The organism is Mycobacterium sp. TY815 (assembly GCF_030755135.1).
Lineage (GTDB): Bacteria > Actinomycetota > Actinomycetes > Mycobacteriales > Mycobacteriaceae > Mycobacterium.
On record NZ_JAUFRX010000001.1, the window covers coordinates 57,672 to 115,342 of the forward strand.

The window sequence follows — 57,671 nt, forward strand, 5'->3', positions numbered from 1 at the left end:
GTCGGGTGTGTTCAACACGAGCACGCTGGACTTCGCGACCGCGGCCCGCATCTCCGGCCTGTCGAACACCGGCAGCAACCTGGCGGGCCTGTTCCGCAACGTGTACGACGGCACCATCGCCGGCAGCACGAACTTCAACCTGGGCCTCGGAAACGCCGGCGGGCTCAACCTCGGCTTGGCAAACGTCGGCGACTTCAACTTCGGACTCGGCAACCTCGGCGACTACAACGTCGGCAGCGGCAACGTCGGCAGCCAGAACTTCGGCAGTGGGAACATCGGCAGCTTCAACTTCGGGTTCGGCAACAGTGGCCCGGGGTTGACGGCGGCCTTGAACAACATCGGGTTCGGCAACACCGGCAGCAATAACTTCGGCTTCGGCAACTTCGGCGACGGCAACATCGGCTTCGGCAACACCGGCAGCGGCAACATCGGCATCGGGCTCAGCGGCAACAACCAATCCGGGTTCGGGAGCTTGAACTCCGGCAGCGGCAACGTCGGCCTGTTCAACTCGGGCACCGACAACGTCGGCTTCTTCAACTCGGGCACCGGAAACTATGGCATCGGCAACTCCGGCAGCTTCAACACCGGCATCGGCAACTCCGGCAGCACCAACACCGGACTTTTCAACACCGGGCTGGTCAACACCGGTATCGGCAACGCGGGCAACTACAACACCGGCAGTTACAACATCGGGAACACCAACACCGGCAACTTCAACCCGGGTCACTACAACACCGGCAGCTACAACACCGGCGACTACAACACCGGACTGGGCAACGCGGGCAACGTCAACACCGGCGCCTTCAACACCGGCAGCTACAACAACGGCATCGGCTGGCGGGCCGACTATCAGGGTCTGATCGACTTCAACGCCACCACGATCATCCCTGACAAGGCTATTCCGGTGAAGTTCGACGTACCGGTTTTCCTGTCCGTACCGATCGGCGCCGTCCTTCCCACCATCACGATCTCGAGCTTCACCATTCCGTCATTGACGGTCGATGCCAGCACGATCCTGGGCGACGCGAACCTGGGCCTGGACTCAATAACGTTCCCGAACCTGACGATCGGCCTGCCCTTTATCGGTATCAACATCGGCACACCCGTGGGGTCGACTGGGCCGTTGATCCATATCACCGGCAATGGTGGCCTGCTGCCGATCGCGTTCACTGGCGTCAACATCAAGCCGGTTCCGGGCTTCGGAAACTCCACCACCAACCCGTCGTCGGGCTTCTTCAACTCCGGAAACGGCACCTCTTCGGGCTTCATGAACATCGGCGCCAACGCATCCGGCCTTTTCAACCTTGCGTCCGGCACGTCGGGAATCTCGGGTTACAAGGGCTTCGGCGACCTGATATCGGGCGTCTCGAACCTGGGCAACACGGTCTCGGGTCTGTTCAACACCAGCTCCGCCGCCAACCCGTTCACGACACCCGCCAACCTCTCCGGGGTGGGCAACCTCGGCACCAACCTCGCCGGCTTCCTGCGCAGCACCGCGGACGGGTCGCTGTTCAACCTGGGCCTGGCCGATATCGGCCAGTCGAACGTGGGCAGCGGAAACATCGGCGACTTCAACCTGGGCAACGGCAACCTCGGCGACAACAACGTCGGCAGCGGCAACATCGGCAGCCAGAACTTCGGCAGTGGGAACATCGGCAGCTTCAACTTCGGGTTCGGCAACAGCGGCCCGGGGTTGACGGCAGCCCTGAACAACATCGGGTTCGGCAACACCGGCAGCAACAACTTCGGCTTCGGCAACTTCGGCGACGGCAATATCGGCTTCGGCAACACCGGCAGCGGCAACATCGGTATCGGGCTCAGCGGCACTAACCAGGTCGGCTTCGGGAGTTTGAACTCGGGCAGCGGCAACATCGGCCTGTTCAACTCGGGCACCGACAACGTCGGCTTCTTCAACTCCGGCAGCGGCAACTTCGGCATCGGCAACTCCGGCAGCCACAACACCGGCTTCGGCAACACGGGCGATTCAAACACCGGCTTCTTCAACACCGGCAGCGTCAACACCGGCATCGCCAACGCCGGCAGCTACAACACCGGCAACTACAACGTCGGGCACACCAACACCGGCAGCTTCAACCCGGGCAACTACAACACCGGGAGTTTCAACACCGGCAGCTTCAACACCGGCGTGGGGAACTCGGGCAACGTCAACACCGGCGGCTTCAACGCCGGCAGCTTCAACAACGGCTTCATCTGGCGGGACGACTACCAGGGCTTGGTCGGCTTCGACTACACCATCACCGTTCCGGAATTCCCCGCCCTCAACCTCGACGTCAGCATTCCGCTCAATATCCCTCTCGACATCAACCTCGGCACCCTGCGGGTTTACGGATTCAGTCTGGAACCGATCAACCTCACTTTCTCGGGCCCCTTGTGGTCGAACGTCAACGCCAACGTGAGCGCTATCCAGATCCCGTCAATCACGGGCACCCTGCCCACGATTACCGGAAACATCGGGAGTCCGGACGGTTCAACGGCGATCAACCTCTCGGTGCGCAGCACCGCAGGACCCATCCGTATCCCGCTCATCCACGTCCCGGCGACCCCGGGCTTCGGAAACACAAGCGCCACACCGTCGTCGGGCTTCTTCAACAGCGGCGCCGGTGGGGTATCGGGCTTCGCAAACCTCGGTGCCAATACATCCGGCCTGTTCAACTTCCAAGCCCTGGGAAGCTCGGGCGTCAACAATGTCGGCACGCTGGTCGCGGGCTTCTCCAACCTGGGCAACACCGTCTCGGGTTTCTTCAACACCAGCTCCGCCACCAACGTGTTCACGACGCCGGCCAACTTGTCGGGGTTGTACAACGCCGGCACGGACCTTGCGGGCTTGTTCCGCAACGGCCCGAGCGGGTCAACCTGGAACCTGGGCCTGGCCGACATCGGGCAATTCAGCCTCGGCGCCGGAAACATCGGCGATTTCAACCTGGGCAACGGAAATATCGGCGGTCTCAACGTCGGCAGCGGCAACGTCGGCAGCCAGAACTTCGGCAGTGGGAACATCGGCAGCTTCAACTTCGGGTTCGGCAACAGCGGCCCGGGGTTGACGGCGGCCCTGAATAACATCGGGTTCGGCAACACCGGCAGCAACAACTTCGGCTTCGGCAACTTCGGTGACGGCAATATCGGCTTCGGCAACACCGGCAGCGGCAACATCGGTATCGGGCTCAGCGGCAATAACCAGGTCGGCTTCGGGAGCTTGAACTCCGGCAGCGGCAACATCGGCCTGTTCAACTCGGGCACCAACAACGTCGGATTCTTCAACTCCGGCAACGGAAACTTCGGAATCGGCAACTCGGGCAGTTTCAACACCGGCATCGGCAACACCGGCAGCGCCAACACCGGTCTCTTCAACACGGGGCTGGTCAACACCGGCATCGCCAACGCGGGCAGCTACAACACCGGCAGCTACAACATCGGGGACACCAACACCGGAGGCTTCAACCCGGGCAGCTACAACACCGGTTGGTTCAACACGGGCGACTACAGCACCGGGGTGGGGAACTCGGGCGACGTCGACACCGGCTTCTTCAACTTCGGCAACTACAACAACGGCCTGTTGTGGCGGGGCGACTACCGGGGCGTCCTGACCGGCGGCTACTCCATCACGGTCGACGAAATCCCGGTCAACTTCGACATTCGCGCACCGATCAATATCCCGATCACCGCCACCATCACCAGCGTGTCGATGTCGGCCATCAACATCCCGCAGATCTACATCAGCGGCACCGGCGAGGTCTTAGGCTTCCTCGACGTCGCCGACTTCAATATCACCATCGGCACCATCAGTGTCCACGGCGGCGGCGCCAATGCCCCTGCGACAACGCCCATCACGATCGACTTCGGCAGCCAACCCCCGGTCAACACGATCTCGCTCAACGTCGGCGCCGTCGATGGTTCGACTGTCCTCGCCATCGTGGGCAACGCGGGAGTGGGTCCCGTCAGAATTCCGATCATCGACATCCCGGCATCACCGGGCTTCTTCAACTTCACCTCGGCTCCGTCATCGGGATTCTTCAACTCCGGCATCGGCAGCATCTCGGGCTTCGGCAACTTCGGCGGCGCCAGCTCGGGCTTGCTGAACTACGCGACCGGAATCCTCGGAAACTCCGGCATCCAGAACTACGGGTCGCTGCAATCCGGCATAGCCAACCTGGGTAACAGCATCTCGGGTGCGTTCAACACCGGATTGGGCCCAATGAACGTGCCGGCCTTCATCTCCGGCTTCAGCAACGTCGGTGCCGATCTGGCCGGGTTGTTCCAGAACGGCGCTACCGGGACGACCACCTTCAGCCTCGGCCTGGGCAATCTCGGTTCGCTGAACATCGGCAACGCGAACCTCGGCGACTTCAACCTCGGTAGCGGCAACGTCGGCAGCTACAACCTGGGCAACGGCAACATCGGCGGAAACAACTTCGGCGGCGGCAACGCCGGCAGCGGCAACTTCGGCAGTGGCAACATCGGCAGCGGGAACATCGGATTCGGAAACTCCGGTCCGGGGTTGACGGCGGCCCTGCAGAACTTCGGCTTCGGCAACACCGGCAGCAACAACTTCGGCTTCGGCAACTTCGGTGACGGCAACATCGGCTTCGGCAACACCGGTAGCGGCAACATCGGCTTCGGCCTCACCGGCAACAACGGGTTCGGCTTCGGCGGCCTGAACTCGGGCAGCGGCAACATCGGTCTGTTCAACTCGGGCACCAACAACGTCGGCTTCTTCAACTCGGGCAACGGAAACTTCGGAATCGGCAACTCCGGGAGCTTCAATACCGGCATCGGCAACACCGGCAGCACCAACACCGGCTTCTTCAACACCGGGCTGGTCAATACCGGCATCGGCAACGCGGGCGACTACAACACCGGCTTGTACAACGCCGGCAACACCAACACGGGCAGCTTCAACCCGGGCAGCTACAACACCGGCGGCTTCAATGCCGGCGACTACAACACCGGCTGGCTCAACACCGGCAATTCCAACACGGGCATCGCCAACTCCGGCAATGTCGACACGGGCGCATTCATCTCCGGCAGCTACAGCAACGGCTTCCTCTGGCGGGGCGACTACCAGGGCCTCTTCGGCTTCAACTTCTCCTACACGATCCCGGAAATCGCCTACCACTACGACGTGCCGCTCAACATCCAGATACCGATCACGGGTGTCGTCGATGCCATTACCGCCGGCGCGTTTACGTACTCAATTCCGATACACATCCAAGCCAGTACGGTATTGGGCATCCGAATTACGGACAGCGACAGCAACATTGGGCCCGTCACCTTCAACCTGAACACCGTGCAGCCCCAAACCCCGATCGACTACCTGTTCACGAACATCACCAATCTCGCCGGCAGCGGTGTGCTGGGCCCCTTCACCCTCGGAGGGGGCTATCAGGCAGGCCCGGGCTTCTTCAACACCGGTCCCACCCCGTCGTCGGGCTTCTTCAATTCCGGCAGTGGCGCATCCGGCTTCTTCAACACCGCCACCGGGGCCGTGTCAGGTTTCGCGAACCGCTTCGCCCAAACGTCGGGCTTGTTCAACGCCGGTGGCATCGACATCTCGGGCCTGCAGAACTTCGGCTCTCTGGAATCGGGCTGGGCAAACCTCGGCAATTTCGTGTCGGGGGCGTTCAACACCAGTTCCCTCAACCTGGCCACGCAGGCATTCGTCTCCGGCTTCGGTAACTTCGGCGCCCAACTGTCCGGCTTCCTCAACAACGGGTGAAAGCTTTGCCCCGCCGATAATCGGCCGCAATGGCGCGGGGCGGATGATCACGGTGGTGAGACCTGTTCTGCGCGAATGACTTTCGCTGCAGACGCCGCGCGGAGAACGAGTAATGCGTTTGCCGGTCCGCGGCGGTGTGTCGTCCTGGCTGGTCGCTTATTCGCGACAGCAAAAGCCCGTGCAACCCCCGGCGCACCTGAGAAGAATCAGTATTTCTATCTCACTATTAGACAAAAATTCTGATTCGTCGGCGGAAAGCCGCAGATCCCACCGCTACCGGTGGGACTTTCCCGGGCGGGCGCCGTCACGCATTCGTCGCAATGTGCTTGACACTGTTGACCTTGGGCCATTTGCCCGGTAAATCTCGGTCGAGGATTTCGCGTCGAATGGGTTGCTGGAGGTGTGGAATGTCGTTTGTCACTGCGGTTCCGGAGATAGTGGTCACTGCTGCTTCGGATTTGGTGCTGATCGGCTCGTCGGTCACAAATGCCAACGCGGTGGCGGCGGGTCCGACGACGAGGCTGCTGGCCGCGGGTGCAGATGAAGTGTCGGCGGGGATCGCGGCACTGCTGGGCGAGCAGGCGCAGGCCTACCAGGCGATCAGCGCGGAGGTCGCCGCGTTCCAACTGCGGTTCGTGCAAGCCCTCAATTCGGGGGCCGGCGCGTATGCCGCCGCCGAGGCCGCCAGTGCGATGTCGTTGCAGTCCATCGAGCAAACCATCCTGGATGTGATCAATGCGCCGTTCAACGCGTTGCTGGGGCGGCCGCTGATCGGCAACGGCAGAAACGGGGCCGCGGGCACCGGCGAGGCGGGCGGGGCCGGCGGCCTGCTGTGGGGTAACGGAGGCGACGGCGGTTCGGGGGCAGCCGGGAAAACCGGTGGCGCCGGGGGTGCGGCGGGGTTGTTCGGTCGGGGCGGCACTGGTGGCGCCGGCGGAGTCGGGGCCACCGGCACCACGACCACCGTTGCGGGTCAGCAGGGCGGTGCCGGCGGCACTGGCGGGGCGGGCGGCGTCGGTGGTCAAGGCGGGCTGTTCTTCGGCACTGGCGGCACGGGTGGTGCCGGCGGCGTCGGCGGCACCGGTGGGATCGGAGGCCCCGCAGACGCCGCAGGAAACTTCGGCGCCGGCGGTCCCGGGGGCACCGGCGGCCTCGGCGGCGCCGGAGGCGCGGGCGGACTGTTCGGAACTCCCGGTCAAGCGGGCCTGAACGGGGCTAACGGCCTTCCTGGCGGATTTCGGGTCGGCCCGTTTGTCAACAACACGGGGTTGAGCAACAGCGAGATCTACCTGACCCTGCTCGGTCAGACGACGCCCGGCCAGTGGTCGTGGGTCGACCAGAACGGCATAGCCCACCACATCGACTCCAGCGCCGCCAACGCTCCTGGTCACCTCACCTACAACGGGGTGAATTACGCCAACATGTCGTTCACCCTCGACCAGACAGGCAACCTGGCCATTCCGTCGGAATTCCAGGGCGGCCGGATCTTCGTGTCGATGAAGAACCCGCTCTACATCGGCATCGCCGCGGACAACTCGGGATGGGCGGGTCTGGACCCCGCGAACCCTGCCGATCCGAACTACAACACGGTCTACGACTGGTACGAGATGACCTACAAGTACGGCGCGGTCGCCTTCGGGGGTAACACCACGCAGGTGGACCAGTTCGGGTTGCCGTTCTCCTACACGCTGGGGCAGGAGTCAACCGGGTTCAGCGGCACCCGCGGCATCACACTGACGCGAGACCAGGTGTTCGCCCAATACACGGCCTCGGTTCCGGCGGAGTTCCAGGCGTTGGTCCTCAACGACGGCTCCGGGGACCCGCTACGGATTTTGGCCCCGCGGACCGACACACCCGGCGGACTGGCTACCTGGCTCGACCAACCGATCAACACCTTCTGGTCGAATTATCAAACCAATCAGTTCTTTTACGACGGCCCTGGCTACACGGTGACGGGAAACATCGACGGCAGCGGTCTTTTCCACTACAGCGTTACCCCGGACGGCGGAACAGCGTCGAATTACACGATGGTCAAGCCCACCACGGCGCAAGTTTTCGCCTCCAACGGCCCGTTCGTCGGCACCGACGCACAGGGGGCGTTCCTCGCCGAACTCAACGCCGCGTTCAACCGCGGGGTGGCGATTTCGCCGGATCAGTGGGCCAACGTCGCCGCCTACTATCCGACAGGGGGGCAGTGGAACAACTGGGCACAGTTCTTCCACGCCAACAGCATCAACAACCTCGCCTACGGCTTCCCCTTTGACGACGTGAACAACCAGAGTTCGGTGCTGATCCTCGGTAACCCGCAGCCGCCGACTCAGCTTTCGTTCGTCCTCAACTAGGGCGCTGTTGCCGGTGACGGTGGTGCTGTCGTCGTGTGAATACGTGTGGGCCCTTGGCGCCATCGAGGCGCCAGTGCTGCGGAGGCCGAAAACCGTTGCAGCGCTGGTCGAGTAAGGCCCGCAGTCTCGTGATCCGCCATCGCAAGGATGCTCAGCCCGAACCGGACTCCTAATCAGTTTCGAGCTCGGCGCGCGGCGGGCTTGAAGACCTCAGTTGGTGGTGGGTGGTGGTTGGGGTTGGAAGGGGGTGTACCACTTCCATTGGGCGCGTTCGCCGCTGGGCCCGCGGTAGGGCGGGACCTGGGGTGGGGTGCTGGTGGGTGGGCGGGCCAGGGACCCGGGGTGCAGGATGTCGCCGTCGCGGTCGGTGACGGTCAGGTGCTCGGCGTCACCGGAGAGGGTGATCTCCCCGCGGTGATGCAACCGGTGGTGATACGGGCAGACCAGGATCAGGTTGATCAGCTCGGTGGGGCCGCCGTTCTCCCAGTGCCGGATGTGATGGGCGTGCAGGCCGCGGGTCGCCCCGCAACCGGGCACCGCGCAGCAGGGGTGGCGGTGTTCCAGCGCGCGGCGCAGCCGCCGGTTGACCGTGCGGGTGCTGCGCCCGGCCCCGATCGGTCGGCCCTCGCGCTCGAACCACACCTCACAGGTGGCATCACAAGTCAGGTACTGTCGCTGGCCCTCACTCAACACCGGGCCCAGGTGCAGCGCGCCCGCGGGCTTGTCGACATCGACGTGCACCACCACCGTGGTGTGCGCGGCGTGCGGACGCGCGGCGGCCTCGGCATCCCAACCCGCCTCCACCAGCCGCAAGAACGCATCCAGCGTGTCCGGCATCGGCGGCGCGGACTCCGACTCACCGCGTGCGGCGCGGTCACTCTTCCATTCGGCGACCAGGGCCTCCCGATGCGCGGCCAGCGCCGCCTCAAACGTGGCCGCCTCGGTGGGCGGCAACGTGATCCGCCAGCACGTGGACTCCTCAGTGGCGGTCTTGATGATCGCCGGCTGCCGGCGCGGATCAGGTTTGGGGCGCGGCTCACACTTGATCGCGGTGCGCAGCTGATTGACCGAGGCATGCCGCGCCAACTGCTCATAATGGGCATCCGAGCCGTCCCCGGCCCGCGCGGCGATCACCCCCACCTGATCCAGCGACAACCGACCCTCCCGCAGACCCGCCACACAGCGGGGAAACTCCGCCACCCGATGCGCCACCGCCGTGACCGTCTGCGCGTTCGCCGGCGAGCACCCCAGCTTCCACGCCACCACCGCGGCCACCGACCGCGCCCCCGTCATCCCACACAACCCGTCACGATCCATCTCCGCGACGATCTCCACAATCCGCCCATCAATCGCGTTGCGCTGCCCCGCCAACTCCGCCAACTCCGCAAACAACACATCCACACGCTTCACCGCAGGCCTCTGAAAAGAGCCCGCCAAGGCCGTCACCGACATAACCCCATCCTCCCAGCGGGGTACGACATCAATCTCGTAGCGACGGGGCGGGGCGGCGCGGCGGCGTGGGGGCGGCAGGGGAGTGAACCAAAGATGGCTCGGCCGTGACGTTTCGGTGTGCGGTACGCATTTGCCGTGCGGGCCCGGCCCGCGCGGGCTATGACGTTACGGTGAGCAACCACCATGTGAACCTGACCCTGCAGGAGACCTCGCTGATCGGCGAAACCCATGCGGACGCCCTGGAGCGCATGAATGAGAAACAGTTGAAAGATCTGCAGAGCCGGCTCAGGACGGTGCGGGAGAAGAACTTCAGCCTGTTGCGGCGCCAGGGTGCGGCCCGGGTGGAGTCCGAAGGTGCGCGCGGGGCCGCTCAGCCGGCCAACGAGAGACGTGGTGAGAAGGTCGCGGTTTTCGACGAGGCGCTCGCGCGGGTGAACCAGCGCCTCGACGCCCTGCGCGAAATGAGCTGACCCGCCCGGGCAAGGCTTGCGGAACAACGGTGCCGGACTGCACCGGCACTCGCGTATAGCGCCGCCCGAGTTTGAGGCATCTGCCCCATGAACCAACGCGCGTCCCGGGCCAACAATCAGCCCATGAAACGTGACAATTGGCATCTGGAGCCATCTCATGTTCCTGGCGCACCGCGGTGCTTCGTGCCTTGTACCGCAGGTGTGACGGCAGCTCACCGCACGTGCGGCCATTCGTTGGCCGATTGGTCAGATCTGACTATTGCCGGTGGCCGAAAGATGCCTAGTTGTGGTCATGACGCGCCCCGGCCTCGACCAATAACGTCCAGGTATGAAACCCAGCATGGGCGCGGCCGGTTGGGTGGAGACGTCAAAACCGCAGAGGCGCAAAGGATGACAACGACGCGCGACAGAGTCGCCTGAACCGCCCGCTCGAGGCGATCGAGCGGGCCCGTAGCGCCGCATTTTCACAAAGCTCACCAGATCCGTGATCTGGCGATCAAACCACCCGTCGTGACGCTTCGGTCATGACTCGCAGAAAGGTGTCGACATGTCCTTTGTCATCGCGCTGCCGGATGTAATAGGAACGGCGGCAACAGATCTGGCTGGCATCGGCTCGGCAATCCAGTCGGCCAACGCGGCCGCGGCGGCTCATACGACGGGTCTGCTGGCTGCCGCCGGGGATGAGGTCTCGGTCGCCGTTGCCGAACTGTTCGGGACGTTCGGTCAGGGATATCAGAGCGCGAGCGCGCAGGCGGCGGCGTTTCAACAGCAGTTCGTGCAGGCACTGACCGGAAGCGCCAACTCGTACGCGATGGCCGAATCCGCTGCGGCGCAACCGTTACAGGGCCTGCTCGACGTGGTGAACGCTCAATTCGTGGCACAGACCGGGCGCCCGTTGATCGGCAATGGCGCCAACGGGGCCGCGGGGACGGGACAAGACGGTGGCGCGGGGGGATGGTTGATCGGCAACGGCGGGGCCGGCGGGTCGGGAACGTCGACCGCGGGCGCAGACGGTGGTAAAGGCGGTGCCGGGGGTGCCGCGGGTCTGTTCGGCAGTGGCGGAGCCGGTGGCGCAGGTGGTATCGCCACAACGGCCGGCAAGGCCGGTGGGGCCGCCGGAGCCGGCGGCAACGCGATGCTGATCGGGTCTGGTGGTTCCGGCGGTGTCGGAGGCGCCTCCACAGACGGCGGCGGCGCTGCGGGCGGGGCCGGCGGCCGCGGCGGCAATGCCGGACTGCTCTTCGGCGCTGCGGGTAACGGTGGCGCGGGCGGATTCACCTTCGGCAACGCCACCGGCGGGGCCGGTGGCGCCGGTGGAACCGGTGGGCTGTTCACCGACGGCGGCGTCGGAGGGTCCGGCGGGGCCGGCGCCTCGGGCGGTGCGGGCGGGTCCGGCGGCGACGGGGGGACGTTCGGCACCGGCGGCACGGGTGGAGCCGGCGGAACCGGCACGTCCACCACGGCCGGTACCACCGGCGGGGCAGGTGGCGCCGGCGGTGCCGGCGGGACGTTCGGCGCCGGCGGAACCGGCGGTAGCGGCGGTTCGAGCCTGGGCAGCACTGGCGGGGCCGGAGGATCGGGCGGCAACGCCGGCATGTTCAGCTTCGGCGATGGCGGCGCCGGTGGGGCCGGCGGGGAAGGCCTCAACAACGGCCAGACCGCGGGCGGCGCGGGCGGTGCCGGCGGAAACGCCGGCCTGCTCACCGGCAACGGGGGGGCCGGTGGGGCCGGCGGCCTGGGCCGCACCACCGGTGGCACCGGCGGCGCCGGCGGCAACGCCGGACAGCTCCTCGGCTCGGGCGGAACCGGCGGTAGCGGCGGGGCTGCCGTCACCACCGGCGGTACCGGCGGCGCCGGCGGCAAGTCCGCAGTGTTCGGCAACGGCGGCAACGGCGGTAACGGCGGTGCCGGTGTGACCACCGGCGGCAACGGTGGGGCCGGCGGCAACGGTGTGTTGATCGGCAACGGTGGCAACGCCGGTAGCGGCGGGACCGGTGGGGTGACCGGGGGCAAGGCCGGCCTCGGTGGCATCAGCGGCGTGTTGCTCGGCGCAGACGGCTTCAACGCGCCCCTGAGCGCCAACCCGATTCACGTCCTGCAGCAGGACGTGCTCAACATCGTCAATCAGCCCGTCCAGGCGCTGACCGGGCGACCGCTGATCGGCAACGGCGCCAACGGAACTCCCGGCACCGGTGCAGCCGGCGGGGACGGCGGCTGGTTGTTCGGCAACGGCGGCAACGGCGCGCACGGCACGACCAACACGGCCGCCGGCGGGGCCGGTGGCGCGGGTGGGGCCGGTGGCGCCGGCGGCGTGTTGTTCGGCAACGGCGGTACTGGTGGCGCAGGCGGCATCGCCAACGGGGCCGGCGGAATCGGTGGTGCCGGCGGGGCGGGCGGCTCAGCCCTGCTCAACGGGGTGGGCGGCACCGGCGGTGACGGCGGGCAGGCCATCAATGCCGGCAAGGGCGGGGCAGGTGGGCGCGGCGGCAACGCCGGCTTCCTGTCCGGCGCCGCCGGCACCGGCGGGCACGGTGCGGGAGCCGGGCCTACCGGGGTGGGCGGGGCCGGCGGTACCGGCGGCCTGTTCGCCAACGGTGGAGTCGGTGGAGCCGGCGGGCCCGGCGCCGCGGGTGGGGCCGGTGGGACGGGCCTGGTATTCGGCGACGGCGGAACCGGCGGCTCCGGCGGTCTCAGCGGCAACGGCGGGGCCGGTGGAACGGGAGGGCTGTTCGGCGCCGGCGGCACCGGGGGTGCCGGTGGTTCCGGGGGCAACAACGGCGGGGCCGGGGGAGCCGGGGGCAACGCCGGCGCACTGTCCTTCGGTACCGGCGGCGCGGGCGGCTCCGGTGGGGCCGGCACCCTGACCGGCGGGGCCGGCGGAGCCGGCGGCAACGCCAGCCTCCTGTTCGGTTCCGGCGGCGCGGGCGGCTCCGGCGGACACGGCGGTGCCGGCGGTAGCGGCACGCAACAGGGCGGCGCCGGCGGTGCCGGCGGCAGCGCCGGCCTGCTCGCCGGCTCGGGAGGCGCGGGCGGGGCCGGCGGCTCCGGCGCCAACGCCAACGGCAACGGCACGGGCGGTGCCGGCGGCACCGGCGGCAAGGCCGGGATCACCGGAAACGGCGGTGACGGCGGGGCCGGCGGATTCGGTGCCACCACCGCCGGCAAAGGCGGAAACGGCGGCAACGCTCAGCTCGTCGGCGACGGCGGCAACGGCGGCAACGCCGGCAAGGCCGGCGGTACAGCCGGCACCGGCGGCACCGGCGGACTGTTACTCGGCAACAACGGAAACAACGGCAAGGCGTAACCGCGTCCGGCGGCCGAGATCCGAAACCCCTCGGACACCGGCCCCCAGCTGTTCGACGTTGTCAGCCCCGCCAGATGAGGCCGTCGATTGCCTGGGTGCCGAAGTCCTTGCCGATCCGCAGTTCAGGGTTGTGCTCGGCTTCCCCGGGATCGGGTTTGCCCTGCGTGCTGAGGATGTAGAAGCCCTTGTTGGGTGCGGCGGAGACGACAGCTATGGACTGCTGGAACATGTCGTTTTGAGAGATGTTGTCCTTGACCAATTTGAAGACGTTCGTGTCGAGGTCGTTGACTCGCACGATGCGGTAAACATTGCCCATCACGACATACAGACTGGTGTTCCACTTCGACAGATCCGTCGGGATCCCCTTGAGGCCGTTCAAGTCGTTCCTGGCCTGGTGCTGAAAGCCCGTGAGATGGATGTGCAACTGATCCTGCTTGCGGCCGTGGAAAGAATTGATTCCCAACATGATGTCGACACCCTGGAACCTCTTGACCGCCTCGTCCCAGGCGGGCTTCCAGAGGTTGAACGCCTTCGGGCCCCAGATCTCCGGGCATTCGACTCCGGTGACGCGGGCCCTCGGTATCGCCAGGAGGTCGTGTTTGCCCTGTCCGCCGTCCTTGAGTGCCCAGGAATCATTGACGAAAATGTTGGGCGCCGGGTTGGCCGGCGGGGGATAGTGGTCTTTGACGGACTTCCAGAGTTCGAGTCTGGGTCCGCTGTCGTTCGGGGATCCGCAGTTGTCGGGCGGGTGGAAACCCGGGTCGGCAAGAGCCGTCCACGATGAGGTCCCAGCGGCCGAGAGGCCAACGCCCAAGAGGCATGCGGCGATGACGACAACTACCCCAAGCAGGCCCGCAGCAGGACTCCTACGTCTTTTGCCGATGCCGTCGATCGTTGAATCCCCCATGGTTACTGCTCCTTGATCAGAATCAGAAGACGTGCTGAACCAGCAATATAACTTTCGTCGACGTCTGCCGGCGCCCCGCTCTGTTGGCGTCAGCAGACGGTCGACGGCATGATGAGCCGAACACACGTGTCGAGGAGCCGGGAAATGAAGGTCGCCGTCAAGATCTTCATCGTGCTGGCGATGTCTTCGCTGTCGTTATGTGCGGCAGCGTATTCGCCAGTCGCCACTCATGCTCTGTCCGCTGCACCGGACCGCCTTGAGCTGTCGAACAATTGGACGCTGTCTCCCGCGACTACGACCTCGCTCAACGGCGACGCCCTGTCGGTGACCGGCTATGACGCCACCGCATGGTACAAAGTCGCCCGCATGCCGGCCACGGTGCTGGAGATACTCCGGGAAAACGGTGTCTACCGGGACCTCTACGTAGGCAAGAATCTTCGAGATCACGTCCCGCAGGATCTCTATCTACAGGATTGGTGGTACCGCACCGAGTTCACCGCTCCACCGGGCCGGACGACCTACGTATTGGCTTTTCCCGGCATCAATTACCGCGGCGAAATCTGGCTGAACGGACACCGGGTGGCCGACCGCACGCACATAGTCGGTATGTACGTGACCCACGAATTGGACGTGACGCGGTGGATCCGTCCCGGGCAGTCAAACGTTCTGGCAGTGAAGGTGACGCCCGAGCGCGCGCTTCAAGATGTGGACGGTGTGGAGCTGGCCGACAGCTGGAACGACTGGATCAACTGGGATTACCTTGGTCTGCCGTCGCCCAACAACGATCCGGACCGGCGCGGAACGTCGTTTGTGGCCGACCGTAATGCCGGTATCTGGAAGCCGGTGTACCTGAAATCGCTGGGAACCGTCGGAATCGGTACTGCGGCCGTCGGTTCGGAACTTCCGTTACCCCGCACCGACAGTGCGCGGTTGACGATCAGGGCCGGTGTGCACAACTACTCCGCCGGCCGGGCACGCGGAGTTCTGCGCGCCACGATCACCCGCCCGGACAAATCCACGATTCACGTGGAGCAGGCGGTCACCCTCGGGCCCGGCGAGGATCGCGAAATCACATTGACCCCAGACGAATTCGGGCAACTGAATGTTCAGCGTCCGGATCTCTGGTGGCCGTACACCATGGGTCGGCCGACTCTGCACGATCTACGGCTGGAGTTCCGGGTCGACAACCGGCCCAGCGACAGCAAAGATCTTCGATTCGGTATCCGTACCGTCGCGCAGCATCGCGACGAAGGCTTCTCCGGCGACGGCGGAGACTTCTATCTCGACGTCAACGGTGAGCACTTTCCGATTCGCGGCGCGGCGTACACGCCCGATCTGCTCTACCGCTACGACCCCGACCGGGAGACCGCAATCCTGCAGTACGCAAGGGATCTGGGTCTGAACATGTTACGGCTTGAGGGAAAACTCGCCAGCGAACACCTCGTCGAGAAGGCCGACGAGCTCGGCATTCCACTCATGGCAGGCTGGATGTGCTGCAACCAGTGGGAGAAATGGGAGCAGTGGGACCACGAAGACGACCGCGTGGCGATGGCGAGTCTGCGCTCACAGATCGAGGTCCTTCGATCCCACGCGTCCGCGTTCATCTGGGCCAATGGCAGCGACGGCTTGCCGCCGCCGGACATCCGCTCCCGATACCGGGCGATTCTCGCTGAATTACATTGGCAGAACGCCACCGTCGATACCGCGTCGCTGCAGGCGCGCGACGGCGACGGCGTAGCGCAATGGGACGGAATCGACATGACGGGACCGTATACCTGGCGGCCGCCCAGCTACTGGTTCAGCCTTCGATACGGTGCCACCTGGGGCGCATCCGCCGAACAGGGCAGCAACGAACAGATTCCGCCGTTCGCCAGCCTGAGAAGATTCATCCCGGCGGACCAGTTGTGGCCGATCAATGACACCTGGTACTTCCACGCCGGCGGCCAGCCGAAGAACGGTGCTCTGCTCAGCGCCCAGCGATCGATCGGCCTGCGCTACGGTCCGTCCGACAGTGCCGAGATGTTCTCCGCCAAAGCGCAATTGGCGCAGTACGAGTCCGCCCGTGCGCAGTTCGAGGCCTTCGCCGCCACGGGATGGGACCGTCACAAGATGACCATCTACTGGATGCTGAACAGTCACTGGCCGTCCTTCTTCGGCCAGCTCTTCGATTACTACCTGCGCCCGGGCGGCGCCTACTTCGGAGCCAAGAAGGGCTTGCGGCCGCTGTCCGTCGTCTTCGATTCCTACGCCGGCGGCAACGGCAGTCCGGCGCGGATCAGCGTCGTGAACCAGACTCGACACGACGAGCACGGCCTCCTCGTCCGGGTCCGCATCTATGACCTGCAGGGAACGCTGCAGGCCGATCGAATCTCGAAGCGCACCAACGTCTCCGCGGGCGGCGCCACGGAAGCCATGACCGTGCCCCGCGGGCTCGCCACCTCACCGGTCTTCTTCGTCCGCGCACAACTGGCGCGTGAGACCGGCGAGGTTCTCGCGGAGAACGTCTACTGGCAGTCCCAACAGCCCGATGACGTCGGAGACCCGGACAATGACCGCGCGTTCGACTCGATGCAAGCCAGTTGGGCGGACCTGACCGCGCTGAACGACATGCCGCGCGTGCCGCTGGACGTCACAGCCCGGCCGGCCGGTGGGGGCGTCGTCGTGCGGCTGCACAATCCCACGCCGAATGTCGCGTTCTTCGAACGTGCCGAGATCCTGTCGTCGCGCGACGGCGACGAGATGCTGCCGGTCGAATACGACGACAACTACGTGACCGTGTTCCCGGGCGAGACCGTGGAGATCCGGGGAACTGCCGCAGACCAGGGGTCACCGGCGCGCTGGGTCCGAGTCACCGGGCACAACACGCCGGCTGTCACCGTCCCGGTGGCGTGACGCCGCGCGTCAAACTCGGTTGCGCGCCGGTGAGAACCGCTCGAGCTGTGTCGGCGGCCCCTCCGCTGACGGCGGCGGCACCAGGGCGGCGATACCGTCGATCACGCTGGTGACCGTCCGGCTGTGACGGTCGAGATTGAGGGTGCCGTGCTGGAAGTTCTGCGCGATCCACTCGGGCTCCTGAATTTCGGCACTGGTCGGCAGTCCGAGCGCACTGTGTTCGTAGCCCAGAGCACCCCACGCGGCGTAGAGGGAGCCCGTGACGGGCTGTGCTCCGGTGGCCGGGGACCAGTACATCGCTCCCTTATCGAAGATCACGTAGCGCGCGTTTCCGGTGCCCTGCGATTCCGGTGACTTGGGAGCGCCCAGTGCGCTGTTCATGCCGCCCATCGCCTGCCACCGGTCATAGATGGCGGTGCCCTGCAGCGATTGAGCCAGGTCCGCGGCGCTGGGGCGTTTGGTGAATTGCGCCGCGACGTCGCGGATCTGACCCATCAGGACGTACCCGATCTTGCCTGGGCAATCGGTATCGCTGACGTCGCGGTGGGCAAAGATCGACGGGAGATTCACGGCCGTGCCGCGCGGGACACGCGTGTACGGGCCCCCGTCCGATGTCAGAGAGGTGCTGCCCCTGGGGTCGACGCCGTCCATGGCCAGTCGCCAGCCGAGCAAGCGACCGACGGTGCGCACCTGAACGGGCGTGGGCGCCATCGCGTCGAACTCTCCGATCATGCACACCGCCCAGGTGTTGCGATTGAAGCCGCCGGTATGGGTGCCCTGCACCGGTCTGGTCATCCCGCCGAACCGGCCCTCGAAGACTTGACCGTACTTGTCGACCAGGGCGTTGTAGGCGATGTCCGGCCACCCCAGGTTCCGGGTGTGGTAGGCGTAGATCGACCGCACGATCGCCGCCGAATCCTGCGGCGCATAGTCGTTCACCGTGGCGGTATGGTGCACGACGCCGGCCTGGATGCCGCTGTCATACACCGGTGCTCGGCTGCGGAGCGACTCGTCGGCGCCCCACTGCGCACGGCTGACAATATTGGGTGCCTGTCCGGGAGCTTCGACCGCCGCGACCAGGATCGGGTCTGCCGCAGCGCTCGGAGGCCGGGCCAGCCCCGATGCGACGGTTCCCAAACCCAGCGCAACCGGCACTGCCGCAACATATTTCAGGGCACTGCGACGTGAAACAGCGGGTGTCACCGCGCACCCGCACCAATCTGGCACGGCAACACGGTAACTCGCGTCGACGGTATTGGCGGCGCGACCCGCCGCGGTGGAAGTCCTTTGAGCGCAGCGGATTCCCGTCAGTGCCGAAATTGTCCCGAACCGGAGATCGCCCCTGAGGCCCCGCCCCGCCGCCATTTTTCGCTTCCAGGCCTGTCGTTGCACCCGGTGGCCTGCCGGCCGAATCCGGAAGTCCGCGGCAATCGAGCGGCCCAAATCCTCCGTCTTTTGTGCTATAGCCAATTTATGGCGGTTGTCACCATTGGAGAGGACATCAGAACATGACCGTTCCGCGCCGCATTGTTTCTGTCGCCGCGATTGCCGGGTCGTTGGCTGTCGCGTCCGCCGCTACCGCGTCGGCTGATCCGACTATGAGCGGCCACTACGTCTCGACCGTGACCTCGGCATCCGGTGAGACCACCACGAGCGACTGGTACTTCACGCCGTGCGGTGCGGGATGCGCATCGGTGGCCAATGCACCTGGGGGGCCAGGTTTCGGCGAAGCGCGGATATTCGACGGCCAATGGACATTGGCCTGGCACTCCGACGCATTCTGTCCGTCGGGTACTCGGGTGCCCGGCGCTTACGCCAGCTACGCCACGTGGGACCCCGGCACTCTTGCGGGCAAGAACGAATCCGGCATAACGAGGCCGGTGTGCGGGTCCGATAAAGGATTGCCGCGCGTGACCCAGAATTTGCAACTCACCCAGGTCGGCTAGCGCCTCGGCACGAGGCTGGGCGAAAGCCGCACACGTCGACCGCGCAGCCGAGGATCGTCCGCGCGACCGCGGACACCAGAAATTCGCAAGAATGCCGGGTTAGCTTTTGCCAAGACGTCCGCTGACAGGCGGACCTGGCGAACGGAGAACACGAAATGCGACGAATCATCGCAGGTGCAATGCTCTCTGGCACCCTTGCGCTGGCGACTCTCGGGTTGGGCGCAGGCAGCGCACAAGCCGACCCGGGAACAGGCGTTTGCAATCAGCTGGCCATGTGCAGCCGCATCTGGTGCCCCGGCAGTCCGCTGCCAATGCCGGATGTGGTGTGGGACATGAATACCTGTCACCACTACTACGGCGGCAGCCTCGGACATCCGGGAACGGAGGGCGGCATCCAAGTTGGTGCGCACATTCTCGAGGGAGACCCTTCCCCGGCGAACACCTGCGGCGGATCGCCCATCTGCCTGCCCGGCCTGTGAGAGCGCGTTCAATCCTGGACACTGTCAATAGCGTGGCCGGCGAATAGCGGCGGCGAGGCACCCGGAGGGGACCGGATCCCATTGGCGACGGCCCGGTCTCACTCCACGAGTGCTCACCGGGGCGGCCATGCGAAGGTGTCCACACCCGCGTCAATCTGCTTGGGGGCGCGGTTGTTAACGTCCGTCACCACCAAGTGCTTGCCGGCGTCGACATAGGCGAGGAGGTCCCCCGGCCCCCACACGGGGCCGGGACTGTCGGCCGGCACGTTGCCGACCATCGTGCGGGCCGCCGACGCGTGGGCATCGAGAATCTGAATGCTCTTCGATGATCCGTCCGCACTCGCTACCGTGAAGGCAACGGCGCCGGAACCAAGCGGCGCCACGTCGCCGTACAAGGACTTTCCCTTGACCAGCGATGTCGGGACAACGGACGGATTGGCCGGTGCACCGCCGGGGGTGGCGACGGAATAGATGCCGCCGTCGCGGAGCAGGAACGGGATCCCGTCGAACAGTTCGCCGGAGGCGTTGCCGTTGCTGAACCAAAGAGACTGGCCGGCGACGTCATACGCCACGGAGAAGACGTTGGCACCTTTCACCACGGATGTCGAGGTCGCCCCGACGGTGAGGACGCTGACGTCGACGGGCGACACGTCGCTGCGTCCGCCTGTCCAGGCGATGTGCTGGCCGTCGGGCGCCCACGCGTAGTTGTCGTCGGCGAACATCCGCTGCCGGTGCGGCACGGTCCGGCCGTCCGTGGCGTCAGCGACCAGCAGCAGGCCGCCCCCTTCGCCGGCCTCGAGGAAGGCGATCTGGTTGCCGGTGGGGGACCAGCGCGGGTGCACGACCCGCGGGGGCCCATCCCCGGCCTCCGGGGTTCCGAACCCCGGCGGGAGCGCCCCCGGGTCGACGAGGCGCCGCGGTGCGCCGAGCGGGTCATGGGCGGGCGAGAGATCGAGAACCCACAGCTCGCCGCCATAGTCGGCGTTGTCGGCCTTGTGGATGAAGGCCACGTGCGCGAGGTCGGGGGAGGGCGCCGGCTCGGTATCGGCCGGTCCGTCGGTGAGTTTGCGGCCCGGTGCGCCGGCGGGGTCGCTGATGTACAGCGAGCCGGCCTTGGAATAGAACAGCGTGGAGTGGGTTCCCGGAGACAGGCTCGGCGCCAACGGCTTTGAGGATGTCGCAGGCGGAGCGGCAGGATGGGTGCAACCGGCGACCAAACCGACCGCCGCCCCGAGCGTGACGATCCAGCGCGCGACGACGTGATTGCGGCACCGGTGCGAATGGTTCATGGCTGGGAGCGTCCTTGATAGTCCCCGTCGACGTATTCATCGCAGTGGTCTTTGAAGCAACAGTTCGAATAGTAGATTTCGGCGTCGCCGTGCCACGCCGTGTACTTGCCGCCGGCCGCGGCGCAGTCGCTTTCGATCTGCGGTCCCCTGACCCAGTTGAACAGGCCGGCCGGATACAGCTGACCTTCGTACCTGAGGTATGCCACGCCCAGGAAGTGCTCGGCGTTGCGCGTCCACGCCAACGCTCCGTCCCTGGCTTGCCAGTCGGGGCCTTCGCCGTGGGCGCAGGCGGCGAAACCCAACTGCCGGCCGTCCGATCCCAGCAGGACGGTGGGTTCCGGCGATTGCTTGCCGGGGCATGGCGCGGGCGTCCATGCCGGATCCTTCAGGCTCTTGGTGAAGGCGTCATACATCCCGGCGTAATCGCGGAACAGCGAATAGGTCGCAGACGTCGGACCGCCGGGCAAAGAATTGGTGCGGCACTGCACGGCGGCCAGCGCGCCTTTCGGATTGGTCGCTGTGCAGGAGTCGCTGCCGTAGCCGGCCGGCAGCATTCTCACCAGGTCGGCCGCGGGGTCCGCACCGGCACGGGGAGCTACACCGAGGGCGGCCACCACGGTGAGTGCGGCAACGGAGACAGCGCGGCGCATGGAACTCATGCTCGACCCGCGACCGGTATTGCGACAGGGACTTTCTACCCTGACGCCTGCGCCTAAATGCCCTACGCGCGGGAAACACGCGGACTTACGTTCTGAGTCTCTGACCCAATGCCGTGAGGAGCCAACGATGTTTCCCAGAGTCGTCGCCCGGTTGGCGCTTGCAACAGTTCTTCTCTGCCCGGTCGCCGGCGCCGTAGCGGGACCCGCGGCAGCCGAACCGCAGACCACGCCGTGCGTGAATACCGGTGACGATGTCGACCCGACGGACGTGATTCCGGCGCCAGGCTCACCGACTACCAGCTGCGACAGCCAGAAGCAGGCCTGTATGTCGGCGAGCGTGCAGATCGGAATCTACGGGGAGCGGTATGTGCCGCCCGACGCTGTCGCGCAGTGTATGCAGGCCTACCGGTCCTGCATCGCCAATCAATCCGGGGGTGGATAGCGACCCGCACTACCCGGGCCGGTTGGCCCGGTGCCGTGAGCTGGTCTGAAGATGGACCCACAGCACGAGCACCCCGGCCAGGACGATCCCCGTCAGGTTCACCCCGAGTTGTATCGCCGACTGCTCGGCGACCTGCCAGTCGCCGACGGTGGCGGCGACCACCGCGAACCCGGCGGCCGGCACTGTCGTCACTGAGATGAAAACACCAACCAGCGCAGCGGATTTCGCAGATACCAGCGAAAGCATGCCGGCCGCGCCGGCGAACAGCGCGACGACGAACGACAGCGGTCCGACCTGGAAGATGAAGTCGACCTGATTGAGCTGCCGAATGGTACCCAGCTTGATCCAGCCCACCGCTTCACCGCCCAGCACAGCGACCGCCGTGACGAACATCGCCACCGGGAAACCGACCAGCAGCACCAGCGTCGCCCGCCGCGCGAGGTAGCCGCGGCGTCGCACGATCGCGACCGCGAGCGCGGCGAGCGGACCGAACTCGGGGCCCACCACCATCGCGCCGACGACCGTGACCGGGGAGTCCGTCACAACGCCGACGGCTGCGATGAGGCAGGCCAGTGTCAGGAACGTCAGGAAGGTGGCGTTCAGGGTCGACTCCTCCCGCGATCTCTCGGCCAATTCGTCCCACACGACGGCATCGGCCGGGTCGCCGTCGGCCTCGTTCTCGGCGCGATAGGCCGCGGTGGAGACCACGGTGTCGACCACGTCGAGGGTGATCGCTCCCCGCCGTTTGAGCCCGAGCGCCTTGAGTTGGTCGACGACGTCGTTGGCGCTCTCGCGCGCGATATCCGCGGTGATCTCGTCGCCCGGAGGATCGAGTGCTGCTTCGCGGTGCACGACGATGTGAGTCACCCCCACCTCGCGGCGAAGGACTTCGAGCACCGCATCACGGGACTCGGTCGGCGCGATCACCCGCAGATGGAGCATTCACCGCACCTTAGCGGCAAGCGCGCCGCCTACCGGGGCAACACGGCCTCGATGGCGCTGATGACCTCGGGGGCGTCGGGTTCGGTCCGGGGCCGGAACCGATTGACCACCTGGCCGTCGGGTGCCAGCAGGAACTTCTCGAAGTTCCACTGAATGTCGCCCGCCTGGCCGTCGGCGTCGGCGGCCTTCGTCAATTCGGCATAGAGAGGGTGGCGGAGCTCGCCGTTGACGTCGGTCTTCTCCAGCAACGGGAACGTCACGCCGTAGGTCGTCGAGCAGAACGTCTGAATCTCTGCTGCCGTGCCCGGTTCCTGGCCCATGAACTGATTGCAGGGGACACCGACGACCGTCAGGCCCCGGTCCTTGTAGTCCTTGGCCAGCTTCTCCAACGCCGCGTACTGCGGCGTCAGACCGCACTTGGAGGCGACGTTCACGACCAGCGTTGCGCCGCTGGACAATTCAGCCAGCGTCGCGGCCTTCCCGTCGAGCGTGGTCAGGGCGATGTCTTTGAGGGTCACGGCGTCGACGCTAGCACTACGGATGCTGTCCGATTTGTTCATGACGACCACGACGGCCGCGACCTACCGTTGCCACCATGGACAACCAACCTGTTTCCGCCGCAGTCGAGATCGTGGCGAATGACCTGCGGCGCTCGCTGGACTTCTATCGCCTGCTCGGGCTGACCATCCCCGCGGACGTCGCCGGGCACGTCGAGGTCGACCTGCCCGGCGGCAGCCGCCTGCTATTCGACACCGAGGAGACAATCGCGGGTTTGCATCCCGGGTGGACGGCGCCGACGTCGCCGGGACGGGTGACGCTGGCGTTCGGGCTTGCCGCACCCGCCGACGTCGACGCCGTGTTTCGCCGGCTTACCGATGCCGGACACCCCACTGTCGTGAAACCCTTTGACGCACCCTGGGGACAGCGCTACGCCACGATCGCCGACCCGGACGGCACCTACGTCGACCTGTACGCTTCGCTGCCGAGCTGACTGACGGTCACTCCCGCCAGATCGTGAACCTCCCGCGACAGATGTGACTGATCGGAATATCCGGCGCCGGCGGCGGTATCGGCGGCCGACGCGCCGGAATCCAACAGTCGCAACGCTTTCCGGAATCGCAGGATTCGCCGCAGCGTCGCCGGCCCGTAGCCGTACACCGCGGCGGAGTGCCGCTGCAGATTCCTTGCCGAGTAACCGATTTCCCCAGCCACCGAGTGCACCGTGGCGCCGCTGCCCAGTCGTTGGGTGACGTGATGCAACACGGCGACTCGCCAGGGCGCGGTCTCAGCGGAGGTCTCGTGTTGCAGGAGGCGCGCGGTGAGCGGAATCAACGGAACTCCACGGAGCCTGGGGTGCAACAGTTCCAGGTCAACCCGGGTGTTCCGCAGTGCATCGGCGGGAACCCCGAGAAGCCGCGGCAACACACCCGGGCGGAACCGGATCCCTTCGGCGACAGAACAGCGTTGTTCGTTGAGGAACGCGGTGGTGTCCGGTCCGGCGAGTCAGCGCCATGGGCGCGGCAGCAGCATGGGCACCCGCACGCGGTACCGCCGGTATTGCTCGCCCAGCACCGCCACCAGATCGCGCTCCTCCAACTGCAGCGCGACCAGGATGTAAACGGTGTTGGCCGCAGCGAACAGCAGATGCCCGGCCGTCATGGTCGGCGTGGCCCAGAATGCGATCAGGAACCCCAGCATCAACGGATGACGCACCAGCCGGTAGAGCATCACGACCCGGAAGCCTTTCTGCACGAGAGGCTTTGACAGCAGGTTGTGCAGCACCTGGCGAATGCCGAAGAGCTCCAAGTGATCGATCATGAAGGTGGACGCGAGGGCGATCAGCCAGCCGAGACCACCGAGCGCCGTGATCGCGATCCGGGCCGGTGCGGAGTTCACGTGCCAGACGGTGATGTCGATCGAACGCCACTGCCAGAACAACAGCGCGAAAGCTGCGCTGGACACCAGCACATAGGTGCTGCGTTCGATGGGCTCAGGCACGAATCGGGTCCACCATCGCTTGAAGGCGGGTCGGGCCATCACGCTGTGTTGCAGCGCGAACACCAGCAGCAGTCCAAGGTCGATCACCACTGCCCGGGCAAACGGCGCGTCGATGGCGTCATCGACGGTGCGGGGCACCGCGACGCCGACCACGAAACCCACCAGATACAGGAAGGCGCCGAGAAACAGCAGGTAACTGAGGGCGCCGTACGCCACGAACGCGACGCGCTGCAACCTCGATCCGTTCTGCCGCCCTGCCCCGGCACGGGGGAGCGCAGGGCATCCCGTGTGTCGATCTTCAACGTTGACAGAGTATTTCGGTGTATTGCTCATGTCTCGGTCACCTCGCAGGCACGATGTTCTGGTTGATACGAAAAGTGTTGTCGGGGTCGAATTCCGCTTTGATCTCGGTGAGCCGGCGGTAATTCGGCCCGTAGGTGGCGCGGACCCGGTCCTGACCTTCGTCCATCATGAAGTTGATGTAGGCGCCGCCCGCCGAGTACGGGTGCGTGGCCTGCCAGTAGTCGGTCGTAAACCGCCGCAGCGCAGGACCGTTGGCCGGATCGGGATCGACACCGACGATGACCTGGGAGAAGTTCGCGTCGCGGTAAGCCCAGGCGGTGTCGGTCTGCCCGACCCGGTGCACCGCCCCGTCGATCGGGTACAGGTGCATCGAGGAATGCATGGTCGGCATCTCTGCTGCGAACCGGGCATGGGCCGACACCGCGCCGTCGTCGATCGTCCGGAAGAAGTCACCACGCCAATACCACTGCAGCCCTTTGGGATACAACCCGTCGAAGGTCGACTGCAGCGCCGGGTACGGTGCCGCGCCGATGCCGTCGAAGGCCGGCCGCATCTGCCGGACGGGCGCGAAGACCTCGTCGGCCCGCTCCGGATCGCCGGTGTAGCACCACACGACAGAGCAGACTTTCTGCAGGTGGAAGTCCGTCGGGAAGGGATCCGCGGGCGGCACGGTCATCGTCGCGAAGAAGCCGTAGAGGTCGTCGTCCTGGGCCGGTATAAAATCGCGGAACCAGGACAGGATGTCGGTGGTGGCGGCGGCCGGCCACGCTGTCGGCCCGCAGATCACCGATTGCACCGCATGCAACCGGAATGTGAACGCGGTGACCACGCCGAAGTTCCCGCCGCCGCCGCGCAGCGCCCAGAACAGGTCGGGATGATCCGAGGCCGAGGCGACGACCACCCGGCCGTCGGCGAGCACCACCTCGGCTTCGAGCAGGTTGTCGATGGTCAGGCCGTATTTGCGCGACAGATAGCCGTGGCCGCCGCCGAGGGTGAGCCCTCCGACACCGGTCGTGGCGATGATGCCCGACGGGGTGGCCAACCCGAATGCGTGGGTGGCGGCGTCCACCTGACCCCACGTGGCGCCGCCTTGCACCCGAACGGTGCGCGCGTCGGGGTTGACGTCGATGCGGTCCATCGGTGACAGGTCGATGACCATGCCGCCGTCGACGGCGCCGAAACCGGGGCCGCTGTGGCCGCCCCCGCGGACCGCGACGGGCAGGCCGGACTTCCGTGCGTAGCCCAGTGACGCGGTGACGTCCTCGGTGGTTCGGCACCGCGCGATCATCGCCGGCCGCTTGTCGATCATGGCGTTGTACAGTGCGCGCGCGTCGTCGTACTCCGCGTCGTGCGGCAGAATCACTCTCCCGCCCAACAAATTCGGCCGGCTGACCGCACTCGCAGTGGACATGTCGCCACCTCCCCGTCTCCGGAATCGATGTGCTGACGCTACGACTGGCCGGTGCCGCCCGTCATGACCACAACAGAGCATTCGGCTTGCCGCCCACCAATGGTCAGATCTGACTATCGACTGGGCGCCCGCGCTGCCGTTACCTTGGGCAGATGGCGCAGTGGGTGCCACCACCACTTCCGGCCGAAGTCGTCGTACGTCGCCGCGGATCTTTCGTGGGCCGCACCGGTGAGCTCGCCGCCCTCGAGCAGGCCTGGGAGCGGGTCGAGAACGGGGACCGGCAGGCAATTTTCGTCGGCGGAGAACCGGGGGCAGGCAAGTCGCGGCTGGTCGCCGAGGTCGCCGGATCGCTGGCCCAGCACGGCGTCGCCGTCCTGGTAGGCAGCTGCACCGCCGACGCCGGTGTCCCGTACGAACCCTTCGCGCAGGCCCTGGACCGTCTGCTGTCGGCAAGTCCCGCCGGATCATTGGCAGAACCGTTGGCGGAGGCCGGCCAGCAACTGAGCCGGTTGTCCGCTCAGGTGCAACCGCACCTTGCGGAGGCGGCGATCGCCGACGACGCCGGAACCGGCCGGCGGCTACTGCTGGATGCGCTGACCGGTTTCTTCCGCCGGCTGGCCGAGGATCGCCCGATCGCGCTGATCCTCGAAGATCTGCACTGGGCCCAGCTCCCGACACTGGCGATGCTCGAACACGTGCTGGCCGGTTGCGCCGACGTACGCATGCTGGTGGTGGCGACATTTCGCACGACGGCGCCGGACCGCTCTGACGAACTGGTCACCCGGATGGCGGAGATGCACCGGTTCGACGGCGTACGCCGCTTGGATCTGGAGGGGCTCGATACCGAAGCGATCGCTGAATTCGTGCGCGGCACTGAGCAATTGACCCGCTCGGCGCTGCGCACCGCCGCCGCCTTGTTGCGAGACAAAACCGGTGGCAACCCGTTCTTCCTGACCGAGCTCTGCAAAGACCTGGAGAGGTGAGGCGGCGTCGCCGCGTTGAGCTCGCACCGGTCGGTTCCCAGCTCGATCGGTGATGCCATCGCCGGCCGGCTCGCCGGGCTGGGCACCGGCGTGCGGGAGATCGTCGAACAGGCCGCGGTGCTGGGTGAGACTTTCGACCTGCCCGCCCTCATCGCCAGCAGCGATGCCGATCTGGCGGTGACGCTGGCTGCTGTCGATTCCGCCGAGGGTGTGGGCCTGATCAGGGCGGTGCAGGGATCCGACGTCGAATTCTCCTTCGTGCATGCGCTGACCCGGGAGGCCGTGGTCGCCCGGATGGCGGCATCGCGGCTGCGGATACTGCACGCCCGGGCCGCGAAGGCACTGGAGGGCCGCGCGGATCCGTCGGTTATCCCTCGCCTGGCCAACCACTACCTGCTGGCCCACGTGCTCGGCTACCACGAGCAAGCCCTGCGGTACGCGCAGGAGGCAGCGCGAATCGCCGAGCACAGTCTGGCCTACGAAGACGCCGCGTCCTGGTACGAGCGGGCCGCCTCGCTACCCGAACTCAGCCGCGCGGAGCGGGCCGGGATGCAACTCAGGTCCGCCGCGAATCACGTCCGCGCCGGTGACTTCGCGCGCGCCCGCGGCATGTACGAGGACATCAGCTCTTCGGAGGACCCGATGGTGCGGCTGGAGGCGGCCATTGGCTACGAAGACGCCAATTGGCGTCCTGGGCTGGCCGACTCGAAGGCGGCCGACCTGCTGGCCTCAGCGCTGGAATCGTGCGGTCTGGACGCCGGCGATCCGCGCTATGTGCGGGCACTGGGCAGTTTCGGACGTGCGCTCGCGTTCGCCGGTGAGACCGCGCGTGCCCGGGACGTCAGCAGCCTTGCCATCGACTACGCGCGCACCGGGGACGATCCGGCGGTGCTGCTGCACGCCTTGGAGACCAGTCTCTGGCACGGCCTGACGCCGGAGATGTGTGAGCACCAGTTGGACCGATCGACCGAACTGTCGCGGATGGCGTTGTCGCGGCGGGATTACGAGGCGCTGGGCTCGGCCGCGCACTTCCGGGCCCTCGCCAGTTATCAGGCCGGGCGGCCCGAAGACCTGGCCGCGGCGGCGGCCGATATGCAACGCGCGGGGCAGACGTGCGGGCAACCGTTTTTCAGCTTTGTCGGCGCGTGTGCCCATGGCGGATTGGCCTACCTGCGCGGCGACTTCGAAGGCGCCGAGCGGTGGGCCGAGATGGCCGTACGCACCGGAGGACTGCTCGGCAGCGACACGACGGAGGGCTCCTACGGAGTCCAGATGTTCATGATCCGGCGGGAGACCGGCGCCCTCAAGAGATTCAGCGGATTCGTCGACGGGAGTGAGACTTTCGCCGGTCGCTGGCTGCCCGGGCTGCTGGCCCTGTATACCGAGCTCGACTGCGAGCGCGGCATGACCCGGGCACTCAACCAATTGCTCAGCCGCAATCTCGGGGAACGAACCGAGGCGGCGCGGTGGCCCATGGAATTGATGTTCATGGTGGAGGCGGCATTGGCGCTGGAGAACCGGGAAGCGGTTCATACGCTGCGTCCGTTCGTCGCCCGCTACCAGGGCAAGAATGTCATGGCCGGACAATTCGTCGCCATCTTCGGGAGCGCGGACCGATACCTCGGCCGGATCGCGGCCCTCTCCGGCGAAATCGACGCCGCCGAAGCGTATTTCAGCTCAGCACTGGAGATGGACCGGCGCATGGGGTCTGTTGTGCACGTAGCCGAGACGCTCGCCAGACGCGCGGAGTTCGCGCTCGCGCACGGCAGCACCGGGCCGGCCGCGCAGTGGGCCGCGCAGGCGCGCGCCATCGCCGAGCCGATCGGCCAGACTCGCGTCATCGACCTGCTGGACGTCTTGGTGGCCGCCGACGGTCCGGACGGCCTGACCGAGCGGGAGGTCGAGGTATTGCGGCTGCTGGCCGAGGGATTGAGCAACCGGGCGATAGGTGAACGCCTTTACATCAGCTCGAATACGGCCGCCAACCACGTGCGCAGCATTCTGCTCAAGACCGGTGCCGCCAACCGTACCCAGGCGGCCATGTATGCCGCCGATCACGAATTGCTGGGATAGCGATCAGATCTCAGCCAGTCCGCCGGTCGGTAAGACCCGGCCGGAGACTTCGACGATGACATCCGCGGGAAGGCCGGCGCGCACCGCCGCGGATCTGATCGCCTCGGGTGTCGGCGCCTCGTAGAGGCAGTACGTCTTGCGCTTGTCGGCTGACAGAAACGAGTACAGCCAGCGAACGCCCTCTTCGTCGTTGATCCGGGTGATGCCGTCGGCCGCTTCCAGGCTCGGTTCCAGCTCTTCGGCGTAGTTTCGTTCGACCATGAATATCGGCATTTGCGGTCTCCTTCGCATTGCGGTCGAAACGCCGCCACGGCCGCTGAATATCTACAACCGTGCTTTTAAAAGATAGCCGTTCGCGGCGGGCTAGATTACCCGCATGCGCATAGTTCGCCTGTTCGGTCTGGTCCTGTCGATCCTCGCCGCCGTTTTACTGCTGGCTACCCCGGCGGGGGCACAACCGCCGTCGAAACTCACCGATCACATCACCGACACCACGGGCGCACTGACGAATTCCGACCGGGCGGCGGTCAGCTCGGCGGTCGACCGGCTATACCGCGACAAGCACATTCAGCTGTGGGTGGTGTACGTCGACAACTTCTCCAGGTTCAAGCCGGAAAACTGGGCCGACCGAACCCGCGAGGCCACCAGCATGGGTGGCCATGACGTGTTGCTGGCCGTGGCCACGAACACCAAGCTGTACGCGTTCAGCGCCCCGGGGTTCCCCACGGACGAGGTGACCAACCTGCAGAACACCCAAATCGCCCCGGCGGTCGCCGCCAAGAACTGGAGCGGCGCCGCCGTCGCGGCGGCCGACGGGTTGAATAAGACGACGGCCACGTCGTCGAAGCGGACGTGGCTGTTGATCGCGATCGGCGTGGCCGCGGTGGTGCTGGTGGTGGTCCTGTTTCTGCTCTATCGCCGGCACCGGCGCCGCCGTGCGGCGCGGCAGATCGAAGCCGGCAGCGGCCAGGTGAACGTCGAGGGTCCCGTCAATTCAGCGGCGGGTGCGTTGTCCACCGCAGATGCCCGGATGCGCCAGATCTCCGATTACACGACGAAGTACCGCCAGATCGTCGGAGCCGACGCCAGGGCCCGCCTCGAGGAAGCGAAACGGCACCTGTCCGCGGCGCACGCGACGGCAGCCACCAACGAGCGCGACGCCGTTGCTCATGCCAACCAGGCCTCGGCGCTGGCCGCCCAGGCGCAAACGCTGGCCAACGCTGACGTGCAGGCGGCGCAACGCGCCCGTGGGTCACGGGGAGCGTCCTCCCGCTGATCGTCGGCCGCCGGGCTAATGCGTTGGGGTGGTGAGGGTTCCGTAGTCGATGCCGCCGTGGACGTAGCTGGGCAGTACCGGCCAGAAGCGTTTCCAGTCGGCCAGCTCGGTCGACGGAAGTATCTGCAGCCACCGGGGGTCGTCGCGGCAGGGGTCCGCCAGAATCTTCTCTTTCACCATCGAGTCGTACTGGTCCAGCGAGTCTTCCAGCGTGTTCGCATTCGGGCAGACCTCCCGCCCGTAGATCTCGTGATACTTGCGCACGCCGGGAATCCCTGACAGCTCCGGTTGCCAATTGTCCAGCGAGATACCGTTTTCCGAGGAGACCCAGACGCCGTCCGCGGTGTTTACTACCAGAGAGTGGTTGCCGTCGGTGGACTCTGTGGCGACATCCGGCTCACGAGCAGACGTCGTTTCGTCAGGTGCTCGACGAGGTGCGTGCGCAGCGGGCTGAGGACCTGCTCGCCGATGGGGTCACCGTCGAACAAGCCGCGCGGCGTGTCGGCTACAGCAATACGCCCGCTTTCACCGCTGCGTTCCGCCGCTGGAAAGGAATGTCGCCGCGGGAGTATCTGCGCGACACGGCAATCAAGCGCCCGAACCCTGATTGACGGCAGTCACCCCGCCGGGCGGCGCTCTCCGTTCGCGTAACGTAGCCTCAACCGAGACCGCCGACCCTCAAGACCCAGTGCAGTATCGGGCGCTCCGAGGGTCGCGCATGCTCCCTGACACCGCGGAGTTGAAACCATATGCCTGATACCTGTTTCGGGACACGCAAGAACCGACAGGCCGTCCGCGCCCTGCACCCGAGGTCCTGATTCATGCCCGCAGCCACCGCCATTCATTTCTTCCTGGAACTGGCCGTCATTCTCGGAACGTGCCGGTTGGTGGGGTTCTTGGCCCGGCGCATCGGTCAACCCCAGGTCGTGGGCGAAATGATCGCCGGCGTGCTGCTGGGACCGTCATTGCTGGGTCGCATCGCTCCTGGAATACAACACCACATATTTCCGGCTGGGCAGGCGAATACGGTGCTGTACACCATGGCGCAGATCGGCCTGGTGCTTTACATGTTTCTCATCGGGCTCAATTTCGACGTCAACCTCATCAAACACCGGGCGGGCACCGCGGTTGCGGTCTCCGCGGCGGGCATTTTCACGCCGCTCGCTCTGGGAGCGTTGCTCGCCATGCCGCTCTTGTCGGCCGGAATCTATTTCGACAAAAGCGTCACCCTGGTCATGGCGATGATGTTTCTCGGCGCGTCGATTGCGACCACCGCCTTCCCGATGCTTGCCCGAATCATTTTCGAACAACGTCTTTCCGGAACGCCGCTGGGCACACTCGCCTTGGCATGCGGTGCAGCCGACGATGCGCTGTCCTGGTGCATCCTGGCAATAGTGCTCGCCATTCACCGGGGCAATCCGGTATTGGCCGCGGTCGCGATAATCGGCGGCATCCTGTACAGCGTGTTATTGCTGACATTCGGACGACGAATGTTCAGTGTGCTCGGCACCATGTCCGAACGGCAGAATACGATCAGCCCGCCGGTGCTCACCACCGTCCTTATCTTGCTCATGGCGTGTGCGTGGTTCACCGACACGATCGGCATCTATGCCATATTCGGCGCATTCATCCTCGGCGTGGCCATGCCGTCCGGTTTTTTCGCCGACCGGCTCACCGCGATGCTCGAGCCACTGGTCACCACTTTTCTGCTGCCGCTGTTCTTCGTCTATTCGGGTCTGAATACTCAGATCGGCCTGCTGAACAGCCCGACACTGTGGGCGGTGACGCTGGGCATTCTGCTGGTGTCCATCGCCGGGAAAGGCGTCGCATGCTCCGTCGCGGCGCGGCTGAAGAAGGTTCCGTGGCGAGAATCGGTCGCACTCGGATCGTTGATGAACGCCCGCGGACTGATCGAGCTGATTCTGCTCAATATCGGCCTGCAGGCGGGCATCATCACGCCCGCGCTTTTCACCATTCTGGTACTTGTGGCCATCGTCACCACCCTCATGGCCACCCCGATATTCGAGTGGGTATACGGGAGGTACCGCGTCGACGACCTGCCCGCCCCGGCCGCGGCGTCGACCAGCCCCTCGGACGACACCGCAGAGCTCACCGGCTGATGTCGCGCACGTTGCTGCGGTTGCTGTACTACCCGTCCAGTTCCGTGCGCTACCTCGGCTTCTCGGTTTGCCGGAGCTTGATTTCGTGTAACCTCCTTAACTATTAAGCAAATTCGCCATACGCACTGCGAAGGGGGATCTGTGGACGTGCGAGCGCAGCTGTCTCAACTGAGCTCGGAGGCACGGGAGGCCCTCGCTCAGAAGATCAAGTCCCAGCTGTCACAGGCCGACGATGCGACCTCCGACCACGACGTGGCCATCATCGGCGGCGGCACGGCTGCCATGACGCTCGCGCTGGAGCTCCGCAGCGCCCGCCCGCAGACCCGGGTGATCATCATCGAGCCCAACGTTCGCCCCGTCCCGGAGATCACCCACACCGTGGGCGAGTCCACGGTCGAGATTTCCGCGCACTACCTGCGGCAACGCATCGGCCTTGCCGATCACTTACACACCGCGCAGCTCCGGAAAATGGGTCTGCGCATGTTTTTCTCGCATGACACCAACACCGATATCGCTCGGCGGATGGAGCTGGGCAGCTCGTCTTTCGTGCCGCAGGTCACCTATCAAATTGACCGCGGCCGGCTGGAAAACGAATTGAATCGGCGCTGCCAGTCCGCCGGTGTGGATATCGAGAATGGGCGCGTGCGATCCGTCGAATTCGGCCAGGGAAGTCAGCCGCACACCATTTCTTTCCAGACCGGTGAGGCGATCACTCAGAAGACTGCTCGTTGGGTTGTCGACGCGTCGGGGCGAAATCGGGCATTGCCCCGGCAACTGGAGCTGCGGCGGCCCAACGAGCACAACTGTAATGCCGTGTGGCTTCGCGTAGCCGCCGACATCGATATCGGCCAGTGGAGCGATGACCCCAGTTGGCAAGCGCGCCTAGTTGAAGGCGACCGGTCACTGTCCACCAATCATTTGATGGGCGAGGGATATTGGGTATGGCTCATCAGACTTGCCTCCGGAGCCACCAGCGTCGGCATTGTCGCCGACCCCGCATTTCATGCATTCGACGACTTCAATACGCTCGCGAAAGCAAAAGCCTGGCTGCGCCGGCACGAACCGCAGTGCGCGGATGTCCTGGCCGAGTTGGATCACCTGATCAAAGACTTCCGGGTGATGAAGAATTACAGCCACGGCGCTACCAAGGTATATGACGGTCGCGAGCGGTGGTGTGTCACCGGCGATGCCGGAGTATTCCTCGACCCGCTGTATTCCTCGGGTCTGGACCTCATCGCCATCGGTAATGGTCTGATCACCGACATGATTTCCCGCGAACTGGATGGCGAAGATGTCGCCGCACGAGCCGGGATAAGCGACTCCCTCTTCCGGTCGCTGACCGACATGTGGCTCAACATCTACTGCGATCAATATCCGCTCATGGGATCTCCGGCCGTCATGTCGGCCAAAGTGATCTGGGATATCGCTTTCTACTGGGGCTTCATCGGTCTGCTTTACAGCAATGGCCGGTTCGTCAGTGTGGCCGACGATCCCGGGGTGGTCCCGCATTTGGAAGGCATGATCGCCCTCAGCAACCGCATGCAGAGCTTCTTCCGGGAATGGGCGGCGGTCGAGGATTGGCACCCTTCTTCGGCGTTTGTCGATTTGTATGCGCCGCACAATTTCATGGTCTCGCTGCACACCGCGATGATGGGACGAGCCGCCGATTTCACCGCTCAATTCGACGCGAACACCCGACTGCTCCGCCAGGTGGCCGGGCAGCTGGTGGAGACGGTCGTCGCGGAGAAGTCGGAGAGGTTCTCCGACGACGACGTCATGCAACAAGTGCAGGCCTGGCAGCGGGATTCACTGCTGCGGGAGCTCCGATCGGTCTACCGCCACGAGCAGCCGACCAACCCGATCGGCCGGGATTGGATCGTCGGCGCCGCGCCCGCACTCGAATTCAGTTGAACCGACTGAGGATCCGCGCAGCATGGGGTGTGGCTTACGGCGTGGAAGGCACGGTTGTCAGTGCACTCGATCGCCGGCTGCTCCGGTAATCGGCAGACGTCCGCAAGCGAACCACAGATCACAGAACCAACCTCCCGCGGCGGCCTGCTCGCGACGGATTGTTGGCGGGAAAGGATGAACATGCGCGCCGAGCAAGGCACTCGAAAACCTCTGGCGATCGTCGGAATCGGGTGCCGCTTTCCGGGCGGTGCCAATACCCCGCAAGACTACTGGAACTTACTGTGCAGCGGCACCGACGCCACCCGCATCGTTCCCGAAACACGCTGGAATGCCGCGAAATACTACGATCCCAATCCGGCGAAGGTCGGGAAGATGGTCACCCGCCGAGGTGGGTTCCTCAGCGAGATCGACCAATTCGACCCCCAGTTCTTCGGCATCTCGCCACGCGAGGCGAACCTGCTCGATCCGCAGCAGCGGCTGATGTTGCAGACCACGTGGGAGGCCCTCGAGGACGGCGGGATTCCGGCGGAAGAGCTGGCCGGCACCGACGTTGCCGTATTCATCGGCGGCTTCACGCTGGACTACCAACTCCTGCAGAATCAGGGGCGCACCAGCCGTTACCGGTTCAAGACCCATTCCGCCACCGGAATGATGATGACGATGCTCGCCAACCGGATCTCGTTCACCTACGACTTCCGCGGTCCGAGCATGACGGTGGACACGGCGTGTTCGAGCTCACTCGTGGCGGTACACCTTGCCGCGCAGAGCATTTGGAACGGTGAAAGCAATCTGGCGCTGGCCGGCGGCGTCAATATCATGATCGGACCGAACACGGCGATCGCCGAGTCAAAGAGCGGGTTCCTCAGTCCCGACGGACGCTGTAAGGCTTTCGACGCGTCCGCGGACGGCTACGCGCGCGGCGAAGGCGGTGCCGTCGTCGTCATCAAACCCCTCGAGCAGGCACTGCGCGACGGGGACGAGATCTATGCCCAGATCCTCGGTACGGCGGTCTCGCAGGACGGCCACACCGACAGCATCACCGTCCCCAGCGAAGAGGCGCAGCAGGCGGCGATCGTCACCGCCCTGCAACGGGCCGGCGTTCATCCGAACGAGATCGGTTACGTCGAGGCGCACGGCACGGGCACACCGGTCGGCGACCCGGTCGAAATGCGGGCGCTGGCCGGCGCGCTCGCCGCTGAGCGGCCGGCGACCGACCCGCTGCTGATCGGCTCGGTCAAAACGAACATCGGCCACCTCGAGGCGGGTGCCGGTGTGGCCGGGCTGATCAAAGCGGCGCTGGTGCTCAAGCACGGGTTCATTCCGGCCAACCTGCACCTGAAGAATCCCAGCGGGCCGACCCCGCTGGCCGAACTCAAGATCGACATCCCACGGACCGGTCGCGAGTTCCCCGCGAGCCAACGGCGCCTGGCCGGGGTCAACTCGTTCGGCTTCGGCGGTACCAACGCCCATGCCGTGTTGGCTGAGCCCCCGGCGCCGGCCACAGTGCCCGCCGAACCCGCGCGCCTGCCGCTGGCGGTCCTACCCATCTCGGCGCGCAACGAAGAGGCCCTGCTGGCGACCGCACGCAATCTGGCGCAGCACCTCAGCGTCCATCCCGACGTGACGCTGCCCGATCTCGGCTACACCCTCGGCCGGCGCCGGTCGCATCTGAACTATCGCCGCGCCCTTGTCGCGAGCAGCGTCGGCGACGCCCGAGAGCAGCTGCAGGCGCTCGCCGACGGAGGGCAGATCGCGGCCAACCGCATCCAGCCGAGCACACCGAAGCTGGCCTTCGTCTGCACCGGCATGGGCCCGCAGTGGTGGAAGATGTGCCGGGGCTTGCTGGACGTCTTCCCCGCCTTCACCGACAGCATCCGGCGAAGCGATCGCGAGCTGTCCCGGCACGCCGGCTGGTCTTTGCTGGACGAACTGCGAGCCGACGAAGCCGGCTCCCGGATGGCGGAGACGGAGTTCGCCCAGCCCGCGAACTTCGCCATCCAGGTCGCGCTTGCCGAACAACTCAGAGAATTCGGGATCACCCCCGACGCGATAGTCGGGCACAGCGCGGGCGAAGTGGCGGCCCACCACCTCGCGGGTCTGCTCACCTTCGAGCAGGCCGTGGAGGTGATCTACCACCGGAGTCGTCTGCAGCAACGCACCAGCGGATTGGGCCGCATGCTCGCAGTCGGACTGGGCGCCGACGTGCTGATGCAGACGATCGACGACAAGGCCCGCGACGAGATCGGCCGGCGGGTCTCCATCGCCGCGATCAACAGCCCCTCGGCGGTGACCATCGCCGGCGACAGCGAGGTGCTGGAGGACATCGCCGCACAGTTGGAGGAAGCCACGGTCTTCAACCGGTTCCTGAACGTGCGGGTGCCGTACCACACCCACTACATGGACGCGGTCAAAGACGACCTCTACCACTCCCTCGACGGGCTGTCATCCGGCGCGGGAACCGTGCCGCTGTACTCCACGGTCACCGGGGAGCGCCTGGACGGCTACGCGGCCGGTGCCGCCTACTGGTGGCAGAACACCAGAGCCACCGTTCTTTTCGAACCCGCGGCGCGGCGCATGCTCGAAGACGGCTACACCCACTTCGTCGAACTGGGTCCGCATCCTGTGCTGGCCTCCTCGATCATCGAGATCGCCGGAACCCAGTCTGCCGAGAACCGGACCGACGTGGTCGTCATGGCGTCCCAGCGACGCGACGACGACGACGCGCACACGCTGATGAATTGTATTGGCGCACTGCACAGTCACGGCCACTCCATCGCATGGGACAACCTCTACCCGCGAGGGGGAGCGCGCCTGCTGAAACTGCCCACCTATCCGTGGCAGTCCAAACGCTTCTGGAACGAAACCCAGGAAGCGGTGGAGGACCTGCATTACAACCCGGTGCATCCCCTGCTGGGACAACCGGTCAGCGCCGTGCACCCCACCTGGGAAGCCGAGTTGAGCACCACCGCAGTCCCGTTCCTGGCCGACCACCAGGTGCAGGGCAGCACCATTGTGCCCGGCGCGGTGTTCATCGAAATGGCGTTGGCGGCGGCCGAGGAGGCCTACGGATCGACCGACCACTGCGTCGAGAACCTGGTGCTCAAGCGCGCTGTGATCCTCGACGAAACCTGTGATCCGATTCTGCGGACCACCCTCAACCAGGACACCGGCGCACTCGAGTTCGCCGCGTTCACCGCAACAGCCGACGGGGACGTGAAGTGGACGGTGACGGCGACCGCGGAGCTGAACACGCTGCCGAAGTCCGCTGCGCGCAGCGATATTCCGCAGGATGCGGAACTCATCACCACGCTCAGTGGCGAGGACTTCTATGCCCGCACCCAGGCGATCGGGTTCTCGTACGGCGATGCGTTCCAGTCCGTCAGCAAGGTCAGGTGCGGTGATGGCTGGGCCGAGGCCCAGATCACCGTCCGGCCCCCGATCGCCGAGGAAATCGGCCGGTTCCGATTCCATCCGGCACTCATCGACGGTGCCTTCCAGACCTTGTTCGGCGCCAACTCCGTCGGGCAGGAGGCGGCTGACAGCCCGTTCCTGCCGACCCGGATCCGGCAGAGCGTCATCTACGGTCCGCCGCAAAAGAATATGACCGCTCACGTCCACGTCGTGTCGGCCACCAGGGAACAGATCGAAAGCGACATCACCGTCACCGACGATTTCGGTGAGACGCTGGCGGTCTTCAAGGGCTTCACCGTCGAGTCGCTTACTGCTTCATCGCGTATGACGGCGGAACGCATCGACAAGGGGCTCTACGAAATCCAATGGGTGACAAGCGAAGACATCCTGGCAGAGGGCGAGCATGCGCCTGATGCGCTGTCCTGGCTCGTTCTCGTCGACAACGGTGGCGTCGGGGACGCGCTTGTCGAACAGCTTCGCGCTCGTGGCCAGCGTGTTCAGGCGGTGGTGCGCCGCGATGTCGGCGCACTCGCCGCGATCGACGGGGGATACGCGGTCGATCATCGACGGCCCGAGCAGCTCCGCGAGCTCTTCACGACGCACCTGCAAAGCGACGGTGACCTCGCCGGCGTCATCAACTGCTGGCCGTTGGACCTTGACGACGCGGTGGAGACGAATAACGAGATAGGCGTTTTCGCAGTCCTGCACCTGGTCAAGGCGATCGCTGAACTCGACACGGCGCGACCGCGCCTGTATCTGGTCACCGCGAACGCGCAACCGGCACCCGGCACCCAGAGCCTGGCCATCGAACAGGCCGCCATCTGGGGCCTCGGCCGCGTCATCGGCCATCAGGAATTCGCCGGTCAATGGGGCGGCCTCATAGACATCGACGATGCTGACGATCTGGTCCCGACGGCCGGCCGGATCTGCGATCACCTCCTGACGACCGACCGCGAGGACCAGGTGGCGTTGCGCGGCGACACTACCTTCGTTCCGCGGCTTCGGTTGTGCGCCAACCTGACCAAACCCTTCCCCACCAAGCTGAGGCAGGACGCGACCTACGTCGTCACAGGTGGCGCCGGGGCGCTCGGGCGCACCGTGGCCGCCTATCTCGCCGAGCGCGGGGCGCGCCATATCGCACTGCTGAGCCGCAGCGAGTTCCCCCCGAGAGACCATTGGCCCACGCTGACCGAGGACAGCCCGCACTATGCGGCCGTCGACACCATCCGGAAGGTCGAACGCCTTGGCGCGCAGGTGATCACGGCCAGTGTCGATATCACCGATGCCGACCAGGTGCAGTCGTGGCTGAGCAGCCACACCCGGGCCGGAGGCCGACCGGTCCGCGGCATCGTCCACGCCGCCGGATCTGTCGACGACCAGCTCCTGGTGAACATGAGCGAAGCCGACTTCGCCAAGGTGATGGCTCCCAAGATCGACGGCACCCGGGTGCTGCACAACGCTTTTGCCGGTCGCGACCTTGATTTCTTCGTCATGTTCGGGTCGGCCGGATCGGTCATCGCCTCGCCCGGGCAGGGCAACTATGCCGCTGCGAACGCCTTCCTCGACGCGTTCGCACACTACCGGCAGGCCCAAGGGTTGCCCGCGATCACCATCGGTTGGGGTCCCTGGTCGGTGGGTATGGTCGAAGAACTCAAGCTGGAAAAGCTTTACGCGCAGCGGGGGATTGAGCTCATCACGCCGGGCGCGGGCACCCGGATCCTCGATCGGCTGATCAACCAGAAGGTGGCCAACGTCGTCGCCATCAGTGCGGACTGGAAGCGCGCGCGCAGCGTCGGCCTCAGCGGCCAGTTGCCGTCGATGTTCTCGGATCTGGGCACCGCCGACACGGCACCGGATCCCTCCGATGCGGATGCGTCGATACTCGAGTTCCTCGGCGGAATTGCCGAAGCGGACAGGCTGGACGTCGTCGTAGACCACGTTCGTCAGATTGCCGCCACGGTCTTCGACATCGCGGCCGCCGACATCGGAGTCGATGACACCCTCAACGACATCGGGCTCGACTCGATGATGGCCATGGACTTCCGGGTTCGGATCAATACCATGTTCGCGATCGACCTGCCGGTGCTGGAACTACTACGGGGCGTGAGCATCAACTCGCTGGCTGTTCGAGTGCTTGCCGAGCTGGCGCTGCCCGGCTCCGAGACTCTCACCGATCAGTCCGCAGAGCCTGATGCGCCCGCCGACGGCGACGTGGAACGGATGCTCGAACAGCTCTCCGAGGCCGAACTGCGGGCACTGCTGGCCGAACTGGAAGGCGAACCCGCCGGGCAGGAAGCCGACGGGACGCAGCCGTGATCACCGCAGAGCGCCCGCCCGCGGTCTACGTCCGCGGATTGTCCAAGACATACGGGCAGATCCACGCCGTGCGAGAATTGGACCTCGATGTCGCGTACGGCGAAGTATTCGCAATCCTCGGACCCAACGGTGCCGGCAAGTCGACCACCATCGAAATCCTCGAAGGCCACCGCAAACGGGATTCCGGTGACGTGCGCGTGCTAGGCGAGGACCCCGGCACGGCGGGCCGGACGTGGCGGGCCAAGATCGGCATCGTGCTGCAGGAGGCCAGTGACTTCGGCATGCTCACGGTGTCCGAAACCATGCATATGTTCGCGAAATGTTATGGGAAGGCCCGCGTTCCGGGCGAGGTGCTCGATCTGGTGGGGCTCGGCACGGTCTCGGGTTCGAAAGTGCGGACCCTCTCCGGCGGGCAGCGCCGGCGGCTCGACGTCGCGCTCGGCATCATCGCCGAACCTCAGGTGCTCTTTCTCGACGAGCCGACGACCGGCTTCGACCCGGAGGCGCGGCGCCAGTTCTGGGATCTCATCAGGCTGCTGGCAGCCGACGGCACGACCATTCTGCTCACCACCCACTACCTGGAGGAGGCTGCGGCACTGGCCAACCGGGTGGCAGTGATCGCCGACGGGCGGCTGGTCGCGGTCGACTCACCGGCCCAGCTGACCGGATATGTGAGCTCGGCGGCCACCGTCAGCTGGATCGAGGGGGACCGGGTCCACGTGGAGGAGACGGATCACCCGACTGAGTTGATCCGGCAGCGATCGGTGGACGGCGTGGAGTTGAGTCAGCTGACCGTGACCCGGCCAACGCTCGAAGACGCCTACCTGCAGCTGATCGGTCGTGCCTGATGGCCATCGACAACGCCAGGAGTACCCTGCCGACCAGACACCGCGCGGCCCCGCCGAGTTCGGCGCTGCCGTCGCCGCTGCGCATCGGGCTCTCGCGCGTCGTCCCGGAGTTGAAGATGTTCTACCGCCGGCCCGAGCAGGTGGCGCTAACCTTTTCGATGCCGGCCGTCATCTGCATCTTGCTGGGTTCGATCTTCTCCGCGAAACTCCCCGACAGCGATACCAGCACCGGCGCGGTGATCGCAGCAAGCATGCTCGCCTACGGCATCCTCTCGACATCCTTCATCAACCTGGGAATCAGCATCGCCGCCGACCGTGACACCGGCGCCCTGCGGCGACTTCGCGGAACGCCTACGACGGCGACCTCCTACTTCATCGGAAAGATTCTGCTGGTTGCCATCGCGAGTCTCGCCGAGGCTGTGGTGTTGCTGTCGGTGGGCGTCCTGATCTTCAAACTGCGGCTGCCGACAACCGTATTCGGATGGTTCACGCTCACGTGGGTGTTCGTCCTGGGCATCATCAGTTGCTCGTTGCTGGGCATCTTCATCAGCAACTTCGCCAGCAATGCGGTGTCGGCCGCCGTCCTCACCAATGGTCCGGCGGTGGGCTTGCAGTTTCTCTCGGGAACCTACGTCCCGCTGATGGTGTTGCCGGCGTGGATGTTGACGATCGGCTCCATCTTTCCGGTGAAATGGATGGCTCAGGGCTTCCGTTCGGTGCTGTTGCCGTCGAACATGGTCATCTTCGAACCGGCGGGCAGCTGGGAGCACTGGAACATATTCTTCGTCCTGACGGCATGGAGCGTCGGCGGGCTGGTCGCCTGTCTTGGAGTATTCCGGTGGTCCGACAAGCACTGACCGGAAGCGATGCTATGGCCGTTGAGAATTTTGAGCCTTCCCGCCGACGTCGTGGGCTGCAAGACTCTCTTGATCGGGGTCAGGCCACGTAGGAAGGTCCGTTCAGCTATGCGTCATCGCAGGGGTTCATCGACCAGTTCTGATTCACCGGAAGCCGAGATGAAATTCCGGCTGACGCGCCGCGGCGCCGCGGTGCTGGGTTGTGCTGCGGCGCTTATGTTTCCCCCTGCAGTTGCCAGCGCTGACCCACCTGACCCGCACCAGCCGGACATGACGAAAGGATTCTGCCCGGGCGGCCGGTGGGGCTTTGGCAATCTGGCGGTGTGTGACGGGGAGAAGTACCCCGACGGGTCCTACTGGCATCAATGGATGAAGACCTGGATGGTCGGTCCGCAGTTCTACTACGACTGCGTCAGCGGCGACGAACCCATGCCCGGACCGCCGCCGCCCGGTGGCTGCGGTGGGGCGATTCCGCCCGACCAGGCACCCGCGACCTGACCTCAGCGGTCACGCAATTGTGCGGGCCGATGCGAGTTCAATGGTCTGGCAATCAGTTCGCCATCGGAATCAAGTTCGCTATAGGAATTAAGCAGTTCCCCACAGGAATGAGGCATCCGTCATGACCGCAGATCTGCCCGGCACCGCACTGGAACTGCGTTCTTTGGTGACGTCCGACGGTACCCTCACGCTGTCGCTGGAGGACGTGCCCGTCCCGGCCCCCGCCGACAACGAGGTGCTGGTGCGCGTCGAGGCCTCGCCGATCAACCCCTCAGACCTGGGTCTGCTCGTCGCAAGCGCGGACATGAGCAAGGCGACGGTTTCGGGCACGCCCGAGCGGCCCGTCGTCACCGCCCCACTCGGAACGTCCGCAGTCAAGGCGCTCGCCGCGCGACTCGACGAATCCCTGCCGGTGGGCAATGAGGGCGCCGGCACCGTGGTGGCGGCCGGGTCGTCGGAGGCGGCTCAGGCCCTCCTGGGCAGAACGGTGGCGATCGCCGGCGGCGCGATGTATTCGCAGTACCGTGCGGTCGACGCATCGGCCTGCCTGGTACTCCCCGACGGCACCCCGGCCAAGGACGGGGCGTCGTCGTTCGTGAATCCGATGACTGCCCTCGGAATGACCGAAACCATGCGCCGCGAAGGTCATTCGGCTCTGGTCCACACCGCCGCCGCGTCCAACCTGGGCCAGATGCTGGTCAAGCTGTGCCAGAAAGACGACATACCTCTGGTCAACATCGTCCGTAAGCCCGAGCAAGAGGAAATACTGAGATCGCTTGGGGCGCAATACGTGTGCAATTCCACAGCGTCCTCTTTCGAAGGCGATCTCGTCGAGGCGCTCAAAGCGACATCGGCGACACTGGCTTTCGACGCCATCGGCGGCGGGACGCTGGTGAGCCAGATCCTCAACGGCATGGAGGAGGCGGTCAACGCAACCGCGGCGCAATACTCCCGCTACGGCTCGAGCGTCCACAAGCAGGTGTACATCTACGGCGCCCTCGACACCAGCCCGACAGTGCTCACCCGGAACTTCGGAATGGCCTGGGGCGTAGGCGGATGGCTGCTCACCCCGTTCCTGCAGAGCGCCGGCCGCGAGACGTTCGCCCGGCTGCGGGCGCGGGTGGCCGGCGAACTCACCACGACGTTCGCGAGCAAATACACCCGCGAGGTGTCGCTGGCCGGAATGCTTCAGCCCGACGCGTTCACCGAATACGTCAGGCGGGCGACCGGCGAGAAGTTTCTGGTCACGCCGCACGCCTAGCTTCGGTCAGTCGGTGAAATCGATCCGCACCGACACCGGCGTCGTCTCCAGCGCCTTCACCACGGTGGCGCCCAGCCGCCCGAACTTGCGGCCCCGCGCCACCACGTCATCGTCCGGGCGTAACGTCGCGACTCCGGTGCGCCACCTATTACCCTGTCGCACACGAATATTCGGGTTGTCGACGATGTTGCGGCCCCAGCCGGAGCGGGTGCCGTGCTGACTGATGAGCCACCCGCCCCGATCGTCGAATTGCACCGACACGGGTACCCGGCGCGGCTGACCGGTCTTGCGGCCGATGGTTTCGAGTTCAGTGGCCAGTGCGGTTCGCAGTCCGAGCCTGCTCAACCCTTTCACCACCGGGTTGAGCACATAGCGTCCGACCGCGCGTTCCCTGCGGAACTTCTGCAGAGTCTTCTGGTCATCAGTCATGGCAATCTCCGCCTCGATGCTCGGTGGCCGGTTTATACCGATCGGTCTACCCTAAGGTAGTAGACCAATCGGTATACTGCAACCGGTCGAGAGAGGGGAGAGCCGATGACCGCCCGCGAGCGCCTGATCGACAGCGCCATCGACCTGATGCGCCGGCACGGGGTGGCCGGGACTGGACTGGCCGAACTGCTGCAACACAGCGGCACGGCACGCCGGTCGATCTACGTGAATTTTCCGGGCGGCAAGTCTGAACTCATGGCCGAGGCCACCCGGGCGGCAGGCGGGCTGCTGGACTCGACATTGGAAGCCTGGCCCGACGGCGACGTGCGCGAGTCGCTGGCGGCGTTCGTCGGCTCGTGGAAACACACGTTGCGCTCCACCGACTACACCGCGGGGTGCCCGGTGGTCGCGGCCGCGCTCGGGCGCACCGAGTCAGCCGAGGCCGCGGATGCGGCGGGCGAGGTATTCACCATGTGGCAGAAGGTGATTGGAGAACGGTTACGGAGCCAGGGCCGCGAGGCTGGCGAGTCGGAAGCGTTGGCCACCACCATCGTCGCCGCCATCGAGGGCGCGGTCATACTCTGTCTGGCCGCGCGGTCCACCGATCCGCTGGACCGCACCGCCCGGGTGCTCCAAGACCTGGTCGGCCGCGGTTAGGCGCGCCGGAGTAGCACCACGGGTATCTGCCGGTTCGTGCGCTGCTGGTATTCGGTGAAGTACGGATACATCTCGACCAGCCGCCGCCACAACTCCTCCCGTCGCTCCGTGGGCGCGAGTTCGGCTGCAACGTCGAACTTTTCGTCGTGCACCTGCGCCACAGCGCGGGGGTTATTTTTCAGGTTCAGCCACCAGGCCGGGTCGGCGTCGCTGCCGGCATAGGCGGCCGCGATCACATACCGGTCGCCGTCTCGGACATAGATCAGCGGAACCGTGTGCTGCTTGCCGCTGCGGCGGCCGGTGACGGTGAGCAACATGGTGGGGTACTTGGAGGTCTGTGCCTTGCCGCCTGTCCACCGGTACAGCGCCGCATGCAGGTCGCTGAACGCGCGGGTCACCGGGCGCATCGCCGGTCGGCTGAGTAGGCGTCCGGCAGCAGAGAAGGCTGCGGAAGTTCCTGGCTGCCTGGTCATCGACGTTTCTCCTCTCGGGCCCAACACAGCCTAAGGTCGTTGGTGTCAGGGATGCGACGCCGAACCGACAGGGGTAGCGCGATGAAGTTCGGAATCTCCACGTTCGTCAACGACGACAGCATCGACACCGTCTCGCTGGCGCGGGCGATCGAGGAGCGCGGATTCGAATCGTTGGTGATCGCCGAACACACCCACATCCCGGCCAGTCGCGAGTCGCCGTATCCGCTCGGCGGTGACCTGCCGAAGATCTACTACCGCACTCTGGATCCGTTCGTCACCCTGGCGGCGGCCGCCGCGGTGACGTCCACGATCGAGCTTTTCACCGGTATCGCATTGCTCATCCAGCGCGACCCGATCGTCACGGCCAAGGAGGCCGCCAGCATCGACCTGATCTCGGGAGGGCGGTTCGTATTCGGTGTCGGCGCTGGATGGAATCTCGAGGAGATGCGCGACCACGGGACCGATCCGAAGACGCGGGGCGCACTCCTGGACGAACGCATCGAGGCGATCAAGGCGCTGTGGACCGACGAACCCGCCGAGTACCACGGCAAATACGTGGACTTCCCGCCGTCCTACAGCCGGCCCAAGCCGGTGCAGAAGCCGCATCCGCCCATCTACATCGGCGGCAATTCCGACGCCACGGTGAAGCGGGTGGTCCGCCACGGCGCCGGGTGGATATCCAACCCGTTTCCGATCGAGAACATCAGCCGGCGCGTCGACCAGCTGCGCAACGCCGCGGGTCACGACGTCCCGCTGGCGATGTTCGGAACCCCCAATAATCTCGAATACTGGCGCGCCGCCGAGGATCTGGGCTTCGGTCAGCTGGCGTTGCTGCTGCCCACCAAACCGCATGACGAGTCGCTGCGCTTGCTCGACGACTATGCGGCGCGGGTCGCGCAGTACCGCGGGTGACGTCTGCACGGCGAGCAGACACAGAATCCCGTCGGAGCGCGCGTTCCAAGGTGCTTTTGTGTCTGCTCGCCAGCAGGGGCGCGGAGCGAGTGACGGGATTCGAACCCGTGTGTACGGCTTTGCAGGCCGCTGCCTAGCCACTCAGCCACACCCGCGCGAACCCCTACCGTGCCAGCCCGGGCCGGCCGCGGCCCAGTGTTTACCTCGCTCTGATCGTTACGAAAGGGGCCGAGCGGGTTACCGAGCCGGCCGTCGCAGTGCCGTTCAGCGCGACCGTCGGCGAGTTTGCAGACCGGTGTTGGCGGGTAGGGGAGCGGGTGCTGTGATTGAACGGGCAGAACACGGGCACGGCGCACAAATGACGAAACCCGACGACTAGGCACGGAAACTATGAACAACGACCGGCAGTCAGCAGGCAGCGCGGGCGTCAGCTGGTGAGTGGAATCCACGAACGGCTCGACGAGTTGGTGGCGGCTCGCGACCAACTGCAGCAATTGGTGCGGGTCATCGTCGAAATCGGGTCTGACCTGGACCTGGATATGACACTGCACCGAATCGTCAATGGGGCGATGGAGCTGACCGGTGCCCGATATGGATCGTTGGGCCTACGCGCGAACGACGGTTCCCTGTCCTCGTTCATCTACGAGGGCATCGGCCACACCACGTCGCAGCGACTCGGTGGCATCCAGGTCGGCGAGGGCATTCGAGTCGACGACCTGAGTGCCTCCCCTCGGTCCACGGAACTGCTGCCGGACGACCCACCGATCCGGGCGCTGCTGGCGATACCGATCACCGTGCGGGCCGCCGATTTCGGCAACCTCTATCTCGCCGATGACCGGCCCGGTCGGGTGTTCACGGATTCTCATGAGGGCGCGGTGCGGGCATTGGCCACGGCCGCTGCCGCCGCAATCGACAATGCGCGCCTGTTCGAGCGAGAACGCGAATCGGCGAGATGGACCAACGCCAGCCGCGAGATCACCACGGCGCTGCTGTCCGGCGACCCGCAGACCGGCCCGCTGCAGCTCATCGTGAACCGGGCGCTCGAGTTGGCCGATGCCGAGCAGGCGATCCTGCTGGTGCCGGGCGAACCCGACCTGCCCGCTCAACAGGTCAACACCCTCGTGGTGGCGGCGACCGCGGGCCGGTACACCTCCCAGGTGGTCGGTCAGCAGGTGCCGATGGATGCCTCCACCACGGGCGGCGTGGCGCGCCGCGGTCTGCCGCTGATCACCGACTCCTTCCAGTATCCGATCGAGGGGTTCACCGATGTCGGTGAGCGCTCGGCGATCGTCATACCGCTGATCGCCGACGAGGCGGTGCTCGGCGTCATCGCGGTCGCGCGCGGCCCACAGCAGTCGGCGTTCGGCACCGACTACCTCGAACTCGTCAGCGACTTCGCCCGGCACGCCGCGATCGCCCTGGCGCTGGCGGCCGGACGCGAGCACGCGCTCAATCAGGAACTGGCGCAAGCGGATACGGTCGACGAGGCGGTGCATACCGCGGCCGAGGAGCTGCGCCGACTGTGGCGGGCGCGCCGCGTGCTGGCTGTCACCTTTCCGGCTCGCAGTGACGCGACCAAGTCGGTTGCCTACGGTGCGCCACTGGTGGTTTCCGTCGGTGAGCCGGCGCACTGGGCGGACCTGCCGCCGGAGGAGCGCGCGTTGCTCATCGCGTTGCGCGACGGCGACCTCCTCACGCCCAACACCGCGAAGCCCGGTACCGCCGGCATCGCGCTGCAGCATCCCGAGGGGGTGCTGGTCGTGTGGATCGATCTGGCTGCGCAACGACCGTTCACACTCGAAGACCAGACCCTGCTCACGGTGCTGGCGGGCCGTCTCGGCCAGGGTCTGCAGCGGGTCCACCAGGTCGACCAGCAGCGCGAAACCGCGCTGGCGCTGCAGCACGCCATCCTGGGACCCGCTGAGCTGCCCCACGGATTCGCGGTCCGCTATCAAGCCGCCAGCCCACCCCTGCAGGTGGGCGGGGACTGGTACGACATCGTCGAACTGGACGACGGCCGGATTGCGCTGATTGTCGGCGACTGTGTCGGTCACGGCCTGGCCGCAGCCACCGTGATGGGCCAGGTACGCAGCGCCTGCCGGGCATTGCTGTTCGACAACTCCAGCCCCAGCGCGGTCCTCGCCGGGATGGACCGGTTCGCCGCGCGGCTGCCCGGCGCGCCGTGCACGACCGCCGTCTGCGTCGTACTCAATCCCGACACGGGTGAATTGGTGTATTCCAGCGCCGGCCACCCCCCACCCATCGTCGTCGAAGCAGATGGAACCATCCGGAAGCTCGATGACGGCCGCACCATCGCCCTGGGAATGCGGCCCGGCTGGCCGCGCTCGGAAGCGCACGCGACGATGCCGGCGCGCGCCACGCTCGCGCTGTACACCGACGGCCTGGTGGAACGGCGTCGCGTGCCGATCGAGCACGGTATCTCCCGCACCGCCGCCTTCATCCAGGACGGCCGCGCCAGCGAACTCGACGGCCTCGCGAACCAGATCATGGCCGGGCTCGCCCCGAACGACGGGTATCAGGACGACGTGGTCCTCATGCTCTACCGCCATCCGGCGCCGCTCGAGATGACGTTCCGCGCCGACCCGGAGAACCTGGCGGCGTCGCGCTCCGCGTTACGCAACTGGTTGTCCCGCGCCCGGATGGACCAGGATCAGGCGGCGAAGGTACTCCTCGCCGCCGGAGAAGCGGTCGCCAACGCCATCGAGCACGGCCACCGTCACAGCCCGGGGGGCACCGTGACCCTGGGCGCGACGGCAGTGGACGACCAGGTGCAACTGACGATCACCGATACCGGGTCCTGGAAGACGCCGGACCCCGATTCCTATCCGCGGCGTGGCCGGGGCATCTCGCTGATGCGCGCGCTCATGCACGACGTCACGATCGACTCCGACACTGCCGGAACCACGGTTCACCTATCCGCGAGGATCTCCTGATGCCCACGTCGCTCACCCTGGAAACCTCGCACGGCTACGACGGTGAACTCGTGCTGAAGGCCACGGGTGAGATCGATTTGAGCAACATCGACGCGTTCGACCGAGCTCTGACCAAGGCCGCCACCGAGGCGGCCGGCGGCGACCGCAAACTCACCGTCGACCTCAGCGCCGTCGAATATCTCGACAGTGCCGCGGTCAACGCTCTGTTCTCCCACGCGGACCACATCCACCTCATTGCGCATCCGCTGCTGATGTCCATTCTTTCCATGTGCGGGCTGACCGAACTGATCACCACCGAACCCGCGCCGACGGGACACTGAAGCAGCCGGCACCCGCGCGGTTTCACCGGAACGCTATGTGGATTCCCATCTTGGTGATGGCTCTCGCAGTGAGCCTCGAGCCCTTCCGCATCGGCATGACGGTGTTGATGCTGAACAGGCCCCGTCCCGCCCTGCAGCTGTGCGCGTTCTTGTGTGGCGGGTTCGCCATGGGTGTGGTGGTGGGCCTGGTCGTCATCTTCGTCTTCCGGCGGCGGCTGGTCTCCTCCACTCACCTCACGCTGCCCACGGTTCAGGTCCTGATCGGCGGACTGGCGATCCTGGTCGCTGCGGTCCTGGCCGTCCGGGCGGCCGTACACCACGTCCGTCGCGACCGTCCCGCCGCCGCCGACGACGGGGAACGCCAAGGTCGCGTGCAGAAGCTGCAGATGTGGCGTCGGCAGCTGCTGACCGGACGCCAGCTGTGGGTCGCTGCGCTGGCCGGTCTCGGGATCGCGCTGCCGTCGGTGGACTACCTGGCTGCGCTGGCCGTCATCCTGGCATCCGGTGCCGCGGCCACCAATCAGGTTGGGGCGCTGTTGCTCTACAACATCGTCGCCTTTGCGTTGGTGGAGGTGTCGCTGCTGGCGTATCTGCTGGCTCCTCACACGACGCGGCGGTCGTTGACGGCGCTGAACGCCTGGGTCGGCTCGCGGCGACGGATGGAAGTCGCCGCCTTGCTCCTGGTCGTCGGTCTGGTCCTGATAACCGCCGGCATCGCCGGCAGCTGATCCGACCCTTCGCAGGCTGGTTATTCGAAGATGCCTTCGAGCAGTTCGACATAGCGGTCAGGGGCAGTGAGGACCGCGGCATGCCCGAGCTGTCCCAAGCTGACCAGCTGCGGACGGCGCCCGAACAACCACTCGTACTTCGGCATGTCCCGGTCGCGCTGCGTCGGGTCGTTCTCGGCGCTCAGCACCACCACGTCGCCGTGCCAGCCGCGGAATGCGGCGGGTTCGACCATGCCTGACCGGATCACGTCCGCGGCGACGGCGAAGTGGGACACCACATCGGCGCGAGATAGCTTCTCGTGCAGCAGGATCCGAATGACCTCGCTCATCTGCGCCCGCTCCTGTTGCGGTAGTGGGCGCGCCAGCCTCGCCAGCCCCGCGGCCAACAGCTTCTTCAGCAGCCGCTCCGGCAGCACCCGGGCGAGCAGAGAGCCCAGCTTTGCCGCCGGAACCCACCGGCGGGCGTAGGCAACCGGACCCGAACTCGAGAGCACCAGACGCGTGACGGCCTGCGGGCGGTGTGCCAGGTAGGCCTGCGCCAACATTCCCCCGTACGACTGACCCACCAGGGTGACGGCGTCCACCGATTCGCGGCGCAGTATCTCGTCGAAAGCGGCCATGAACTCCGCGATGGACGGCACAGGCGCGTAGTCCGGCGCGATGACGGTGTGATGTCTGGCAAGACTTTCGAGAAAAGCCGAGGCCGCCGCCGCCCGACGCAGACCGCCCGTCAACCAGAGCACCGGTGTGCCCGCGCCGAGGCGGTAGTAGGACCATTGAATTCCCTGGACCTCTACCTGGTTGCCGTACCGGCGTGTGAAGCGCTCCATCTCGTCTGAAACCGCGATGGCCTCAATTATGGGCAAAGTCACATCGCAGCGACAGGCGCGGACTCACTCCACAGGGATGGGATTGGGCGTCAACGGTTCACCGATGGTCGCGTTGTACTGCGGGCAGTACGCCAGGGTCGCCGCATTGACGATGTTCAACGCGGTGCCCTCGTCTCCCGATACCGATCCCGTGCCCAGACCTATGGTTTCGACGCCGTTGCCGGCCACCACGATGTTGGCCGCTTGCTGGTCGGTCTGGCCCTGAGCCCTGGCATCGCAGACCTGTTGTGCCAGCGGGATTATCGCGCGTGCCGCCGCTTCTGAGGTCGGGGGAGCGAACACACGCGTCATGTAGTCGACGAAGAAGGTCTCGCCGCTGCCCGGCCCCGGCTCAGCAGCTGCCACCGGGGCCACCGCGACCGGCACCGCCAACATCGCCAGACCCGCTACGAACCTGCTGACCGTGCCCGACATTGCGCCTCCTGCCCGACTCTGTACCGATTGCCAGGCGAAAGTAGCACCGCGGGGCCGTGAGCGGGCCCATTCGCGTCGTATTAGGGCCGCAGGCGTCGGTGAGATAGACTGGGCACAACGTTGGCCACCAATCACTACCGCCAACACGTCGTGGAACGTTCCTCATCCCACCGGCGCCAGCCCAAGATCAGCGGCTCAGCGCGTCGCGTTCAGATGATCCGTGCACCAAGCACTACGGTCTCGCGGCGATCGATTTTGCCCACCGGCAATCTCGCCAGCTTGTACCAGCTCTGCGCGAACTCCTCGCGACGATCCGGTGCACCCGATGCCCCGAAAGGCACCGAAAAGTGACTCCAAAACCAAGTACTGACAAGACTTTTGCCGAACTCGGCGTGAGCGCGCCGCTGATCGGCGTGCTCACCGCCGCCGGCATCACCGCCCCGTTCCCGATCCAGGTTCAGACCCTGCCTGACACGCTGGCGGGCCGAGATGTCCTGGGACGCGGCAAAACCGGCAGCGGAAAGACGCTCGCCTTCTCGATCCCGTTGGTCAGCCGGCTGTCATCGGCCAAACGGCGCCCGTCACGACCGTCGGGTCTGGTCCTGGCACCTACCCGTGAACTGGCCACCCAGATCACCGCGACGCTGGAACCGTTGGCTGCTGCCCGGAACCTGCGCGTCGCCACCATCTTCGGTGGTGTGTCGCAGAATCGGCAGGTAGCGGCGCTGCAGTCCGGCATCGACATCGTGGTGGCCTGCCCGGGCCGGCTCGAAGACCTGATGAAGCAGCGCCTGATCAGCCTCGACGCGGTGGAGATCACCGTCATCGACGAAGCCGACCATATGGCCGACCTGGGGTTCCTGCCGGGTGTCACGCGCATCCTGGCCGCTACCCCGGCCGGCGGTCAGCGCCTGCTGTTCTCCGCCACTCTCGACAACGGCGTCGACAAACTCGTGAACCGGTTCCTGCGTGATCAGGTTCTGCACTCGGTGGACGAGTTGAACGCGCCGGTGTCGGCGATGACCCATCACGTATTCCACGTCGCCGGAGCGGAAGCCAAGAAGGAACTCGTGCACCGCTTGGCCTCGGGCAGTGGGCGCCGAATTCTGTTCATGCGCACCAAACATCATGCCCGCCGGCTCGCCAAGCAGCTCACCGATGCGGGCATCCCGTCAGTTGACCTGCACGGCAACCTTTCTCAGCCGGCACGTGACCGCAATCTCGCCGCCTTCAGCAACGGCGAGGCCAGGGTCCTGGTGGCAACCGACATCGCCGCGCGTGGTGTGCACGTCGACGAGGTCGAGTTGGTGGTGCACATCGATCCGCCCGCCGAGCACAAGGCCTATCTGCATCGTTCGGGGCGCACGGCACGGGCCGGGAATGCGGGCGACGTGGTCACTCTGGTACTGCCCGAGCAACGCACGGACACCCGGGCGCTGCTGCGCAAGGCCGGTATCCGGGTCGAGCCGCAGCACGTGACCGCCGACTCCGCGGAGGTGCAGGCGTTGGTCGGCGAGGTCGCGCCATATCGCGCCCCGGCTCCCAAAGCCGCTGCGCCGCAACCGGCTAAGCCGGCCGGGCGCCGCGGGTCGGGTGCGGCCCGGCCGCGACGTCGCCGCCGGCCGAACGAGCTGCAACGGACCGCCCGCTAGGCGGCCACCCGGTGCGCGATCAGGCCGGCTCGCACTCGGGGATCACGATGTTCTTCAGCTTCAGCTCGTCGCAGTAGGCCTGAAAGTCCCTGCCTTGCTGCTCATCTTCGGCGATCTGGCTCTCCAGGCCGCAGGTATTGGTCAGCAGGCAGGGGTCCTCGGGCGTGGCTGTGATGGAAGTCGGTGCATTGCCAAGCGTCTGGGCCTCCGCCGCACCGAAACTGACCGCCACGCCACCGATGACGGCGGCAATCCAGATCAATCGGATCGGCCGGCGCGCTCGCCGAAGCTGCGCGGGTGCTGATTTTTCCTCGGACATCTACCACTCCTTGATAGTTGACGGGTCAATCTGGGCGTTCCAGACGAGCTGACGTCGCCGCCGCGGCGCCAACGTTCGGGATCGTAGCTGCTCAGGCGGTACTCCGCTTGTCATATTAGACCCAAGTGCAACTATTGCATATGGAATGAATTATGGTCAAGGGGCAACAGTGGCGAACCCGCGCGTTCAGAACCGGATCAGCCCCCGCAGGTTCACCCCGGCATGCATGTCGGCGTAGCCGTCGTTGATCTCGTCCAGGGTGTACTCGCGGGTGACCAGCTCGTCCAGCTTGAGCCGTCCGGCCCGGTACAGGTCGAGCATGCGGGGAATGTCGCGACGTGGGTTGGACGAGCCGAAAAGTGAGCCGCGGACCTGCTTTTCGTAGAGCGTCAGATCGAACAGCGACATGGCGACACTGGTGTCGGTGGGGTGGGGGATGGCGGTCATCACCACCCGGCCGCGCTTGCCGACCAGGCTCAGGGCCTGCGCCACATACTCGCCCTCGGCCGAGTCGGTGCTGACGACGCAGACGTCGGCCAACTGGCCGCGGGTCAGTTCGGTGACGAGCGAGAGCGCCTCGTCGACGGTCGCCGCGGTGTGCGTGGCGCCGAACTCGAGCGAACGGGTGCGCTTGTATTCGACCGGATCGAGCGCGACGATGACGCGCGCACCCGCGATGCGTGCGCCCTGGACCGCATTCATGCCGATGCCGCCGACGCCCATGACCACCACGGTGTCGCCGTCACCGGCCTCGCCGGTGCGCACCATGCTGCCGTAACCGGTGGTGACGCCACACCCGACGAGCGCCGCGGTGTCCAGTGCGGTGCCCTGGTCGACCTTGATGACCGAGGCCATCGGGACCACCGTGTATTCGGAAAACGTTCCCAGCACACACATCTGGCCCAGCCCCTGACCTCTGGCGTGGAACCGGAAGGTGCCGTCGAGTTGCGGCCCGGCGATGATCGCCGCACCCAGTACGCACAGGTTGCTCATGCCGCGTGCGCACGGTTCGCAGCGGCCGCAGGCCGGGATGAAACTCAGCACCACCGAATCGCCTTCGGCGACCTCCGTGACGCCCGGTCCGGTCTCGACCACCACCCCGGCGCCCTCGTGGCCGCCGACCACCGGCAACTGCATGGGCATGTCACCGGTGATCAGATGATCGTCGGAATGGCACAGGCCGCTGGCGGTCAGCTTGACCAGAACCTCGTTTTCCTTGGGGCCGTCGAGGTCGACCTCTTCGACCTCCCACTTCTGGTGCAGTCCCCACAGCACCGCGGCTTTTGTCTTCATCGTTCCGGCGTCCAGGTCGCGGGCAGGCTGTTGATGCCGTTGATGAAATTGGCCAGCGCATACTGAGGTTCGGGTGCCGAGATGTCGGGGATTCGGGTGTAGACCTCGGTCAGCAGCGCCTTGAGCATGGTGCGCGCCAGCGCGGCACCGAGACAGAAGTGTGGACCACCGCCGCCGAACGCGATGTGCGGGTTGGGGTTTCGCAGAATATTGAAGCTGTGCGGATCGTCGAAGACGTCCTCGTCACGGTTGCCGGAGTAGTACCACAGCACCACCTTGTCGCCCGCCTTGATCTCCGCATCGCGCACGGTGACATCCCTGGTGGCGGTGCGGCGCATGTGGAGCAACGGTGATCCCCAGCGCAGCACCTCCTCCACCGCAGTGCCGACCCGGCCCTCGACGTCTTCGACCAGCAGCGCGCGCTGGTCGGGAAACTTCGAGAGAGCGGCGATCGCGTGCGCCGAGGCATGCCGGGTGGTGTCGTTGGACGCCACGCCCATCAAAACGAAGAAGGCCCGCAGTTCGTCGTCGGTCATCTTCTTGCCGTCGAACTCGGCCTGCACCATCCAGGTCATCAGGTCGTCACCGGGATTGGCCCGCCGCTGCGGGATCAACTCCGATGCCACCGCGTGCAGATCCAGCACGGCGCCCATGAACAGCTCCAGCTCGCTCTGCTCGCCGCGGATGTTCGGGTCGGTCCAGCCCACCAGGCGCTGGGCGGCGCTGACGGCCTTGTCGCGCAGATCGCCTTCGGGCAGCCCGAAGAAGCTCCCGAAGATCCGGCCGGGCAGCTTCACCGAAACCAGCTGGACGAAGTCGCCCTCGCCCAGATGTGCCATCTCGCTGACCAGGTCGTGCGCGTGGCCGCGGATCCAACTCTCCAGCCGCCGCACGTTTTTGGGCTTGAACGCCTCGGTGGTGATGCCGCGCAACTGGGTGTGCCGGGGAGCGTCCATCGCGATGAACGACTGCGCGATCTCGACCGCCTCGGGGGCGAAGTCCTCCATCGTGATGCCCTGGGCCGACGAGAAGATCTCCGGGTGCCGGCTGGCCCTCCGGATGTCGTCCTGCTTGGTCAGCGACCAGAAGCCCCGGTTGTTGAGTTCGGGTGGCAGCAGGTCCGATTCCGCCGGCCGGCTCCACGGCACCGGGTTCTCCGCACGCAGCACCGCGAAGGCCGCGTCGCGGTCCTCGGGGGGTTTGGCCCAGAACGCACGCGCGCTCAGATCAATGTCCTTATAGGTGGGGTTGGTGGTGGGTGCGGTCATCCGAGGGTCCCTTTCTCGCCCGATGGCACCCATGCTGGTCGGAGGGGGACGTGATCGACACCGGCGCGCGTGCCAACCACTGGCCTGCGTGGGCCAACGCCGTCAGCCCACCGGGGCGCGGAAGGTGGCGACCAGCCCGCCGCCCTCGCGAGCGGCGAAATCGACGCGGCCGCCCATCGCCTCGACGATCTGCTGCACGATCCAGAGGCCGAGACCTGCGGTGCCGCGCTGGCCGCCGCGACTGACATATTTGGTGGTCAGCTCGCCGAGGCTGTCGGCCGGAATGCCCGGGCCGCGGTCGGCGACCGCGACGATCAGCTCCTCGCCGTCGCGTGCGCACGTGACATCGACGGGCTCGTCCCGGCCGTGCCGCGCGGCATTCTCCAGCAGATTGGTCAGCACGCGCCGCAACCCCTGCGCGTCCGCCGACACGGCACCGGCTTCGATGCTCAGCCGCAACCGTGGTGGTGCCAGCCCCACGGCGTCGGCGGCAGCAAGGATCAACTCAGCCATGTCGATGTGGCGCACCCGGCCGGTCGAGAACGTCGGGCGCCGGCTCAGGGCGACGTCGGACAGGGCGTCGAGCATGTCGCCGATGTGGTGCACGTGCCGCGCCACCAGCTGCAGACTGGTCTCCCGGTCATCATCGGACATCGGTTGCGCGGAGGTGAGCGCTTCGGTCAGTGCCTCCAAAGATGTCACCGGCGTGCGGAATTCGTGTACCAGCACCTGCAGTCCGTCTTGCTGAGATTGGTAGGAGCGCAGCAGACGCGCCCTCAGGTCGCGTTCCTCTTCGGCGGCGGCATGTTCGGCTTCGGCTTCGACCAGCGCCGTCAGCCGGGAGCGGTGTTCCCGCTCGGCAAGTGCGGACAACCCGGCGGTGATGATCGCGACGAACAGCAGATACAGCGCCGACCAGCCGGCCAGCAGTGCCGGCGCCGCCGTGACGGGCTGCGGTGGCGATGACGTGAGTGCCACGGGAACGTAGGCCGCGCCCAAAAGCACTGCCGCGAGGAGGGTTTCAGCCAAGGACAATCGGGCCGCGGAAGCGATGACGACGAGCGCCAGTACCGACACGACCGGGCTGTAGACGCCGCCGCTCAATGCGATGAGTGCGAGGGTGAACGCGGAGTCGAAGGAGGTGACCAGCCACGCGTACGGAGTGCGGCGAACCTCCGGCTGCGGATAGGCCATCAGTGCCGCCGCGTAGGCCATCGCCCCGCCGAGCACCATCACCG

The 57,671-nt window shown here is 66.0% G+C and carries 45 protein-coding genes, 1 tRNA gene and 2 pseudogenes (2 of these 48 cut by a window edge); 27 read left to right on the forward strand and 21 right to left on the reverse strand.

The features are described 5' to 3' along the window. Both QXK92_RS00185 and QXK92_RS00190 read left to right on the forward strand, forming a co-directional pair. Positions 1 to 5,734 carry the 3' portion of a PPE domain-containing protein gene (locus QXK92_RS00185; RefSeq protein WP_306239660.1) on the forward strand. Its footprint begins 4,313 nt before the window's first position, so only the last 5,734 of its 10,047 coding nucleotides appear in the window; its start codon lies off the left edge, out of view; its stop codon occupies positions 5,732 to 5,734. 407 nt (positions 5,735 to 6,141) lie between these two features. Beyond that, entirely contained in the window at positions 6,142 to 8,076 is a 1,935-nt protein-coding gene (locus QXK92_RS00190) for a beta-1,3-glucanase family protein (RefSeq protein WP_306239661.1), read from the forward strand. Positions 8,077 to 8,286: 210 nt separating this feature from the next. Here QXK92_RS00190 and QXK92_RS00195 read toward each other — a convergent pair whose 3' ends face one another. Further along, complete coding sequence (locus QXK92_RS00195; RefSeq protein WP_306239662.1) at positions 8,287 to 9,528, reverse strand: HNH endonuclease signature motif containing protein; 1,242 nt, start codon at positions 9,526 to 9,528, stop codon at positions 8,287 to 8,289. A 170-nt stretch (positions 9,529 to 9,698) separates the two neighbouring features. Here QXK92_RS00195 and QXK92_RS00200 point away from each other — a divergent pair, with 170 nt between their 5' ends. The 3 genes and pseudogenes from QXK92_RS00200 to QXK92_RS33995 form a co-directional block, all read left to right on the forward strand. Beyond that, positions 9,699 to 9,998, forward strand: coding sequence for a hypothetical protein (locus QXK92_RS00200; RefSeq protein ID WP_306239663.1), 300 nt, complete (start codon positions 9,699 to 9,701; stop codon positions 9,996 to 9,998). A 547-nt stretch (positions 9,999 to 10,545) separates the two neighbouring features. After that, positions 10,546 to 10,764, forward strand: a pseudogene (locus QXK92_RS33990) (PE family protein); the annotation flags it as partial. 1,356 nt (positions 10,765 to 12,120) lie between these two features. After that, positions 12,121 to 12,213, forward strand: a pseudogene (locus QXK92_RS33995) (PE family protein); the annotation flags it as partial. A gap of 1,150 nt (positions 12,214 to 13,363) precedes the next feature. Here the strand turns inward: QXK92_RS33995 and QXK92_RS00210 are convergent. Beyond that, the gene (locus QXK92_RS00210; RefSeq protein WP_306239665.1) at positions 13,364 to 14,209 is read right to left on the reverse strand and encodes a CDP-diacylglycerol diphosphatase; all 846 of its coding nucleotides are present in this window, start codon (positions 14,207 to 14,209) and stop codon (positions 13,364 to 13,366) included. 144 nt (positions 14,210 to 14,353) lie between these two features. Here QXK92_RS00210 and QXK92_RS00215 point away from each other — a divergent pair, with 144 nt between their 5' ends. Next, the gene (locus tag QXK92_RS00215; protein WP_306239666.1) at positions 14,354 to 17,101 is read left to right on the forward strand and encodes a glycoside hydrolase; all 2,748 of its coding nucleotides are present in this window, start codon (positions 14,354 to 14,356) and stop codon (positions 17,099 to 17,101) included. A gap of 9 nt (positions 17,102 to 17,110) precedes the next feature. Here the strand turns inward: QXK92_RS00215 and QXK92_RS00220 are convergent, their stop codons facing one another. Beyond that, positions 17,111 to 18,256 (reverse strand): N-acetylmuramoyl-L-alanine amidase, encoded by a 1,146-nt coding sequence (locus QXK92_RS00220; protein ID WP_371934476.1) that lies wholly within the window; start codon positions 18,254 to 18,256, stop codon positions 17,111 to 17,113. 353 nt (positions 18,257 to 18,609) lie between these two features. Between QXK92_RS00220 and QXK92_RS00225 the strand changes: the two genes are divergently transcribed. Both QXK92_RS00225 and QXK92_RS00230 read left to right on the forward strand, forming a co-directional pair. Continuing rightward, on the forward strand, positions 18,610 to 19,047 hold the full coding sequence (locus tag QXK92_RS00225; protein ID WP_306239667.1) for a hypothetical protein: 438 nt from the start codon (positions 18,610 to 18,612) through the stop codon (positions 19,045 to 19,047). A 155-nt stretch (positions 19,048 to 19,202) separates the two neighbouring features. Further along, a complete protein-coding gene (locus QXK92_RS00230; RefSeq protein WP_306239668.1) occupies positions 19,203 to 19,526 on the forward strand; it encodes a hypothetical protein in 324 nt (107 codons plus the stop codon). A gap of 113 nt (positions 19,527 to 19,639) precedes the next feature. On the opposite strand, the gene QXK92_RS00235 is transcribed toward QXK92_RS00230, so the two are convergent. Continuing rightward, a complete protein-coding gene (locus QXK92_RS00235) occupies positions 19,640 to 20,815 on the reverse strand; it encodes a hypothetical protein (protein ID WP_306239669.1) in 1,176 nt (391 codons plus the stop codon). Next, complete coding sequence (locus QXK92_RS00240; protein ID WP_306239670.1) at positions 20,812 to 21,465, reverse strand: hypothetical protein; 654 nt, start codon at positions 21,463 to 21,465, stop codon at positions 20,812 to 20,814. Before QXK92_RS00240 ends, QXK92_RS00235 begins: the two co-directional genes overlap by 4 nt. 136 nt (positions 21,466 to 21,601) lie before the next feature. Between QXK92_RS00240 and QXK92_RS00245 the strand changes: the two genes are divergently transcribed. Then, positions 21,602 to 21,916 carry a hypothetical protein gene (locus QXK92_RS00245; protein ID WP_306239671.1) on the forward strand — a complete coding sequence of 105 codons (315 nt, stop codon included), beginning with the start codon at positions 21,602 to 21,604 and terminating at the stop codon, positions 21,914 to 21,916. Between the two features lie 9 nt (positions 21,917 to 21,925). On the opposite strand, the gene QXK92_RS00250 is transcribed toward QXK92_RS00245, so the two are convergent. Together QXK92_RS00250 and QXK92_RS00255 are read right to left on the reverse strand one after the other, a co-directional pair. Then, positions 21,926 to 22,858 carry a DUF389 domain-containing protein gene (locus QXK92_RS00250; RefSeq protein WP_306239672.1) on the reverse strand — a complete coding sequence of 311 codons (933 nt, stop codon included), beginning with the start codon at positions 22,856 to 22,858 and terminating at the stop codon, positions 21,926 to 21,928. Between the two features lie 29 nt (positions 22,859 to 22,887). Next, positions 22,888 to 23,376, reverse strand: coding sequence for a glutathione peroxidase (locus QXK92_RS00255; protein WP_306239674.1), 489 nt, complete (start codon positions 23,374 to 23,376; stop codon positions 22,888 to 22,890). A gap of 77 nt (positions 23,377 to 23,453) precedes the next feature. On the opposite strand from QXK92_RS00255, the gene QXK92_RS00260 reads away from it, so the two are divergent. Further along, positions 23,454 to 23,849: a VOC family protein gene (locus QXK92_RS00260; RefSeq protein WP_306239676.1), complete on the forward strand. Its 396-nt coding sequence runs from the start codon at positions 23,454 to 23,456 to the stop codon at positions 23,847 to 23,849. Here the strand turns inward: QXK92_RS00260 and QXK92_RS00265 are convergent. The 3 genes from QXK92_RS00265 to QXK92_RS00275 all read right to left on the reverse strand — a co-directional run bounded on the left by QXK92_RS00265 (position 23,816) and on the right by QXK92_RS00275 (position 26,570). Continuing rightward, complete coding sequence (locus tag QXK92_RS00265; RefSeq protein WP_306239677.1) at positions 23,816 to 24,190, reverse strand: helix-turn-helix domain-containing protein; 375 nt, start codon at positions 24,188 to 24,190, stop codon at positions 23,816 to 23,818. The genes QXK92_RS00260 and QXK92_RS00265 overlap by 34 nt on opposite strands. Positions 24,191 to 24,361: 171 nt before the next feature. Continuing rightward, a complete protein-coding gene (gene mddA / locus QXK92_RS00270) occupies positions 24,362 to 25,090 on the reverse strand; it encodes a methanethiol S-methyltransferase (protein WP_306239678.1) in 729 nt (242 codons plus the stop codon). A gap of 106 nt (positions 25,091 to 25,196) precedes the next feature. After that, positions 25,197 to 26,570, reverse strand: coding sequence for an FAD-binding oxidoreductase (locus QXK92_RS00275; RefSeq protein ID WP_306239679.1), 1,374 nt, complete (start codon positions 26,568 to 26,570; stop codon positions 25,197 to 25,199). Between the two features lie 152 nt (positions 26,571 to 26,722). Between QXK92_RS00275 and QXK92_RS00280 the strand changes: the two genes are divergently transcribed. Then, entirely contained in the window at positions 26,723 to 27,553 is an 831-nt protein-coding gene (locus tag QXK92_RS00280; RefSeq protein WP_306239680.1) for an AAA family ATPase, read from the forward strand. A 15-nt stretch (positions 27,554 to 27,568) separates the two neighbouring features. Next, a complete protein-coding gene (locus tag QXK92_RS00285; protein ID WP_306239681.1) occupies positions 27,569 to 29,626 on the forward strand; it encodes a helix-turn-helix transcriptional regulator in 2,058 nt (685 codons plus the stop codon). Positions 29,627 to 29,629: 3 nt separating this feature from the next. Here the strand turns inward: QXK92_RS00285 and QXK92_RS00290 are convergent, their stop codons facing one another. After that, complete coding sequence (locus QXK92_RS00290; protein ID WP_306239682.1) at positions 29,630 to 29,899, reverse strand: DUF4242 domain-containing protein; 270 nt, start codon at positions 29,897 to 29,899, stop codon at positions 29,630 to 29,632. Positions 29,900 to 30,002: 103 nt separating this feature from the next. On the opposite strand from QXK92_RS00290, the gene QXK92_RS00295 reads away from it, so the two are divergent. Then, positions 30,003 to 30,902 (forward strand): YgcG family protein, encoded by a 900-nt coding sequence (locus QXK92_RS00295; RefSeq protein ID WP_306239683.1) that lies wholly within the window; start codon positions 30,003 to 30,005, stop codon positions 30,900 to 30,902. Positions 30,903 to 30,917: 15 nt separating this feature from the next. Here QXK92_RS00295 and QXK92_RS00300 read toward each other — a convergent pair whose 3' ends face one another. Beyond that, complete coding sequence (locus QXK92_RS00300; RefSeq protein WP_306239684.1) at positions 30,918 to 31,166, reverse strand: hypothetical protein; 249 nt, start codon at positions 31,164 to 31,166, stop codon at positions 30,918 to 30,920. 116 nt (positions 31,167 to 31,282) lie between these two features. On the opposite strand from QXK92_RS00300, the gene QXK92_RS00305 reads away from it, so the two are divergent. From QXK92_RS00305 to QXK92_RS00340, 8 genes are all read left to right on the forward strand, one after another. Continuing rightward, complete coding sequence (locus QXK92_RS00305) at positions 31,283 to 31,513, forward strand: helix-turn-helix domain-containing protein (protein ID WP_306244059.1); 231 nt, start codon at positions 31,283 to 31,285, stop codon at positions 31,511 to 31,513. Between the two features lie 210 nt (positions 31,514 to 31,723). After that, complete coding sequence (locus tag QXK92_RS00310) at positions 31,724 to 33,022, forward strand: cation:proton antiporter (RefSeq protein WP_306239685.1); 1,299 nt, start codon at positions 31,724 to 31,726, stop codon at positions 33,020 to 33,022. A gap of 147 nt (positions 33,023 to 33,169) precedes the next feature. Further along, positions 33,170 to 34,933, forward strand: coding sequence for an NAD(P)/FAD-dependent oxidoreductase (locus QXK92_RS00315; RefSeq protein ID WP_371934275.1), 1,764 nt, complete (start codon positions 33,170 to 33,172; stop codon positions 34,931 to 34,933). Positions 34,934 to 35,113: 180 nt separating this feature from the next. Next, on the forward strand, positions 35,114 to 40,660 hold the full coding sequence (locus QXK92_RS00320; RefSeq protein ID WP_306239687.1) for a type I polyketide synthase: 5,547 nt from the start codon (positions 35,114 to 35,116) through the stop codon (positions 40,658 to 40,660). Beyond that, on the forward strand, positions 40,657 to 41,508 hold the full coding sequence (locus QXK92_RS00325; protein ID WP_371934248.1) for an ABC transporter ATP-binding protein: 852 nt from the start codon (positions 40,657 to 40,659) through the stop codon (positions 41,506 to 41,508). The genes QXK92_RS00320 and QXK92_RS00325 overlap by 4 nt, the downstream gene beginning before the upstream one ends. Further along, a complete protein-coding gene (locus QXK92_RS00330; protein WP_306239688.1) occupies positions 41,508 to 42,365 on the forward strand; it encodes an ABC transporter permease in 858 nt (285 codons plus the stop codon). Before QXK92_RS00325 ends, QXK92_RS00330 begins: the two co-directional genes overlap by 1 nt. A 159-nt stretch (positions 42,366 to 42,524) precedes the next feature. Then, a complete protein-coding gene (locus tag QXK92_RS00335) occupies positions 42,525 to 42,863 on the forward strand; it encodes a hypothetical protein (protein WP_306239689.1) in 339 nt (112 codons plus the stop codon). A 121-nt stretch (positions 42,864 to 42,984) separates the two neighbouring features. Then, positions 42,985 to 44,124 (forward strand): zinc-binding dehydrogenase, encoded by a 1,140-nt coding sequence (locus QXK92_RS00340; RefSeq protein ID WP_306239690.1) that lies wholly within the window; start codon positions 42,985 to 42,987, stop codon positions 44,122 to 44,124. A 6-nt stretch (positions 44,125 to 44,130) separates the two neighbouring features. On the opposite strand, the gene QXK92_RS00345 is transcribed toward QXK92_RS00340, so the two are convergent. Next, positions 44,131 to 44,553, reverse strand: a complete 423-nt coding sequence (locus QXK92_RS00345) for a nitroreductase/quinone reductase family protein (protein WP_306239691.1) — start codon at positions 44,551 to 44,553, stop codon at positions 44,131 to 44,133. Positions 44,554 to 44,658: 105 nt separating this feature from the next. Here QXK92_RS00345 and QXK92_RS00350 point away from each other — a divergent pair, with 105 nt between their 5' ends. Further along, on the forward strand, positions 44,659 to 45,210 hold the full coding sequence (locus tag QXK92_RS00350; RefSeq protein WP_306239692.1) for a TetR/AcrR family transcriptional regulator: 552 nt from the start codon (positions 44,659 to 44,661) through the stop codon (positions 45,208 to 45,210). Here the strand turns inward: QXK92_RS00350 and QXK92_RS00355 are convergent. After that, positions 45,207 to 45,683, reverse strand: coding sequence for a nitroreductase/quinone reductase family protein (locus tag QXK92_RS00355; RefSeq protein WP_306239693.1), 477 nt, complete (start codon positions 45,681 to 45,683; stop codon positions 45,207 to 45,209). The two genes, QXK92_RS00350 and QXK92_RS00355, sit on opposite strands and share 4 nt — an antisense overlap. An 81-nt stretch (positions 45,684 to 45,764) precedes the next feature. Here QXK92_RS00355 and QXK92_RS00360 point away from each other — a divergent pair, with 81 nt between their 5' ends. After that, positions 45,765 to 46,595, forward strand: coding sequence for an LLM class F420-dependent oxidoreductase (locus tag QXK92_RS00360; RefSeq protein WP_306239694.1), 831 nt, complete (start codon positions 45,765 to 45,767; stop codon positions 46,593 to 46,595). Between the two features lie 84 nt (positions 46,596 to 46,679). Here QXK92_RS00360 and QXK92_RS00365 read toward each other — a convergent pair. Next, positions 46,680 to 46,750, reverse strand: a tRNA-Cys gene (locus tag QXK92_RS00365). Positions 46,751 to 47,029: 279 nt separating this feature from the next. Here QXK92_RS00365 and QXK92_RS00370 point away from each other — a divergent pair. Genes QXK92_RS00370 through QXK92_RS00380 form a run of 3 tightly spaced genes read left to right on the forward strand, consistent with a single transcriptional unit; the run spans position 47,030 to position 50,597 of the window. Beyond that, entirely contained in the window at positions 47,030 to 49,549 is a 2,520-nt protein-coding gene (locus tag QXK92_RS00370) for a SpoIIE family protein phosphatase (RefSeq protein ID WP_306239695.1), read from the forward strand. After that, entirely contained in the window at positions 49,549 to 49,869 is a 321-nt protein-coding gene (locus tag QXK92_RS00375; RefSeq protein ID WP_306239696.1) for an STAS domain-containing protein, read from the forward strand. The genes QXK92_RS00370 and QXK92_RS00375 overlap by 1 nt, the downstream gene beginning before the upstream one ends. Before the next feature lie 35 nt (positions 49,870 to 49,904). Continuing rightward, on the forward strand, positions 49,905 to 50,597 hold the full coding sequence (locus QXK92_RS00380; RefSeq protein ID WP_306239697.1) for a GAP family protein: 693 nt from the start codon (positions 49,905 to 49,907) through the stop codon (positions 50,595 to 50,597). Positions 50,598 to 50,617: 20 nt separating this feature from the next. Here the strand turns inward: QXK92_RS00380 and QXK92_RS00385 are convergent, their stop codons facing one another. Continuing rightward, positions 50,618 to 51,427, reverse strand: coding sequence for an alpha/beta fold hydrolase (locus QXK92_RS00385; RefSeq protein WP_306239698.1), 810 nt, complete (start codon positions 51,425 to 51,427; stop codon positions 50,618 to 50,620). 63 nt (positions 51,428 to 51,490) lie between these two features. Next, a complete protein-coding gene (locus tag QXK92_RS00390; RefSeq protein ID WP_306239699.1) occupies positions 51,491 to 51,901 on the reverse strand; it encodes a DUF732 domain-containing protein in 411 nt (136 codons plus the stop codon). A 347-nt stretch (positions 51,902 to 52,248) separates the two neighbouring features. Between QXK92_RS00390 and QXK92_RS00395 the strand changes: the two genes are divergently transcribed. Further along, positions 52,249 to 53,553, forward strand: a complete 1,305-nt coding sequence (locus tag QXK92_RS00395; RefSeq protein ID WP_306239700.1) for a DEAD/DEAH box helicase — start codon at positions 52,249 to 52,251, stop codon at positions 53,551 to 53,553. Between the two features lie 19 nt (positions 53,554 to 53,572). Here the strand turns inward: QXK92_RS00395 and QXK92_RS00400 are convergent, their stop codons facing one another. From QXK92_RS00400 to QXK92_RS00415, 4 genes are all read right to left on the reverse strand, one after another. Beyond that, on the reverse strand, positions 53,573 to 53,872 hold the full coding sequence (locus QXK92_RS00400; RefSeq protein ID WP_306239701.1) for a hypothetical protein: 300 nt from the start codon (positions 53,870 to 53,872) through the stop codon (positions 53,573 to 53,575). Positions 53,873 to 54,058: 186 nt separating this feature from the next. After that, positions 54,059 to 55,165: an NDMA-dependent alcohol dehydrogenase gene (locus QXK92_RS00405; protein ID WP_306239702.1), complete on the reverse strand. Its 1,107-nt coding sequence runs from the start codon at positions 55,163 to 55,165 to the stop codon at positions 54,059 to 54,061. Beyond that, positions 55,162 to 56,433, reverse strand: a complete 1,272-nt coding sequence (locus tag QXK92_RS00410) for a cytochrome P450 (protein WP_306239703.1) — start codon at positions 56,431 to 56,433, stop codon at positions 55,162 to 55,164. Before QXK92_RS00410 ends, QXK92_RS00405 begins: the two co-directional genes overlap by 4 nt. Before the next feature lie 102 nt (positions 56,434 to 56,535). Further along, on the reverse strand, positions 56,536 to 57,671 hold the 3' portion of the coding sequence (locus QXK92_RS00415) for a sensor histidine kinase KdpD (protein ID WP_306239704.1). Its footprint extends 151 nt past the window's final position; the window shows 1,136 of its 1,287 coding nt (coding positions 152–1,287); its start codon lies off the right edge, out of view; it ends in the stop codon at positions 56,536 to 56,538.

What these genes read in the sequence shown, in the direction of transcription:
- QXK92_RS00190 (WP_306239661.1), top strand. Translation starts at nt 6,142, where the DNA reads ATGTCGTTTGTCACTGCGGTTCCGGAGATAGTGGTCACTGCTGCTTCG.
- QXK92_RS00195 (WP_306239662.1), bottom strand. Translation starts at nt 9,528, where the DNA reads ATGTCGGTGACGGCCTTGGCGGGCTCTTTTCAGAGGCCTGCGGTGAAG.
- QXK92_RS00210 (WP_306239665.1), bottom strand. Translation starts at nt 14,209, where the DNA reads ATGGGGGATTCAACGATCGACGGCATCGGCAAAAGACGTAGGAGTCCT.
- QXK92_RS00215 (WP_306239666.1), top strand. Translation starts at nt 14,354, where the DNA reads ATGAAGGTCGCCGTCAAGATCTTCATCGTGCTGGCGATGTCTTCGCTG.
- QXK92_RS00225 (WP_306239667.1), top strand. Translation starts at nt 18,610, where the DNA reads ATGACCGTTCCGCGCCGCATTGTTTCTGTCGCCGCGATTGCCGGGTCG.
- QXK92_RS00230 (WP_306239668.1), top strand. Translation starts at nt 19,203, where the DNA reads ATGCGACGAATCATCGCAGGTGCAATGCTCTCTGGCACCCTTGCGCTG.
- QXK92_RS00235 (WP_306239669.1), bottom strand. Translation starts at nt 20,815, where the DNA reads ATGAACCATTCGCACCGGTGCCGCAATCACGTCGTCGCGCGCTGGATC.
- QXK92_RS00240 (WP_306239670.1), bottom strand. Translation starts at nt 21,465, where the DNA reads ATGCGCCGCGCTGTCTCCGTTGCCGCACTCACCGTGGTGGCCGCCCTC.
- QXK92_RS00245 (WP_306239671.1), top strand. Translation starts at nt 21,602, where the DNA reads ATGTTTCCCAGAGTCGTCGCCCGGTTGGCGCTTGCAACAGTTCTTCTC.
- QXK92_RS00250 (WP_306239672.1), bottom strand. Translation starts at nt 22,858, where the DNA reads ATGCTCCATCTGCGGGTGATCGCGCCGACCGAGTCCCGTGATGCGGTG.
- QXK92_RS00260 (WP_306239676.1), top strand. Translation starts at nt 23,454, where the DNA reads ATGGACAACCAACCTGTTTCCGCCGCAGTCGAGATCGTGGCGAATGAC.
- QXK92_RS00275 (WP_306239679.1), bottom strand. Translation starts at nt 26,570, where the DNA reads ATGTCCACTGCGAGTGCGGTCAGCCGGCCGAATTTGTTGGGCGGGAGA.
- QXK92_RS00280 (WP_306239680.1), top strand. Translation starts at nt 26,723, where the DNA reads ATGGCGCAGTGGGTGCCACCACCACTTCCGGCCGAAGTCGTCGTACGT.
- QXK92_RS00290 (WP_306239682.1), bottom strand. Translation starts at nt 29,899, where the DNA reads ATGCCGATATTCATGGTCGAACGAAACTACGCCGAAGAGCTGGAACCG.
- QXK92_RS00295 (WP_306239683.1), top strand. Translation starts at nt 30,003, where the DNA reads ATGCGCATAGTTCGCCTGTTCGGTCTGGTCCTGTCGATCCTCGCCGCC.
- QXK92_RS00310 (WP_306239685.1), top strand. Translation starts at nt 31,724, where the DNA reads ATGCCCGCAGCCACCGCCATTCATTTCTTCCTGGAACTGGCCGTCATT.
- QXK92_RS00320 (WP_306239687.1), top strand. Translation starts at nt 35,114, where the DNA reads ATGCGCGCCGAGCAAGGCACTCGAAAACCTCTGGCGATCGTCGGAATC.
- QXK92_RS00330 (WP_306239688.1), top strand. Translation starts at nt 41,508, where the DNA reads ATGGCCATCGACAACGCCAGGAGTACCCTGCCGACCAGACACCGCGCG.
- QXK92_RS00335 (WP_306239689.1), top strand. Translation starts at nt 42,525, where the DNA reads ATGAAATTCCGGCTGACGCGCCGCGGCGCCGCGGTGCTGGGTTGTGCT.
- QXK92_RS00340 (WP_306239690.1), top strand. Translation starts at nt 42,985, where the DNA reads ATGACCGCAGATCTGCCCGGCACCGCACTGGAACTGCGTTCTTTGGTG.
- QXK92_RS00345 (WP_306239691.1), bottom strand. Translation starts at nt 44,553, where the DNA reads ATGACTGATGACCAGAAGACTCTGCAGAAGTTCCGCAGGGAACGCGCG.
- QXK92_RS00350 (WP_306239692.1), top strand. Translation starts at nt 44,659, where the DNA reads ATGACCGCCCGCGAGCGCCTGATCGACAGCGCCATCGACCTGATGCGC.
- QXK92_RS00355 (WP_306239693.1), bottom strand. Translation starts at nt 45,683, where the DNA reads ATGACCAGGCAGCCAGGAACTTCCGCAGCCTTCTCTGCTGCCGGACGC.
- QXK92_RS00360 (WP_306239694.1), top strand. Translation starts at nt 45,765, where the DNA reads ATGAAGTTCGGAATCTCCACGTTCGTCAACGACGACAGCATCGACACC.
- QXK92_RS00375 (WP_306239696.1), top strand. Translation starts at nt 49,549, where the DNA reads ATGCCCACGTCGCTCACCCTGGAAACCTCGCACGGCTACGACGGTGAA.
- QXK92_RS00380 (WP_306239697.1), top strand. Translation starts at nt 49,905, where the DNA reads ATGTGGATTCCCATCTTGGTGATGGCTCTCGCAGTGAGCCTCGAGCCC.
- QXK92_RS00385 (WP_306239698.1), bottom strand. Translation starts at nt 51,427, where the DNA reads ATGGAGCGCTTCACACGCCGGTACGGCAACCAGGTAGAGGTCCAGGGA.
- QXK92_RS00390 (WP_306239699.1), bottom strand. Translation starts at nt 51,901, where the DNA reads ATGTCGGGCACGGTCAGCAGGTTCGTAGCGGGTCTGGCGATGTTGGCG.
- QXK92_RS00400 (WP_306239701.1), bottom strand. Translation starts at nt 53,872, where the DNA reads ATGTCCGAGGAAAAATCAGCACCCGCGCAGCTTCGGCGAGCGCGCCGG.
- QXK92_RS00405 (WP_306239702.1), bottom strand. Translation starts at nt 55,165, where the DNA reads ATGAAGACAAAAGCCGCGGTGCTGTGGGGACTGCACCAGAAGTGGGAG.
- QXK92_RS00410 (WP_306239703.1), bottom strand. Translation starts at nt 56,433, where the DNA reads ATGACCGCACCCACCACCAACCCCACCTATAAGGACATTGATCTGAGC.